General features: G+C 73.1%; 51 protein-coding genes, 5 tRNA genes and 1 pseudogene (1 of these 57 only partly in view). 22 read left to right on the forward strand and 35 right to left on the reverse strand.

Going from position 1 to position 56799, the window contains the following annotated elements; genetic code table 11:
- Positions 1–51: 51 nt before the first annotated feature.
- The 12 genes from clpX to ABKW28_RS02375 all read right to left on the reverse strand — a co-directional run bounded on the left by clpX (position 52) and on the right by ABKW28_RS02375 (position 10007).
- Positions 52–1335 (reverse strand): ATP-dependent Clp protease ATP-binding subunit ClpX, encoded by a 1284-nt coding sequence (gene clpX, locus ABKW28_RS02320; RefSeq protein WP_193667829.1) that lies wholly within the window; start codon positions 1333–1335, stop codon positions 52–54.
- A gap of 174 nt (positions 1336–1509) precedes the next feature.
- The gene (locus ABKW28_RS02325) at positions 1510–2115 is read right to left on the reverse strand and encodes an ATP-dependent Clp protease proteolytic subunit (protein ID WP_193667828.1); all 606 of its coding nucleotides are present in this window, start codon (positions 2113–2115) and stop codon (positions 1510–1512) included.
- Between the two features lie 17 nt (positions 2116–2132).
- Entirely contained in the window at positions 2133–2735 is a 603-nt protein-coding gene (locus tag ABKW28_RS02330; protein WP_302705943.1) for an ATP-dependent Clp protease proteolytic subunit, read from the reverse strand.
- 149 nt (positions 2736–2884) lie between these two features.
- Positions 2885–4063, reverse strand: coding sequence for a hypothetical protein (locus tag ABKW28_RS02335; protein WP_348606097.1), 1179 nt, complete (start codon positions 4061–4063; stop codon positions 2885–2887).
- A 114-nt stretch (positions 4064–4177) separates the two neighbouring features.
- A complete protein-coding gene (tig, locus tag ABKW28_RS02340; protein ID WP_193667826.1) occupies positions 4178–5605 on the reverse strand; it encodes a trigger factor in 1428 nt (475 codons plus the stop codon).
- 57 nt (positions 5606–5662) lie between these two features.
- Positions 5663–5735, reverse strand: a tRNA-Pro gene (locus ABKW28_RS02345).
- Positions 5736–5782: 47 nt separating this feature from the next.
- A tRNA-Gly gene (locus tag ABKW28_RS02350) sits at positions 5783–5856 on the reverse strand.
- A gap of 158 nt (positions 5857–6014) precedes the next feature.
- On the reverse strand, positions 6015–7118 hold the full coding sequence (locus tag ABKW28_RS02355) for a PP2C family protein-serine/threonine phosphatase (RefSeq protein WP_227491397.1): 1104 nt from the start codon (positions 7116–7118) through the stop codon (positions 6015–6017).
- 26 nt (positions 7119–7144) lie between these two features.
- Positions 7145–7993 carry an Fpg/Nei family DNA glycosylase gene (locus ABKW28_RS02360; protein WP_193667825.1) on the reverse strand — a complete coding sequence of 283 codons (849 nt, stop codon included), beginning with the start codon at positions 7991–7993 and terminating at the stop codon, positions 7145–7147.
- Complete coding sequence (locus ABKW28_RS02365; RefSeq protein ID WP_193667824.1) at positions 7986–8507, reverse strand: ribose-5-phosphate isomerase; 522 nt, start codon at positions 8505–8507, stop codon at positions 7986–7988. Before ABKW28_RS02365 ends, ABKW28_RS02360 begins: the two co-directional genes overlap by 8 nt.
- A gap of 36 nt (positions 8508–8543) precedes the next feature.
- A complete protein-coding gene (locus tag ABKW28_RS02370) occupies positions 8544–9428 on the reverse strand; it encodes an alpha/beta hydrolase (RefSeq protein WP_193667823.1) in 885 nt (294 codons plus the stop codon).
- Positions 9429–9437: 9 nt separating this feature from the next.
- Positions 9438–10007, reverse strand: a complete 570-nt coding sequence (locus ABKW28_RS02375; RefSeq protein ID WP_193667822.1) for a hypothetical protein — start codon at positions 10005–10007, stop codon at positions 9438–9440.
- Here ABKW28_RS02375 and ABKW28_RS02380 point away from each other — a divergent pair.
- Positions 10006–10359, forward strand: a pseudogene (locus tag ABKW28_RS02380) (DUF2568 domain-containing protein); the annotation flags it as partial. The gene ABKW28_RS02375 and the pseudogene ABKW28_RS02380 sit on opposite strands and share 2 nt — an antisense overlap.
- A 131-nt stretch (positions 10360–10490) precedes the next feature.
- On the opposite strand, the gene metG reads toward ABKW28_RS02380, so the two are convergent.
- The gene (gene metG, locus ABKW28_RS02385) at positions 10491–12287 is read right to left on the reverse strand and encodes a methionine--tRNA ligase (protein ID WP_193667820.1); all 1797 of its coding nucleotides are present in this window, start codon (positions 12285–12287) and stop codon (positions 10491–10493) included.
- A 70-nt stretch (positions 12288–12357) separates the two neighbouring features.
- On the opposite strand from metG, the gene ABKW28_RS02390 reads away from it, so the two are divergent.
- Positions 12358–13047, forward strand: coding sequence for a GPP34 family phosphoprotein (locus ABKW28_RS02390; protein ID WP_348606099.1), 690 nt, complete (start codon positions 12358–12360; stop codon positions 13045–13047).
- A gap of 44 nt (positions 13048–13091) precedes the next feature.
- On the opposite strand, the gene ABKW28_RS02395 is transcribed toward ABKW28_RS02390, so the two are convergent.
- Positions 13092–14276: an N-acetylmuramoyl-L-alanine amidase gene (locus tag ABKW28_RS02395; RefSeq protein ID WP_348606101.1), complete on the reverse strand. Its 1185-nt coding sequence runs from the start codon at positions 14274–14276 to the stop codon at positions 13092–13094.
- A gap of 73 nt (positions 14277–14349) precedes the next feature.
- On the opposite strand from ABKW28_RS02395, the gene ABKW28_RS02400 reads away from it, so the two are divergent.
- The gene (locus ABKW28_RS02400) at positions 14350–15627 is read left to right on the forward strand and encodes a DUF2254 domain-containing protein (protein WP_348606102.1); all 1278 of its coding nucleotides are present in this window, start codon (positions 14350–14352) and stop codon (positions 15625–15627) included.
- A 13-nt stretch (positions 15628–15640) separates the two neighbouring features.
- On the opposite strand, the gene ABKW28_RS02405 is transcribed toward ABKW28_RS02400, so the two are convergent.
- Positions 15641–16261: a DsbA family protein gene (locus ABKW28_RS02405; RefSeq protein WP_348606103.1), complete on the reverse strand. Its 621-nt coding sequence runs from the start codon at positions 16259–16261 to the stop codon at positions 15641–15643.
- Positions 16262–16289: 28 nt separating this feature from the next.
- Complete coding sequence (locus ABKW28_RS02410) at positions 16290–17936, reverse strand: CHAP domain-containing protein (RefSeq protein WP_348606105.1); 1647 nt, start codon at positions 17934–17936, stop codon at positions 16290–16292.
- A gap of 184 nt (positions 17937–18120) precedes the next feature.
- On the opposite strand from ABKW28_RS02410, the gene pepN reads away from it, so the two are divergent.
- On the forward strand, positions 18121–20670 hold the full coding sequence (pepN, locus tag ABKW28_RS02415) for an aminopeptidase N (RefSeq protein WP_348606106.1): 2550 nt from the start codon (positions 18121–18123) through the stop codon (positions 20668–20670).
- A 67-nt stretch (positions 20671–20737) separates the two neighbouring features.
- Here pepN and ABKW28_RS02420 read toward each other — a convergent pair whose 3' ends face one another.
- Complete coding sequence (locus ABKW28_RS02420) at positions 20738–21124, reverse strand: DUF5130 family protein (RefSeq protein ID WP_193667813.1); 387 nt, start codon at positions 21122–21124, stop codon at positions 20738–20740.
- The gene (locus tag ABKW28_RS02425) at positions 21111–21485 is read right to left on the reverse strand and encodes a hypothetical protein (RefSeq protein ID WP_193667812.1); all 375 of its coding nucleotides are present in this window, start codon (positions 21483–21485) and stop codon (positions 21111–21113) included. The genes ABKW28_RS02420 and ABKW28_RS02425 overlap by 14 nt, the downstream gene beginning before the upstream one ends.
- A 124-nt stretch (positions 21486–21609) precedes the next feature.
- On the opposite strand from ABKW28_RS02425, the gene ABKW28_RS02430 reads away from it, so the two are divergent.
- Positions 21610–22665 (forward strand): mechanosensitive ion channel family protein, encoded by a 1056-nt coding sequence (locus ABKW28_RS02430; RefSeq protein ID WP_348606107.1) that lies wholly within the window; start codon positions 21610–21612, stop codon positions 22663–22665.
- The gene (locus tag ABKW28_RS02435; protein WP_341230600.1) at positions 22662–23033 is read left to right on the forward strand and encodes a globin; all 372 of its coding nucleotides are present in this window, start codon (positions 22662–22664) and stop codon (positions 23031–23033) included. The genes ABKW28_RS02430 and ABKW28_RS02435 overlap by 4 nt, the downstream gene beginning before the upstream one ends.
- Before the next feature lie 4 nt (positions 23034–23037).
- Here ABKW28_RS02435 and ABKW28_RS02440 read toward each other — a convergent pair whose 3' ends face one another.
- The gene (locus ABKW28_RS02440; RefSeq protein WP_193667809.1) at positions 23038–23922 is read right to left on the reverse strand and encodes a thioesterase family protein; all 885 of its coding nucleotides are present in this window, start codon (positions 23920–23922) and stop codon (positions 23038–23040) included.
- Between the two features lie 100 nt (positions 23923–24022).
- Here ABKW28_RS02440 and ABKW28_RS02445 point away from each other — a divergent pair, with 100 nt between their 5' ends.
- Together ABKW28_RS02445 and ABKW28_RS02450 are read left to right on the forward strand one after the other, a co-directional pair.
- On the forward strand, positions 24023–25237 hold the full coding sequence (locus tag ABKW28_RS02445; RefSeq protein ID WP_193667808.1) for an acetyl-CoA C-acetyltransferase: 1215 nt from the start codon (positions 24023–24025) through the stop codon (positions 25235–25237).
- A 115-nt stretch (positions 25238–25352) separates the two neighbouring features.
- Positions 25353–25868 carry a MarR family transcriptional regulator gene (locus ABKW28_RS02450; RefSeq protein ID WP_348606109.1) on the forward strand — a complete coding sequence of 172 codons (516 nt, stop codon included), beginning with the start codon at positions 25353–25355 and terminating at the stop codon, positions 25866–25868.
- A gap of 24 nt (positions 25869–25892) precedes the next feature.
- Here the strand turns inward: ABKW28_RS02450 and ettA are convergent, their stop codons facing one another.
- The 5 genes from ettA to ABKW28_RS02475 form a co-directional block, all read right to left on the reverse strand.
- Positions 25893–27575, reverse strand: coding sequence for an energy-dependent translational throttle protein EttA (ettA, locus tag ABKW28_RS02455; RefSeq protein WP_348606110.1), 1683 nt, complete (start codon positions 27573–27575; stop codon positions 25893–25895).
- A gap of 53 nt (positions 27576–27628) precedes the next feature.
- Positions 27629–28069 (reverse strand): single-stranded DNA-binding protein, encoded by a 441-nt coding sequence (gene ssb / locus ABKW28_RS02460; protein WP_193667805.1) that lies wholly within the window; start codon positions 28067–28069, stop codon positions 27629–27631.
- 182 nt (positions 28070–28251) lie between these two features.
- Positions 28252–29898, reverse strand: a complete 1647-nt coding sequence (locus ABKW28_RS02465) for a GTPase (RefSeq protein WP_348606112.1) — start codon at positions 29896–29898, stop codon at positions 28252–28254.
- A gap of 74 nt (positions 29899–29972) precedes the next feature.
- A complete protein-coding gene (locus ABKW28_RS02470) occupies positions 29973–31736 on the reverse strand; it encodes a GTPase domain-containing protein (RefSeq protein WP_348606113.1) in 1764 nt (587 codons plus the stop codon).
- Entirely contained in the window at positions 31733–32854 is a 1122-nt protein-coding gene (locus tag ABKW28_RS02475; protein WP_348606115.1) for a PrsW family intramembrane metalloprotease, read from the reverse strand. The genes ABKW28_RS02470 and ABKW28_RS02475 overlap by 4 nt, the downstream gene beginning before the upstream one ends.
- 82 nt (positions 32855–32936) lie before the next feature.
- Between ABKW28_RS02475 and ABKW28_RS02480 the strand changes: the two genes are divergently transcribed.
- Positions 32937–34358 carry an aminopeptidase P family protein gene (locus ABKW28_RS02480; RefSeq protein WP_348606116.1) on the forward strand — a complete coding sequence of 474 codons (1422 nt, stop codon included), beginning with the start codon at positions 32937–32939 and terminating at the stop codon, positions 34356–34358.
- A gap of 12 nt (positions 34359–34370) precedes the next feature.
- Here ABKW28_RS02480 and ABKW28_RS02485 read toward each other — a convergent pair whose 3' ends face one another.
- The 4 genes from ABKW28_RS02485 to ABKW28_RS02500 all read right to left on the reverse strand — a co-directional run bounded on the left by ABKW28_RS02485 (position 34371) and on the right by ABKW28_RS02500 (position 39173).
- Positions 34371–35711, reverse strand: coding sequence for a HAMP domain-containing sensor histidine kinase (locus ABKW28_RS02485; RefSeq protein ID WP_348606118.1), 1341 nt, complete (start codon positions 35709–35711; stop codon positions 34371–34373).
- Between the two features lie 17 nt (positions 35712–35728).
- Positions 35729–36841 carry a cytochrome P450 gene (locus tag ABKW28_RS02490; RefSeq protein WP_348606120.1) on the reverse strand — a complete coding sequence of 371 codons (1113 nt, stop codon included), beginning with the start codon at positions 36839–36841 and terminating at the stop codon, positions 35729–35731.
- 260 nt (positions 36842–37101) lie between these two features.
- On the reverse strand, positions 37102–37521 hold the full coding sequence (locus ABKW28_RS02495; protein ID WP_193667799.1) for a response regulator: 420 nt from the start codon (positions 37519–37521) through the stop codon (positions 37102–37104).
- A gap of 38 nt (positions 37522–37559) precedes the next feature.
- Positions 37560–39173, reverse strand: coding sequence for a Na+/H+ antiporter NhaC family protein (locus ABKW28_RS02500; RefSeq protein ID WP_348606121.1), 1614 nt, complete (start codon positions 39171–39173; stop codon positions 37560–37562).
- 142 nt (positions 39174–39315) lie between these two features.
- Between ABKW28_RS02500 and ABKW28_RS02505 the strand changes: the two genes are divergently transcribed.
- Positions 39316–39389, forward strand: a tRNA-Arg gene (locus tag ABKW28_RS02505).
- A gap of 34 nt (positions 39390–39423) precedes the next feature.
- Here ABKW28_RS02505 and ABKW28_RS02510 read toward each other — a convergent pair.
- The gene (locus ABKW28_RS02510) at positions 39424–40098 is read right to left on the reverse strand and encodes a response regulator transcription factor (protein WP_348606122.1); all 675 of its coding nucleotides are present in this window, start codon (positions 40096–40098) and stop codon (positions 39424–39426) included.
- An 88-nt stretch (positions 40099–40186) separates the two neighbouring features.
- On the opposite strand from ABKW28_RS02510, the gene ABKW28_RS02515 reads away from it, so the two are divergent.
- Positions 40187–40957: a PIG-L family deacetylase gene (locus tag ABKW28_RS02515; protein WP_348606123.1), complete on the forward strand. Its 771-nt coding sequence runs from the start codon at positions 40187–40189 to the stop codon at positions 40955–40957.
- A 14-nt stretch (positions 40958–40971) separates the two neighbouring features.
- Here the strand turns inward: ABKW28_RS02515 and ABKW28_RS02520 are convergent, their stop codons facing one another.
- The 3 genes from ABKW28_RS02520 to ABKW28_RS02530 are packed head-to-tail and all read right to left on the reverse strand — an operon-like array spanning position 40972 to position 43321.
- Positions 40972–42027 (reverse strand): adenosine deaminase, encoded by a 1056-nt coding sequence (locus ABKW28_RS02520; RefSeq protein ID WP_348606125.1) that lies wholly within the window; start codon positions 42025–42027, stop codon positions 40972–40974.
- Positions 42024–42758: a thioredoxin domain-containing protein gene (locus ABKW28_RS02525; RefSeq protein ID WP_348606126.1), complete on the reverse strand. Its 735-nt coding sequence runs from the start codon at positions 42756–42758 to the stop codon at positions 42024–42026. The genes ABKW28_RS02520 and ABKW28_RS02525 overlap by 4 nt, the downstream gene beginning before the upstream one ends.
- Entirely contained in the window at positions 42755–43321 is a 567-nt protein-coding gene (locus tag ABKW28_RS02530) for a MauE/DoxX family redox-associated membrane protein (RefSeq protein WP_348606127.1), read from the reverse strand. Before ABKW28_RS02530 ends, ABKW28_RS02525 begins: the two co-directional genes overlap by 4 nt.
- Positions 43322–43404: 83 nt before the next feature.
- On the opposite strand from ABKW28_RS02530, the gene orn reads away from it, so the two are divergent.
- From orn to ABKW28_RS02545, 3 genes are all read left to right on the forward strand, one after another.
- Positions 43405–44025: an oligoribonuclease gene (orn, locus tag ABKW28_RS02535; RefSeq protein ID WP_193667766.1), complete on the forward strand. Its 621-nt coding sequence runs from the start codon at positions 43405–43407 to the stop codon at positions 44023–44025.
- A gap of 89 nt (positions 44026–44114) precedes the next feature.
- Positions 44115–44190 (forward strand) — tRNA-His (locus ABKW28_RS02540).
- Positions 44191–44290: 100 nt separating this feature from the next.
- Complete coding sequence (locus ABKW28_RS02545) at positions 44291–44770, forward strand: GNAT family N-acetyltransferase (protein WP_348606129.1); 480 nt, start codon at positions 44291–44293, stop codon at positions 44768–44770.
- Between the two features lie 37 nt (positions 44771–44807).
- On the opposite strand, the gene ABKW28_RS02550 is transcribed toward ABKW28_RS02545, so the two are convergent.
- Positions 44808–45755, reverse strand: coding sequence for a pirin family protein (locus tag ABKW28_RS02550; RefSeq protein WP_348606130.1), 948 nt, complete (start codon positions 45753–45755; stop codon positions 44808–44810).
- A gap of 70 nt (positions 45756–45825) precedes the next feature.
- Positions 45826–47904: a PAS domain-containing sensor histidine kinase gene (locus ABKW28_RS02555; protein WP_348606132.1), complete on the reverse strand. Its 2079-nt coding sequence runs from the start codon at positions 47902–47904 to the stop codon at positions 45826–45828.
- Between the two features lie 76 nt (positions 47905–47980).
- Between ABKW28_RS02555 and ABKW28_RS02560 the strand changes: the two genes are divergently transcribed.
- The 8 genes from ABKW28_RS02560 (at position 47981) to ABKW28_RS02595 (ending at position 56518) form a co-directional block, all read left to right on the forward strand.
- The gene (locus ABKW28_RS02560; protein ID WP_348606133.1) at positions 47981–49564 is read left to right on the forward strand and encodes an NAD(P)/FAD-dependent oxidoreductase; all 1584 of its coding nucleotides are present in this window, start codon (positions 47981–47983) and stop codon (positions 49562–49564) included.
- 65 nt (positions 49565–49629) lie between these two features.
- Positions 49630–49702: transfer RNA gene (locus tag ABKW28_RS02565), tRNA-Lys, on the forward strand.
- A gap of 213 nt (positions 49703–49915) precedes the next feature.
- The gene (locus tag ABKW28_RS02570) at positions 49916–51127 is read left to right on the forward strand and encodes a HAMP domain-containing sensor histidine kinase (RefSeq protein WP_348606135.1); all 1212 of its coding nucleotides are present in this window, start codon (positions 49916–49918) and stop codon (positions 51125–51127) included.
- Between the two features lie 90 nt (positions 51128–51217).
- Positions 51218–52834: an NAD(P)/FAD-dependent oxidoreductase gene (locus ABKW28_RS02575; protein WP_348606136.1), complete on the forward strand. Its 1617-nt coding sequence runs from the start codon at positions 51218–51220 to the stop codon at positions 52832–52834.
- Positions 52835–52869: 35 nt separating this feature from the next.
- Positions 52870–53229 (forward strand): hypothetical protein, encoded by a 360-nt coding sequence (locus ABKW28_RS02580; RefSeq protein ID WP_341231721.1) that lies wholly within the window; start codon positions 52870–52872, stop codon positions 53227–53229.
- 72 nt (positions 53230–53301) lie between these two features.
- Entirely contained in the window at positions 53302–54780 is a 1479-nt protein-coding gene (locus tag ABKW28_RS02585) for an MFS transporter (RefSeq protein ID WP_348606138.1), read from the forward strand.
- A gap of 54 nt (positions 54781–54834) precedes the next feature.
- Positions 54835–55254 (forward strand): PPOX class F420-dependent oxidoreductase, encoded by a 420-nt coding sequence (locus ABKW28_RS02590; protein ID WP_348606140.1) that lies wholly within the window; start codon positions 54835–54837, stop codon positions 55252–55254.
- A 127-nt stretch (positions 55255–55381) separates the two neighbouring features.
- Positions 55382–56518, forward strand: coding sequence for a hypothetical protein (locus ABKW28_RS02595; RefSeq protein ID WP_348606142.1), 1137 nt, complete (start codon positions 55382–55384; stop codon positions 56516–56518).
- Between the two features lie 28 nt (positions 56519–56546).
- On the opposite strand, the gene ABKW28_RS02600 is transcribed toward ABKW28_RS02595, so the two are convergent.
- Positions 56547–56799, reverse strand: partial view of a penicillin acylase family protein gene (locus ABKW28_RS02600; protein WP_348606145.1) — the 3' portion only. 2201 nt of this gene lie beyond the right edge of the window; only the last 253 of its 2454 coding nucleotides appear in the window; its start codon lies beyond the right edge, outside the window; the stop codon is at positions 56547–56549.

The raw sequence follows: 56799 nt of genomic DNA on the forward strand, positions 1-56799 counted from the left end.
CGCCCCGACCGGTCCGGTCGGGGCGCTGCTGCGTGCGGCGGCGGGAGCCGCTCAGGCGGACTTCTTCTTCTTGGTCTCGCTCTCGCGCAGCACCAGCTCGGGGCTCTCGTCACCGGTGACGACCTCGGCGGACAGGATCACCTTGGCGACGTCGCCGCGCGAGGGCACGTCGTACATCACCTGGAGCAGGACCTCCTCGATGATGGCGCGCAGCCCGCGCGCACCGGTGCCGCGCTCCATGGCCTTGTCGGCGATGGCGTCGATCGCCTCGGCGGTGAACTCGAGCTCGACCCCATCGATCTCGAAGAGCTTCTGGTACTGCTTGACCAGGGCGTTGCGCGGCTCGGTGAGGATCTGGACCAGCGCGGGCCGGTCGAGCTTGGAGACGCTGGCGATGAGCGGGAGCCGGCCGATGAACTCGGGGATCAGGCCGAACTTGGTGAGGTCCTCGGGCCGCACGAGGGCCAGCAGGTCGTCCTCGGTGCGGTCGGCCTGCTTCTTGACCTCGGCGGTGAAGCCCAGGGTCTTCTTGCCGACCCGCTGCTCGATGATGTGCTCGAGACCCGCGAACGCGCCACCCACCACGAAGAGGATGTTGGTGGTGTCGATCTGGATGAACTCCTGGTGCGGGTGCTTGCGCCCGCCCTGCGGCGGCACCGAGGCGGTGGTGCCCTCGATGATCTTCAGCAGCGCCTGCTGCACGCCCTCGCCGGAGACGTCGCGGGTGATCGAGGGGTTCTCGGACTTGCGGGCCACCTTGTCGATCTCGTCGATGTAGATGATGCCCGTCTCGGCCTTCTTGACGTCGTAGTCGGCGGCCTGGATCAGCTTGAGCAGGATGTTCTCGACGTCCTCGCCGACGTAGCCGGCCTCCGTCAGCGCGGTGGCGTCGGCGATGGCGAACGGCACGTTGAGCATCCGGGCCAGCGTCTGGGCCAGGTAGGTCTTGCCGCAGCCGGTCGGCCCGATCACCAGGATGTTGGACTTGGCGACCTCGACGACCTCGTCCTTGGCGTGCTTGCCCGCGGCCGGCGCGAGGCCGGACTGGACGCGCTTGTAGTGGTTGTAGACCGCCACCGCCAGCGACTTCTTGGCCTGCTCCTGGCCGATCACGTAGGAGTTGAGGAAGTCGAAGATCTCGCGCGGCTTGGGCAGCTCGCCCATGCCGACCTCGGTGCCCTCGCTGAGCTCCTCCTCGATGATCTCGTTGCACAGGTCGATGCACTCGTCGCAGATGTAGACGCCGGGTCCGGCGATGAGCTTCTTCACCTGCTTCTGCGACTTGCCGCAGAACGAGCACTTCAGCAGGTCTCCGCCGTCACCGATCCGTGCCACCGGGGTCACCCTCCTCGATCACCTCGGGCGCGAGGGGCGCCCGGGTCGTGCGTCTTGGTGCGCCGCTCCCCCGTCGGGCGGGGGGCAGCCGTGTTGCAACGATCTGGACGAAGGTACTCCCCGAGCCGCCCCTCGTGGGGGAGGACGCGGGGAGACACCCTCGCCGTGTGGACCTCAGGTGAGGGCCGGGGTCTTCAGCGACTCCAGGACCGAGTCGATCAGGCCGTACTCCACCGCCTGCTGGGCGGTGAGGATCTTGTCGCGCTCGATGTCGCGGCTGACCTCCTCGACCGGACGGCCGGAGTGGTCGCTGATCATCTTCTCGAGCAGCTCGCGCATCCGGATGATCTCGTTGGCCTGGATCTCGATGTCGGAGGTCTGGCCGAACGTGCCCTCGGTGTAGGGCTGGTGGATCAGGATGCGGCTGTTGGGCAGGCCCATCCGCTTGCCGGGGGTGCCCGCGGCCAGCAGGATCGCGGCCGCCGAGGCGGCCTGGCCCAGGCACACCGTGCGCACGTCGGGCTTGATGAAGTTCATCGTGTCGTAGATCGCCGTCAGCGCGGTGAACGAGCCACCGGGGCTGTTGATGTAGATGCTGATCTCCTGGTCGGGGTTCATCGACTGCAGGCACAGCAGCTGGGCGATGACCGCGTTCGCGACGTCGTCGGAGATCGGCGTCCCGAGGTAGATGATCCGCTCCTCGAAGAGCTTCGCGTAGGGGTCGATGCGGCGCACGCCGTAGGAGGTGCGCTCCTCCCACTGCGGGATGTAGTAGTTCATGGTGTGCGGTGCTCCCGTCACTTCGTGTGGGCCGGACGGCCGTCGTCGGCCGCCTCGCGAGCGCTCTTGATGACCTGGTCGACCAGGCCGTAGTCCTTGGCCTGGTCGGCGGTGAACCAGCGGTCGCGGTCGGCGTCGGCGACGACCTGGTCGATCGGCTGGCCGGTGTGCTCGGCGATCAGGTCGAGCAGCACCTTCTTGATGTGCAGCGACTGCTGGGCCTGGATCTTGATGTCCGAGGCCGAGCCGCCCATGCCCGAGGAGGGCTGGTGCATCATGATGCGCGCGTGGGGCAGGGCGTAGCGCTTGCCCTTGGTGCCGGCGCACAGGAGGAACTGGCCCATCGAGGCGGCCAGGCCCATGCCGACCGTGGCCACGTCGTTGGGGATGTAGTTCATGGTGTCGTAGATCGCCATGCCGGCGTCCACGGACCCGCCCGGGGAGTTGATGTGCAGGAAGATGTCGGCCTCGGGGTCCTCTGCCGAGAGCAGCAGCAGCTGCGCGCAGATCGCGTTGGCGTTCTGGTCGCGCACCTCGGAGCCGAGGAAGACGATCCGCTCCCGGAGCAGACGCTGGTAGATGTGGTCGTCGAGGACGTTGAGCCCGGCGCCACCACCCATCCTCTGGTCGGAGGCGGTGTCGCGGCCTGCGGAGCTGGAGTTCTGGTTCACGTCGCCGACACTAGCCCGAAGGACGGACAGTTCCACGGGCAACCCCGCCCTGTTCGCCGACAGCGGATCCCGGCGCCGCACCGGTCCGGTCCAGCCGTTCAGTCCAGCCAGCGGCGCAGGGCCGTCAGCACCTCGGGATGGTTGAGCAGGTCGAAGTGGCCGCTGCGCCCGACGTGCAGCACCGTGGCGCCGGGGAACAGCTCGCCACCTCGCCGGTCGCGGCCGTACGCCGAGGGCGGACGCACCAGCAGGTCGCCGACCACCTGGCCCACGGGGTGCCGCTCGGCGGCGCTCAGGGTGGCCGCCACCAGCCGGTAGCGCGCGTGCGGCAGGGCCGGCACGTCCTCGGCGAGACCGGCGACCAGGTCGTGCACCCCCACCGAGCGCCAGTCGAGCAGCCGCCCGAAGGCGGCCGTCTCGGGCAGCAGCGACAGCCCGCGGCTGCCGTGCCCGATGCCCTGGGCCACGGGCGCGCCGAGGTGCGGGGTGCCGAGCGTGACGACGTCGCTGACCAGGCGGGTCCAGCCCGCGCCCGTCCCGTCGGGCTGCACGGCCACGGCGCCCGCGGCGCGCATCACCAGCCCGCCCATCGAGTGGCCCACCAGGGCGATCCGGGTGACCTCGACGGGCCAGTGCTCGACGACCTGCTGCAGCAGCGCGGTCAGGGCCGCGCCGTTCTCGCGCAGCGACAGGCCGGTGTTGGCGCGCAGCAGCAGCGGGGTCCACCCGCGCGCGGCCAGGTCGTCGGCGTACGTCGTGCCGGTGCGCTCGCGGTGCCGGCCCCAGTAGGACTCGTCCTCGCACAGGCCGTGCAGCAGCACCACGACCCGTCCGGTCGCGTCGGGGAATGCCTGCGCCAGCCCGGGACCGTCGGGCACCACGTCGCGCCCGCCGAGCCGCACCGCGGTCGAGATGGCCATCTGCGGGCGCTCGCGCAGCAACCGGTCGCCGATCAGGCCGTTGACGGCGGCACTGACGAACCGGCCCCGGGTCGAGTCCTCCAGGCGCGGGCCGGCGCCGGTGGCCGCCGCGCGGTCGAGCCCGCGCGAGGCGGTGCGCAGGCCCAGCCCCAGCCCGCCGTACACGGCGCCCGCGATGCCGCGGTGGGCCGTCTCGACGACCCCGGGCCCGGTGCCGCCGAGGCGACGGCCCAGGCCGTGCACCCGGTCGAGCCAGGCGGTGTGGGTGTCGCGCGCGCTGCGCACGACCAGGGCGTCGGCGACCTCGCAGGCCAGCGAGGCGAGGTCGAGCACCGAGGGGCCGCTGGCGGTGGTCATGGGTGCACCCTAGCGCCTCAGTGGACAAGCGTGCACTCGATCATCGCGGGGCCCCGGACGCCACGACCCGCCCGAGCAGTGCTCGGGCGGGTCGTGGGCGGGCACGCGCCAGGCTCAGGCCTGGGCGTCCTCGGTCTCGCTGTCGCTCTCGTCCTCGACCTGGGCCTCGGCCGGCTCAGCGGCCTCCGCCTCGGGCTCCTCGGCCGGCTGCTCCATGATGGTGCCGTCGGGCTGCAGGTTCTTCAGCTCCAGCACGTTGCCCGAGGCGTCCTTGACGGTCGCCGACTCCACCAGCACCGCCAGCGCCTTGCCGCGCAGGATCTCCTGCACGAGCTCGGGGATGTGGTTGTGCTCGAACATGTGGTTCGCGAACTCCTGCGGGTCCTGGCCGGACTGCTGGGCGCGACGGATCAGGTGCTGGGAGAGCTCCTGCTGGTCGACGCCGAGCTCCTCCTTCTTCGCGATCTCGTCGAGCAGGAACTGCGCGGCGACGGCGTCGCGGACCCGGCGGTCGAGCTCGGCCTCGAACTCCTCCTGGGTCTGCTCCTCGTCCTCGAGGTACTTCTCCATCGTGATGCCGGCCATCATCAGCTGCTGCTCGATGTTCTGGCGGCGCGCGTTGAGCTCGTCGGTGACCATCGTCTCCGGCAGCGGGACGCTGATCTTCTCGAGGAGGGCCTCGAGCACCGCGTCGCGGGCCTCGGCGGCCTGCTCGAGGCGCTTGCCGTTGCCCAGGCGCGAGCGGACGTCGGCCACGAGCTCCTCGGAGGTGTCGAACTCGGAGGCCAGCTGGGCGAACTCGTCGTCGAGCTCGGGCAGCTCCTGCTCCTGGACCTGGCTGACCGAGACGGCCACCTCGACCTCCTCGCCGACGAGGTCGCCGCCGACGAGCTGGGAGGTGAAGGTCTTGTCGTCGCCGGCCTTCATGCCGACCAGCGCGTCGTCGAGGCCGTCGATCATGCCGCCCTTGCCGACCTGGTAGCTCATGCCGGCCACCTCGGCGCCCTCGAGCACCTCGCCGTCCTTCATGGCCTTGAGGTCGAGCACGACGAAGTCGCCCTCGGCCGCGGCGCGCTCGACGTCGGCGAGGGTGCCGAAGCGCTCACGCAGCGACTGGACCTGCTCGTCGACGTCCTCGTCGCTGATCTCGATGTCGTCGACCTGGGCCTCGAGGCCCTCGTAGGCCGGCAGCTCGATCTGCGGCTTGACGTCGACCTCGGCGGTGAACTCGACGAGGTCGTTGTCCTCGAGCCGGGTCACCTCGATCTCGGGCTGCGCGAGCGGCTCGAGCGAGTTCTCCTGCAGCGCCTCCATGTACTTCTTCGGCAGCGCGTCGTTGATGGCCTGGTCGAGGACCGCGCCCCGGCCGACCTGACGGTCGATGACCATCGGCGGCACCTTGCCCCGGCGGAAGCCGGGGACGTTGATCTGCTGGGCGATCGCCTTGTAGGCCGCGTCGAGGCTCGGCTTGAGCTCCTCGAAGGGCACCTCGACGGTCAGCTTGGCCCGGGTCGGGCTCAAGGTCTCGACGGCGCTCTTCACAGGGTGTCTCCTCATGGTTCGGTGGTGGTGTCGGCACAGGTGGTTCGTGGTGTGACGTCGGGGCGACAGGACTCGAACCTGCGGTCTCCTGCTCCCAAAGCAGGCGCGCTAGCCACTACGCTACGCCCCGCCAAAGCGCCCCCTCCGGCTCGCGTCGCGAGGCCGCCGGGGGCTCCTTGGAGCGGATGACGGGAATCGAACCCGCGTAGCCAGTTTGGAAGACTGGGGCTCTACCATTGAGCTACATCCGCACGCACCGGGGCTCCGCCCCCGTGTACCCCCGGACCGTGGTGCCGGTGGGTGCGCAGGTGCGGGTCCCCTGGACCACCGAATCGTGCCACACGCCGCGGCCGCGGCCACAACCGGCGCCGACCGCCCACCGCGACCAGCACCGCCGCCCCCGGCCGGATCAGCGCCGGTGCACGACCACCATGGCCCGGTCGTCGTCGGGCGAGCCCAGCGAGGCGACCAGCCGCTCGGCCGAGCCCACGAAGCTGCCGTGCAGCAACGTCTCGGCCTGCCCCAGCATCCGGTCCAGGCCCATCTCGATGTCGCGGCGCGGGCGCTCGACCATCCCGTCGGTGTAGAGCAGCACGGCGTCACCAGGACCCAGCACCCCCTGCGCGACCTCGAACTCGGCGTCCTCGATCAGCCCCAGGACCGGGCCGGCACTCGGCAGCACCCCCCAGCGGCCCGACCCCGAGTGGCGCTGGACGGCCGGCGGGTGGCCGGCGCTGCGCACCGAGAAGTCGCCGGTCACGAGGTCGAGCGAGAGGTGCACGGCCGTGGCGAAGCCCTCGTCCCAGCCCTGGCGCAGCAGGTAGTCGTTGGCGGCCTCCAGGAAGTCCTCGGGCGCCAGGGCGCCGAGCATGCCGCCGAACGCGCCCGAGAGCAGCAGCGCGCGGGTGCCGGCGGCGTCGCCCTTGCCGGACACGTCCACGACCACGACCTCGAGGCGGGTGTCGTCGGCGAGCACCGTGGCGACCAGGAAGTCCCCGGCGAAGGGCGTGCCCGAGGCGGAGCGCAGCGCCGACTCCACGAGCCAGCCCGCCGGCAGGGCGGGGATGCCGCCCTGGTTGAGCAGCCGGTCGCGCAGGTCGACGAACATCGACTCGCCGGTGTTGCCGGCCACGCCCAGGCTGGAGCGGCGGCGGGCGGTGACGAGCACGATGGCCGCCATCAGCCCCTCGATCACCGCCACCGCCACGATGCGGCTGGTGACCTCGGCCTGCAGGACCAACGTGGCGACGACCATCGCGACGATCCAGCCCACGAACCACGGCAGCTGGCGCGGGTTGAGCACCAGGCTGCCCAGCAGCAGGGGCACCATCAGCGCGGTGACCGGGAAGACGGCCGGCGCCAGGGCCACCCCGACGACCAGGGCGGCGGCCAGGAGGCACAGCAGCGCGGCGGTACGGAACTGGCGGACCCGGCCCCGCCGCCACATCAGGCGCACCCGGTCGAGCCCGGTCGCCACGGCCCCCGGGTCGGAGTGGTCGAACGCCGCGTCCATGGTCCGTCCTTCGCCGGGGTTCGGGCTCATCGTAGAGCCCGGGAGCGGAACGTGGGCTGGCAACGGCTGCACCAGAAGAGGTTGCGACCGGCCATCTCGGTGGTGCGCACCGCGCGACCGCAGACCAGGCAGGGCTGGCCGTGGCGCCGGTAGACGTAGACCTCGCCGCCGTGGTCGTCGCGGCGCGGCGCACGCCCCATGGCCTCGGGCTCGTGCTCGGGGCGCACGGTGTCGATCCGCCCCGTGCGCACGCCCTCGGTCATCAGCACGACCAGGTCGTCCCACATGGCGCGCCACTGGCCCACCCGCAGCGTGCGGCCGGGGCGCTGGGGGTCGAGACGGTGCCGGAAGAGCACCTCCGCGCGGTAGACGTTGCCCACGCCCGCCAGCACCGACTGGTCCATCAGCAGCGCCCCGATCGGCGTGCGGCTGCGGCGGATCCGCTCCCACGCCCGGTCGGGGTCGGCGTCGGCGCGCAGCGGGTCGGGTCCCTGGCGCTCGAGCACCGCGTCGCGCTGGGGCCCGGTCAGCAGCTCGCAGGCGGTGGCCCCGCGCAGGTCGGCGTACGCCCGGCCGCCGGCGTCGGCCGCGACCAGCCGCAGCCGCACCTGGCCCACCGGGTCGGGGACCTCCTCGACGTCGGGGTGCACGTCGAGCTTGCCGTAGAGACCCAGGTGCACGTGCACCCAGCGCTCACCGGGGAAGGCGAGGAAGAGGTGCTTGCCCCACGCCTCGGCGTGCTCGAGCACGCCCCCGTCGAGCTGGGCGGCCGCCTCGGCGAAGCGGCCCTGCGGGCTGGAGACGGCGACCCGCCGCCCGGCGAACGCTGCGCCCAGGTGCCCGGCGAGCCGGTGGAGGGTGTGCCCCTCAGGCATCGGTCCCCTCGTCGGGACCCAGGCCCCGCGCCGACTCCGGCAGCGGCGGCAGCACCGACGTCTCGTCGTACGACGCGAGCTGGCCGATGCGCCGCACGTGGCGCTCGTCGCCGCTGAACGGCTCGGCCAGGAAGACCTCCACGAAGCGGGTCATGTCGTCGAGGCTGTGCATCCGGCCGCCGACAGAGACCATCTGCGCGTCGTTGTGGTCGCGGGCGAGCTTCGCGGTCTCCTCCGACCAGGCCAGCGCGCAGCGGATGCCCTCGACCTTGTTGGCCGCCATCTGCTCGCCGTTGCCGGAGCCACCGACCACCACTCCCATCGAGTCCTGGCCGGCGGCGCGCTCGCGGGCCACGGCCTCGGCGGCGCGCAGGCAGAAGACGGGGTAGTCGTCGAGGGCGTCGTAGACGAACGGGCCGTGGTCGACCGGCTCGTAGCCGTGCTCGGTGAGCCAGGCGACGAGGTGGGCCTTCAGGTCGAGTCCGGCATGGTCGGAGCCCAGGTGCACGCGCATGGCGGGATCATCCCAGAGCCGGGCGAGCGGGTCGGCTCAGGGGTACATGCCCAGGAACGCCGCCACCTGGCGGGTCATCGGCTCGGCGGCGTCGAAGACCTCGGGGTGTCGCCAGAAGCCGTGCACCTGGCCCAGGTAGCGGGTCGCGACCACGGCGACCCCGGCGTCGGCCAGCAGCGCGGCCAGGTGCTCGCCCTCGTCGCGCAGCGGGTCGTGCTCGGCCGTGGTCACCAGGGTCGGTGGCAGCGCCCAGAGCCGGTCGGAGCGCAGCGGTGCCAGGTCGGGGTGCTCCAGGTCGGCCGGGGTGGCGGCGTACTGCTGCCAGTACCACTGCGCCTCGCGCGGGTCGAAGCCGTCGGCGGCGGTGCGGTAGCTCTCGAACGCGCCCTCGGGGTCGAGGAAGGGGTAGACCAGCGCGAGCGCCCGGAAGCGCCCGGGGTGGCGCAGCGCCGCCACCAGGGCCAGGTTGGCCCCCGCGCTGTCGCCGTGCACGTAGAGCGGCGCCTCGAGCTCGTACGCCGCGCCCTCGCGCGCCAGCCAGGCCAGCACCGTGTCGACGTCGTCGGGGGCCGCGGGGAACCGGTGCTCGGGCGGGCGGCGGTAGTCCACGCTGAGCACCGTGACCTCGCTGCGGTTGGCCAGCCGGCGCGCCGCGGCGTCGTGGACGTCGATGTCGTGGAAGACGAAGCCGCCGCCGTGCAGGTGCACCAGGGTGCCCTCGCGCGCGTCGCGGGGCCGGTAGAGCCGGCAGCGGACCCCGTCGGCGTCGACGTCGAGGACCTGCTCGACGTCCTCGCGGGGCAGGCCGGCGGCGAGCTCACGGGCCTGGCGGCGCGACTCCTCGATGTCGAAGCCCGGTTCGAAGACCTTGGGCGTCAGCGCGGCCGCCTCGACGAAGCGGCGGGACTGGGGGTAGAGCACGCGGTCTCCTCAGCGCTGCATCAGGGCGTCGAGCCCCACGGCGATGGCGGCGGCGACCCGGAAGTCGACGCGCTCGTCGGGCACGGTGACGGTGTAGCGGTCGCGCAGCTTGAACTGGCGCTCCACGCTCATCAGCGGCGCTCCGTCGGGGGTGGTGAAGTCGAAGTGGATCGAGAGGAACGGGATGTCGGCGACGCGGCGCAGCAGCGCGGTGAGCTGGCTGCGCTCCTGGCCGGTGCCGGTGTAGCCGGGACCCTCGACGTGGAAGGTCGAGCGCAGCAGGCTGGCCCCGAAGTCCTTGCGGAAGAAGCCGACCTGGCGCTGGCCCTCGTCGAGCACGTCGTAGCCGGCGTTGAGGTCGACGCGCTTGCGGGCCTTGAAGCTGAAGACCGGCCGGGCCCTGGACTCGTCGGCGTAGAAGGTGACCTCCTCCTTGAAGGCCAGCCGCTTCTGCTGGGCCAGGCCCATCAGCCGGCCCTCCGCCCCGTCGGGCTCGGCGGCGACGAGCTCGTAGCGGTTGGTGGTCATCGCCAGCTTCTGCTTGACGTAGAAGCTGGGGAGGTACATCTCCGCGGTCATGGCCCCGAACCTACGCCCGAGCGGTCACTTTCTAACCACCGACCAGTCACTTCCGCACCCACGGGTCCGGACGCCGCAGACTGGTCCCGTGGTCTGGTCCGTGCTGACGCTGCTGTTCCTGGTCGAGCTGCTCGCCTGGGCGGCGTACGGCGTGCTCGGCTGGGCGCTGTCGCCCGGGTGGCTGTGGGTGTGGCTGCTGCCGCTGCTCGTGGTCTCCCTGTGGGCAGCGACCGCCTCGCCGAGGGCCCGGTGGCGCGGCGTCGTGCTGACCCCCGTCGTCAAGCTGCTCGCCTTCACCGGCGCCGTGCTCGCCCTGGTCGGCACCGGGCACCCTGTGGCCGGTGGCGTGCTCGGTGTCCTCGCGACCGCCGTGCACCTGGCTGCGCGCCGACCCGACGTACGGGCTCGACTGGAGCAGATCAGCACCCCGGATGGGGTGCGGGACCGACCGCTCGGTGGTGCACAGGTGACTGCTCGTGCCCCTCAGGCCTCGGCGAGGCGGGCGACCTCCTCCTCGGCCACGGCGGGGTCGAGCTTGGTGAAGACCGGGGTGGGCTTGTCGACGGGGGTGCCGACCACGATTGGGTGGCGCTGCCAGGACGGCGCGGTGGTGTAGTCGCCGGTGATCACCGGGTAGCCGGGGCCGCCGTCGAGGTCCTCGACCTCCTCGATGCGCGGCATCGGGGCCACCTCGCCGGCGCCGCCGAGCGCCCGGTCGACGGCGTTGGCCGAGAACGGCAGGAACGGCGCCAGCACCAGGTTGAGGTCGGCGACGCACTGGGCGACCACGTGCAGGATCGTGGCCAGCCGCTCGCGCTGGTCCTCGCCCTTGAGCTTCCACGGCTCGGAGTCGGAGACGTACTTGTTGACCACCCCGACCGCGCGCATGGCCTCGCCGATGGCGGCCTTGAGCCGGTGCCGCTCGAGCAGGTCGCCCACGGTCGCGAACGCGGCCTCCGCCACCGCGAGCACCTCCTCGTCCTGCGGCTCCAGCGGCCCGGCGGCCGGGATCTCGCCGAAGTTCTTGGCGATCAGCGTGGCGGTGCGGTTGACCAGGTTGCCCCAGCCGGCGACCAGCTCGTCGTTGGTGCGGCGCACGAACTCGGCCCAGGTGAAGTCGGAGTCCTGGTTCTCGGGACCGGCCGAGGCCACGAAGAAGCGGAACGCGTCGGGCTGGTAGCGGCTGAGCAGGTCGCGCACGTAGATGACGACCTTCTTGGAGGAGGAGAACTTGCGCCCCTCCATGGTCAGGAACTCCGAGCTGACCACCTCGGTCGGCAGGTTGAGCTCGCCGTAGGCGTGGGTGCTGCCCCCGTGGTCGCCCTTGCCCGAGTAGGCCAGCAGCTCGGCCGGCCAGATCTGGGAGTGGAAGGTGATGTTGTCCTTGCCCATGAAGTAGTAGGACAGGGCCTCGGGGTCGTTCCACCACTGGCGCCACGCCTCGGGGTCGCCGCTGCGCCGGGCCCACTCGATGGAGGCCGAGAGGTAGCCGATGACCGCGTCGAACCAGACGTAGAGCTTCTTCGTCGGCTGCTCGCGCCAGCCGTCGAGCGGGACCGCGATGCCCCAGTCGATGTCGCGGGTCATCGCCCGCGGCCGGATCTCCTTGAGGATGTTCTGGCTGAAGCGGATGACGTTGGGCCGCCACAGACCGGTCGCCTCGCGCTCGTCGAGCCACTCCCCCAGCGCCTCGGCCAGCGCGGGCAGGTCGAGGAAGAAGTGCTGGGTCTCGATGAACTCGGGCGTCTCACCGTTGATCTTCGAGACCGGGTCGACGAGGTCGGCGGGGTCGAGCTGGTTGCCGCAGGTGTCGCACTGGTCGCCGCGGGCGCCGCCGGCGCCGCAGATCGGGCAGGTGCCCTCGATGTAGCGGTCGGGCAGGGTGCGCCCCGTCGACGGCGAGATCGCGCCGTGGGTGGTCTGCTCGACGAAGTAGCCGTTGGCGTGCACGCCGAGGAAGAGCTCCTGCACCACCGCGTGGTGGTTGGGCGTGGTGGTGCGCGTGTAGAGGTCGTAGGTGCAGCCCAGCGCGGCGAGGTCCTCGGCGATGATCCGGTGGTTCTTGTCGGCGAGCTCCTGGGGGGTGACCCCGGCCTCGTCGGCGGCGATCAGGATGGGCGTGCCGTGCTCGTCGGAGCCCGAGACCATCAGCACGTCGTGGCCCGCCATGCGCATGTAGCGGCTGAAGACGTCGGAGGGCACCCCGAAGCCGGCGACGTGGCCGATGTGGCGCGGACCGTTGGCGTAGGGCCAGGCGACTGCCGACAGGACTCTGCTCATGGGGGAATCCTAGGAGTGCGCGGCGCGCGGCCCGTCGGCGGCGTGCCCGCACGTGGCTACCGTGGAGACCATGACCACGCTGCTGGCCGAGGACCTGCTGCTCCTGCTGCTCGACGACGAGTCGGGCGCGCTGGACGCGACCACGGACCCCGCGCCCGCGCTGGGCGGCGCGCTGCTGCTCGAGCTGGCCCTCGACGACGCCGTCGAGGTCCACGCGCGACGCTGGGCCGGCGACGTCGTGCGGCCCACCGCGCAGGGGGCCGGCCCCGCGGGCACCCAGCCCCGCGACCCGCTGCTGGAGGCCGCGCTGGCCACGGTGGCCGAGAAGGAGCGCACCCCGCAGGACCTGGTGCAGCGGCTCGGCAAGGGGGTCAAGGAGCAGCTGGTCGAGCGGCTGGTCGGGCGGGGCGTGCTCGAGGTGCGCCGCGACAAGGTGCTGGGGCTCTTCCCCCGCACCCGCTGGCCGGCGCGCGACAGCTCCCACGAGGACGCCGTACGCCGCTCGCTCACCGCGGTCCTCGTGGGCGGCGCCGAGCCCGACCCGCGCACCGCCGCGCTGGTCGCGCTCCTGCACGCGACCGGCCGGGCCCACAAGGTCGTCGACCACCAGGGGATCCGCGCGGGGCAGGTCAGGCGCCGGGCCAAGGAGGTCGCCGAGGGGGCCTGGGCGGCCGAGGCCGTGCGCAGGGCGGTCAGCGCCGCGACCGCCGCGGTCGTCACCTCGATCGCGGTCGGGGCGGCCGTCTCGTCAGGAGGCTGACCCGCCCGGGGCCGGGCGGGTCGCCGGCCGAGCACCAGCCGGGCTCAGCCGGTCCCGCCGTACCTCTTGGCGCGCTTGCGGGTGCGCCTGCGGATGGCGGGCAACTTCTTGTAGAGCGACTGCCCCGGGCAGGCGGTGTCGTTGGTGTCGCGGTGGCCGTCGATGACGCGCAGCCGGACCCAGCCCTTGGGGTGCTTGTCGCTGCCGGTGGAGTAGACCCGGACCCTGCCCGAGGGCCGGCGCCCGTACTTGTCGAGCTTCCAGGCCGCCAGCTTGACCACGGCCGTGACCGCCTTGCCGCTGACCCCGCTGGTCTCGAAGTTGCCGATGACCGCCACGCCCACCGACGTGTTGTTGAAACCCAGCGTGTGCGCGCCGCGCACCGGCTTGCCCGGGCCGCCGGCCCGCCCGACCCAGGTGCGCCCGAACTTGTCGACGAGGAAGTTGTAGCCGATGTCGGACCAGCCCAGGGACTGGGTGTGGTAGCGGTACATCGAGCGGATCATGGCGGGCACGTCGCCGCGGCTGTAGTCGTTGCCGCTCGCGGTGTGGTGCACGTGGACCTGCTGGATGGTGCGGCACATCACCGGCTTGCCGTCGCGCCACGAACCGTCGGCACCCCAGTCCTTGCGACTGAGCAGCCGCGGCCGCGGCGAGCGACGGGGCTTCTTGCGGGCGGGCTCGTCGGAGTCCTCCTGCGCCGCGCCGCTGCGTCCCCCGGGGATCGAGGCCCGGGCCCGCGCGTCACCGGGCCGGCTGCCGGGGTCGATGAGCACCAGGCGCAGATCCCCGGGACGCCGTCCGACCACGAGCACCTCGACGCCGTCGGCCTCGGGGAGCCACAGCGGGTCGGTGCCGCGGCGCCCGGCGTCCTCGCGACTGCCGGTGTCGGGACCGTCGTGCAGCACCCGCAGCGCCTGCCACGACGACCAGCGGCCGCCGCTGCGGGTGCGCACCCGCAGCCCGGGCGGCCTGCCGGTCCAGGTCAGCGCGAGCATCCGGTACGACGCGGTGTCCAGGCGGCCGGTGGCCCACCGGCCCGCGCCGCTGCGCTGGAGGCGCTGGGTGCCGAGGGCGATCTCGTGGCTGGCGACGCCACCGGACCTGGTGGTCTCGGCGGCCGCGGAGCCGGGTGCGCCCCACCCCGCCAGGGCACCGATCGCGGGCACGGTCGACAGGGCCGCGGCCCGGGTGACCAGGGTGCGGCGCGGCAGCGGTGGACTAGACATCACCAACATCATGCGTCACTGCAGCCACAGTGTCGATCCCCCGCGGCAGCGGCGTACACGGTAGGAAGGGACGGTGAGCACCCCACGGACCCGGCCCACCCCCGTCCCCGCGGCCCCCTCCGGCGACCAGGCCGGACGCAGCTGGCTGGGTCGGCAGGCCCGTCGGGCGGTGCGCCCGTTCTGGGTGGTGCCGGCGCTGTGGTCGGGCGGGGCGATCGCGCTCGGCCTCGTCGTCCCGAGGCTCGACTCCACCGGCCTGGCCGACCTGCTGCCGTTCCTCTTCCCCGGCGACGTCGAGGGCGCGCGCAGCGTGCTGTCGAGCATCGCGGGCGCGATGATCACGGTCACCGGCCTGGTCTTCTCCAACACGATGGTGGTGCTGCAGCTGGCCAGCAGCCAGTTCTCGCCCCGGGTGCTGCAGACCTTCCTGCAGGACCGCGTCACCCAGCACACGCTCGGCGTCTTCACCGCGACGTTCGTCTACGCCCTGACGGTGCTGCGCTCGCTGGCCGACGCCGGCGACGACCCCGTGCCCCAGCTGGCGGTGACCCTCGCCTTCGCGCTGGTGGTCGCCGCGGTGGCGATGTTCCTGCTCTTCATCAACCACATCACCGCCTCGGTCGGCATCTCCAACATCCTGCACCGCAGCGCGCGCGAGACCCGCGACCTGCTCCAGCGCGGCCGAGGGGCCCGCCGCGACCTGCCCGAGGAGCGGCCCGGGCTGGCCGACCTGGGCCACCAGCACGTGGTCCTGGCCCGGCGCAGCGGCTACCTCGACGCCCTCGACGTCGACCAGCTGTGCGCCCGGGCGCGCCAGCACGGGGCGCGCATCGAGGTGCTGCACCCGCTGGGCACCTTCCTGGTGGAGTCGCGCCCGCTCGCCGTGGTGCACGGCGCCCGCTCGGGCGACGTCGACTGGGACCAGCTGCTGCACCGCCACGTCGACCTCGCCCGCGAGCGCTCGCTGCAGCAGGACGTGGCCTTCGGCCTGCGCCGGCTGGTGGACATCGCCGAGCGCGCGCTGTCGCCCGGCATCAACGACCCGACCACCGCCGTGCAGGCCGTCGACCAGCTGCACGACCTGCTGCACCGCCTGGCCACCGAGCCCGACCCGTGGCCGGTGCACGTCGACGACGAGGGCACGCCACGCCTGGTGACCCGCGAGACCACCTTCGAGCAGCTGCTCGACCTGGCCGTCGACGAGATCGCCCACTGGGGCCACGACGGCCTCCAGGTCCCCCGGCGGCTGCGCGCGATGCTCGACGACCTCCTGGTCGACGCGACGCCCGAGCACCGCACGGCCCTGCAGGCCAAGCAGTCCCGCCTCGCCGCGCTCGACACGGCGGGCTGAGGCGCGCTGCCGCCTAGCTGAAGTCGAGCTCAGCCGTGCGCGAGCGCTTGAGCTCGCAGAAGTAGGGGTAGCCGGCCATCAGCACCGCGCCGTCCCAGACCTTGCCGGCCTCCTCGCCCCGCGGGATCGACGTCATGACCGGCCCGAAGAAGGCGGTGCCGTCGATGGCGATGGTCGGGGTGCCGACCTCGTCGCCGACCTGGTCCATCCCCTCGTGGTGCGAGGCGCGGATGGCGTCGTCGTACGACGCGTCGTCCCAGGCCTCGATCAGCGCGGCCGGGAGCCCGACCTCGTCGAGCGCCTCGACGACCACGTCGCGCTCGGCACCCCGGCCCTGGTCGTGGATGCGGGTGCCCATCGCGGAGTAGAGCGGCAGCAGCTGGTCCTGGCCGTGGCGCTGCCAGGTCGCCATCGCGACCCGCACCGGGCCCCAGCCCTTCTCGAGCGCCTCGCGGTACTCCTCGGGCACGTCCTTGCCCTCGTTGAGGTAGGACAGGCTCATCACGTGCCAGGAGACCTCGATGTCACGCACCTGCTCCACCTCGAGGATCCACCGCGAGGTGATCCAGGCGAAGGGGCACAGCGGGTCGAACCAGAAGTCGGCCGTGGACGTGGAAGCGGTCTGGGAGGTCATGGACGTTTCAATCACCTCCCCCGTCGCGCTATTCCCCCGGGACCTCGACCCGCAGCACCTGCCGGGAGCGACGGACCACGTCGGTGCCCTCGTAGACGACGCGGACGCGGTGGGTGCCCGGTTCGAGGCGCGCCAGGCGCAGCCGTGCCGCACCGCCGTCGAGCTCGGCGCTGCGCACCCGGTCACCGATGAACAGGTGCACCGTGCCACCCGGTCCCGGAGCCTGGACGCCGAGCGCGGAGACCGCCACGTCGGCGACCACCTTGTGCCTGCGCCCCGTCGCCTCGACCAGCATCGTCGAGCGCGTGGTGACCGGCCCGCCGGTGCCGAGCAGCGCCGTGTGCGTCTCGTACCCCGGCCGCGCGACCTCGACCAGCACCTCGACGGTGCGGCCCACGTCGCCCTCGCCGAGCGAGTAGCGCCGACCGCCGGCGCCGACGGCCGAGCCGGAGACTGCCTGGCCGTCGCGGCGCCAGGTGTAGGTGACCTCGGCGTCGGCCGGGGCGAAGGTGCCGGGCGCGACCTCGAGCGTCTTGCCCAGGCGGGCCTTGCCCGACAGCGTGAACGGGTCGGAGACGGTGAGCACGCCCGGTGCGACGCGGCCGGCCGGGACCGCCGCCGTGCTCGTGCGGTAGCCGTCGAGGGCGGCGCTCTCGCGGACCTCCACGGTGGCGTCGACCAGCTCGGGGGTCAGCCGCAGGCGGGCCGTGGTGGCTCCCGCCACGGGTGACCCGTCGGCGTACCACTGCAGCGAGGTCTGCTCGGGCGTCGGGCCGTAGCTGCCGCGGGTGGCGGTGAGGACCTGGTCGACCTGCGCGGTGCCGCTGACGGCGGGCGCGCTGAGGGTGGTCAGGGTGCCGGGCTTGACCTTGCGGGTGCGCGAGGAGGTGGCGGTGCCGTCGGCGTAGCCCTTCTTCGTGGCCACCACCGACACCGAGAGCCGGGCGCGCCGCTGCGCCGCGGTCGGGGTGAAGGTCGGCTGGTCCGCCCCGGGCACGGGGTTGTTGCCGGCGTACCACTGCAGCCTCGTGGTGCCCGCGGGCCGCCAGCTGCCGGTGGTCGCCTGCAGGGTCTCGCCCACCGCGACGTCGCCGGTGATGACGGGAGCCTCCTCGGCCTCGACCTGCTGGTCGCGGAAGTGGATGAAGCCGCTGGGCCAGCCCGAGCCGGAGGTGGTGATGCGCCGCCAGTGGAAGTCGCCGCCCCAGGAGTCCTCCGAGACGATGATCTCCGTCGGCGAGACGACCTGCTCGACGTAGGCCACGTGGCCGGCGGACCCGGCGCCGGGCACGTTCGCCTTCCACCAGGCCACCGAGCCGACCACCGGCACGTCGTCGACCAGGTGGGACATGGCGTAGCCCCAGTTGGTGGCGTTGCCGCTGCCCGACCAGGGCCGCTCGGGCGACATGCCGTTCTGCACCAGCCGGTAGGCCACGTAGTTGGTGCAGTTGTGCCCGGCGTACATCCGCCACCACATCTGCTGGCCGGCCGTGCGGTAGCCGGCGTGCGAGTAGCCCTTGTCCTGGCACGACACGTAGCCGGTGCACAGGTAGGTGGAGTAGCCGTGGGCCGGCACCGCGGGCAGCACGACCAGGCTGACGGCCAGACTGACGAGCAGGCCCACCAGGCGCCCGGCCGGACTCCTGGTCCCAGCACGCGACGCTTCCCGAGTCATCATCACGAGTGGGGATTAAACCCCACGTCAAGCACCGACACGCCGGTTGTCTCGATTTTTTTCACTTCAGTCACATCGGTCGCACCAGGCCTCAGGCACCCCAGCAGGCACGCAGCAGGTATGCAGCAGACCCCTCCAGGTATCTGGTTGTCGCCGTCAGCCCGCGCGGTGCGATGATCGCGCCATGCCTGGAACCAACCTCACCCGGGACGAGGCCGCCACCCGCGCCGCCCTCCTGGACGTCACGTCGTACTCCATCGACCTGGACCTCACGACGGGCGAGAAGACCTTCGCCTCCACGACCACGCTCTCCTTCACGTGCAGCGAGCCGGGGGCGGCGACCTTCGCCGACCTCGTCGACGCCACCGTGCACGAGATCACCCTCAACGGGCGCAGCCTCGACCCCGCGACGGCGTACGCCGACAGCCGGATCGCCCTCGACGACCTGGCCGCGGAGAACACGCTGGTCGTGCGCGCCGACTGCACCTACTCCCACACCGGCGAGGGCCTGCACCGCTTCGTCGACCCGGCCGACGACCGGGTCTACCTCTACTCGCAGTTCGAGGTCCCCGACGCCCGGCGCGTCTACACGACCTTCGAGCAGCCCGACCTCAAGTCGGTCTTCACCTTCCGGGTCACCGCACCCCAGGACTGGAAGGTCGTCTCCAACTCCCCCACCCCCGAGCCGCAGGCCCTGGGCGACGGCCGCGCCGTGTGGGAGTTCGAACCCACCAAGCCGATGTCGACCTACATCACCGCGCTGATCGCCGGTGAGTACCACGAGGTCCAGGACGTCTACGAGGGCACGCACGGCACCATCCCGCTGGGCCACTACTGCCGCCAGTCGCTGGTGGAGTACCTCGAGCGCGACCTCGAGGACGTCCTGACGATCACCAAGCAGGGCTTCGCCTTCTTCGAGGAGGCCTTCGACTTCCCCTACCCGTTCGGCAAGTACGACCAGCTCTACGTGCCGGAGTACAACATGGGCGCGATGGAGAACGCCGGCGCCGTGACGCTGCGCGACGAGTACCTGCCCCGCTCGCGCCAGCCGCGCTCGTTCTACGAGTTCCGCTGCTCGGTGATCCTGCACGAGATGGCGCACATGTGGTTCGGCGACCTGGTCACCATGAAGTGGTGGGACGACCTGTGGCTCAACGAGTCCTTCGCCGAGTGGGCCTGCTACCACGCCGAGGTCGAGGCCACCGAGTTCACCGACTCCTGGACCGGCTTCGCCAACGCGCGCAAGCAGACCGGCTACCGCGCCGACCAGCTGCCCAGCACGCACCCCATCGCGGCCGACAACCACGACCTGCAGGCCGTCGAGGTCAACTTCGACATGATCACCTACGCCAAGGGCGCCTCGGTGCTCAAGCAGCTGGTGGCCTGGGTCGGCCTCGACGACTTCCTCGGGGGGCTGCAGCAGTACTTCAAGGACTTCGCCTACGGCAGCTCCGAGTTCGCCGACCTGCTCGCCGCGCTGGAGAAGTCGTCGGGCCGCGAGCTCGCCGGCTGGGCGAAGGAGTGGCTGCAGACCGCGGGGGTCAACACCCTGAGCGCCGAGTTCGACCTCGACGCCGAGGGTCGCTACACCCGGCTCGCGGTGCGCCAGGGCGCCCACCCCGACTGGCCGCAGCTGCGTCGCCACCGCATCGGCATCGGCCTCTACAACGAGGTCGAGGGGCGCCTGGTGCGCACCCGCTACGTCGAGACCGACGTGGAGGGCGAGCTCACCGACATCTCCGAGCTCGCCGGCGAGGCGCAGCCCGACCTGCTGCTGCTCAACGACGCCGACCTGACCTACGCCAAGATCCGCCTCGACGAGCGCTCGCTGGCCACCGCCATCGGCGGGCTGTCACGCCTCGACGACTCGCTGGCCCGCGCCCTGGTCTGGGGTGCCGCGTGGGACATGACCCGCGACGCCGAGATGGCCGCCACCGACTACGTCGAGCTGGTGCTGGCCAACATCGGCAGCGAGACCGACCCCTGGGGCGTGAGCCGGATCCCGAGCACGGCCGCCACCGCGGCATCGGCGTACTCCGCACCGGCGGGCCGGGCGGCGCTGCTCGAGCGCTGGGAGAGCGGGCTGCGCGAGCTCGCGCTGGCCGCCGAGCCCGGCAGCGACCAGCAGCTCACCTTCGTGCGCTCGTACGCCGCGGCGGCGCACGGCGAGCGCGCCCTCGACGAGGTCGCCGGGCTGCTCGACGGCACCTGGGAGATCGAGGGGCTCAGCGTCGACCAGGACCTGCGCTGGTCGTTGGTGACCTCGCTGGCCGCGGCGGGCCGGGCCGGCTCGCGCATCGACGACGAGCTGGCCGGCGACGCGACGATCTCGGGCCAGGAGCACGCCGCCGCCGCGCGCGCGGCGCGCCCCGACGCGGCCGCGAAGGCCGAGGCCTGGGAGCTGGCCGTCGAGCGCACCGACGTGCCCAACGAGACCGCGCGCTCGATCGTGTTCTCGTTCATGCGCGAGGGCCAGGAGGAGGTGCTCGCGCCGTACGTCGACAAGTACCTCGAGGCGGCCGAGACCCTCTGGGACCACCTGGGCACCCACCGCGCCTCGACCGTGCTCAACTACATCTTCCCCAGCCCGCTGGCCAGCGCCGAGCTGGTGGAGAAGGTCGACGCCTGGCTCGCCAGCACCGAGGCCCCCGCCGCCGCCCAGCGCTACGTGCTCGAGGGCCGCGCCGACGCGCTGCGCGCCCTGGCCGCCCAGGAGCGCGACGCCCGCCGCTGAGGCACGCACCACGACGAGGGCCCCCGGAGCAGTGCTCCGGGGGCCCTCGTCGTACGTCGTGCGTGCCTCAGGCCTTGGCGTGCAGGGTGCGCGGGGGCCGCGCGTGCTCGGCGAGCATCTCGATGCCGCGGCGCAGGCCACCGGCGAGGTCGCCCGTGGCGAAGTCCTGCTGCATGTGCAGCGCGGCCAGCTCGACCTCGCGGTCGGTGAGGGTGCGCCGCACGTAGGCGCCGGTCACGATCTCCAGCACCCGGCGGGTCGGGTCGACCATGACGAGGATGCTGCGCGAGGGCGCCACCAGCGTGTTGTGCAGGCTGGTGGCGAAGTCGCGGGGCTCGCCCTCGGCGTTGCCGACGAAGATCGAGAACTCCATGCGGCACAGCTGCTCGGCGCGACGGATCGTCGCGTCGAGCGCGGCGTGCTCGGCGGAGGTGAAGGGGTCACCAGCGGGCACTGGAGCCACCCGCCTGCGAGTCGTCGCCATCGGGGCCGGCCAGCTCGCCGGTGGCGCGGCGCGGGCCGCCGATCCACTGGTTCTCGACGGCCGGGGCGCCGGGGGCCACCCGCTCGCCACGGGCCAGCGGCGGGCCGTAGACCAGCGCGGTCAGGACGAGCACGCCCAGCACCGGCAGCCCGACCAGGACCAGCAGCCAGCCGAGGGGGTCGACGGCGGCCGGGTCGGACCAGCCCTCGGGCACGTCGGCGGCGGCCGGGGCGGCGCTCAGCACGACCGCGGCGCCGGCCGCGCCGAGCGCGAGCAGCAGCGTGCGGGCACGGCGGGCGAGGACGGTGGAGGCGGTGATCAGCGTGGTCACCCCACGAGGATATCGCTCCCGGCGCGGCGCCCGCACCGCGCCCGCCCCGGCGCCCGCTCGACGTGACCCGGTCGACACGCGCAGGGTTGGGGGTCGTGGCCGGGCACCTGTTTGACTGGCGGGCATGGTTCCCCTGGTTTCGCTCTCCTCGCTGATCAAGGGTCGCTGCGACGACACCGAGCAGGTCTGCACGCTGGTCAAGGACTGGACCGGCAGCAACAAGCTCGCCAACATCGCCGACCTGCTCATCGGCAAGCCGATGGCCGTGCTGGGGCTCATCCTCTTCGGCCTCCTGCTGCGCTGGGTCCTGCACCGGGTGGTCGACCGCATCGTCTCCCGCGCCGAGGACGGCGTGCTGCCCGACCAGGTCAACCGCTTCCGCCGCGGACGCGCGGCCAAGGTGGAGGCCGCCCACGAGGCGCGCAACGCCACCCGCCGGGTCCAGCGCGCCAAGACGATGGGCAGCCTGCTCAAGAGCATCATCACCGGCCTGGTGCTCGCGATCGTCGGCACGATGGTGCTCAGCGAGATCGGCGTCAACATCGCCCCGATCATCGCCAGCGCCGGCATCGTGGGCCTGGCCGTGGGCTTCGGCGCCCAGTCGCTGGTCACCGACTTCCTCTCGGGCGTCTTCATGATCTTCGAGGACCAGTACGGCGTCGGCGACGAGATCGACCTCGGCGAGGCCATCGGCACCGTGGAGGCGGTGAGCCTGCGCGTGACCCGGCTGCGCGACATCAACGGCACCGTCTGGTACGTCCGCAACGGCGAGATCGCCCGGGTGGGCAACATGAGCCAGAACTGGGCACGCACCGTGCTCGACGTCTCGGTCGCCTACGACTCCGACCTGGTCAAGGTCAGCCGGGTGCTGCAGGACGTCGCGCACGACCTGTGGGACGACGAGGACTTCAAGGGCAAGGTGCTCGAGGAGCCCTCGGTCTGGGGCGTGCAGGACCTGGGCGCCGACGGGATCGCCGTGCGCGTGGCCCTCAAGACCGCCCCGGGCCTGCAGTGGGGCGTGGCCCGCGAGATGCGTCAGCGCATCAAGGCCCGCTTCGACATCGAGGGCATCGAGATCCCCTTCCCGCAGCGGGTGGTCTGGCACCGTGACGAGCGTGACGCGGCCGGGGACCAGCCGGCGGAGGACACCGCGGGCACGAACGGGAGGATGGGCCGGTGACGTTCTACGACGAGATCGGGGGCGAGGCCACGATCCGGGCGATCGTGCACCGCTTCTACGAGGGCGTGCGCGACGACGAGGTGCTGCGCCCGATGTACCCCGAGCAGGACCTCGCCCCCGCCGAGGACCGCTTCGCGCTGTTCCTCATGCAGTACTGGGGCGGGCCCACGACGTACTCCGACACCCGTGGGCACCCCCGCCTGCGGATGCGGCACGCGCCCTTCGCGGTCAACCCCGAGGCGCGCGACCACTGGCTGATGCACTTCCGGGCCGCGCTCGACGAGGCGGACCTGACCGAGGAGCAGCGCCAGACGTTCTGGGACTACGTCACCCACGCGGCCCAGTTCATGGTCAACACCCTCGACTGAACCGCTACCCGGCGGCGCGGCCCAGCATGGCCTCCAGCGCCTCGCGCTGCTCGGGGGCCGGCGGCCGGGCCCGACCCGATCCCGGGTCGACGAAGACCAGCACCACCCGGGCCCGCGCCAGCACGGCGTCGCCGTCGCAGATCTCGCTCTCGACCACCGTCGACGTCGTGCCGACGTGGCTGACCCACGACCACGCGTCGTACGCCGCCTCCCGGTGCAGGATCGGCACCCGGTAGTCGACCTCGGCGCGCGCGACCACCATGCTGGTCCGGCTCGCGTCACCCGGGCTCGGCCACAGCCGCGACATCAGCGCGATCCGGGCCTCCTGCAGGTACTCGAAGTAGCGCACGTTGTTGACGTGGCCGTAGACGTCGACGTCGCTGAAGCGGACCCGCACCGGGTAGTGCCCGACCTCCTCGCGGTGCGCCGGCCCGGCGACCACCCGCTCCCCCGGTTCGGCGTCCTCGACGTAGGCCGCGAGCGCCTCGCGCTCCTCGGCGCTCAGGCGGCGGGGCCGCTCGTGGCTGAAGACGAAGGGCGTCAGGACGGTGGTGGCCCGCAGGTAGACGGTGCGGCTGCCGTCGTCGTGCTCGTCGAAGATCTCGTAGGCCATCGTGAAGCTGGCCGCGCGGACCCGCACCACCCAGCACTCGATGCTCACGGACCCGAAGCGGAAGGTCAGCGGCGCGCGGTAGGAGACCTCGTGGCGCACCACGACGAGCCCCTCGACCAGGGCCTGCGCCGACTGCTGGGCCGGGGCCCCGCCGCGGTGGTGGCGCATCATGTCGACGCGCGCCTCCTGCAGGTAGTCGACGTAGACGACGTTGTTGACGTGGCCGAGCAGGTCGAGGTCGGCCCAGCGCACCGGGCACTCGTAGCGATGTCGCACGTCGTGATCGTGCCAGAACGGTCATGCCGTCCGCGGCCCCCGGGGCTCGACTAGGGTGGGCGCGACTCATCGTTCCCGAACAGAGAGCCGGTCTCCATCCATGCCTGAGGCAGTCATCGTCTCCACCGCCCGCTCGCCCATCGGGCGCGCCAACAAGGGCTCGCTCAAGGACCTGCGTCCCGACGACCTGAGCGCGACCATCATCAAGGCCGCCCTCGACAAGGTGCCGGCGCTCGACCCCAGCAGCATCGACGACCACTACATGGGCGTGGGCCTGCCCGGCGGCGAGTCCGGCAACAACCTGGCACGCGTCGTCAACGTGCTCAACGGCATGGACGACGTGCCCGGCGCGACGATCACGCGCTACTGCTCCTCCTCGGTGCAGACCACCCGGATGGCCTTCCACGCGATCAAGGCCGGGGAGGGCGACGTCTTCATCTCCTCGGGCGTCGAGACCGTCTCCCGCTTCGCCAAGGGCACCTCCGACCACTGGCCCGACACCCACAACCACCTCTTCGACGATGCCAAGGCGCGCACCGACAAGATGGCCGAGGGCGGCCAGGACTGGGTCGACCCCCGCGAGAACGGCCAGCTGCCCGACGTCTACATCGCGATGGGCCAGACCGCCGAGAACGTCGCGCGGATGCGCGGGCTGGACCGCAAGGAGCTCGACGAGTTCGGCGTGCGCAGCCAGAACCTGGCGGAGAAGGCGATCAACGACGGCTTCTGGGCCCGCGAGATCACCCCGGTGACCCTGCCCGACGGCACGGTCGTCTCCACCGACGACGGCCCGCGCGCCGGGGTCACCTACGACGCGCTCAAGGACCTCAAGCCGGTCTTCCGCCCCGACGGCGTGGTCACCGCCGGCAACTGCTGCGCGCTCAACGACGGCGCCGCCGCCGTGGTCGTCATGAGCGACACCAAGGCCGCCGAGCTGGGCCTCACGCCGTTGGCCCGCATCGTCTCGACCGGTGTCAGCGGCCTGTCCCCCGAGATCATGGGCCTGGGCCCGGTCGAGGCGACCCGCAACGCGCTCAAGCACGCCGGCATGAGCATCGGCGACATCGACCTGGTCGAGATCAACGAGGCCTTCGCCGCACAGGTCGTGCCGTCCTACCAGGACCTCGGCATCGACCTCGACCGCCTCAACGTCAACGGTGGCGCCATCGCCGTGGGCCACCCCTTCGGCATGACCGGGGCCCGCCTGCAGAACACGATGCTCAACAGCCTGGACTGGCACGACAAGACGACCGGGCTGATCACCATGTGCGTGGGCGGCGGCCAGGGCATGGCGCTGATCCTCGAGCGTCTCTGAGCCCTCGCTCGCACTTCCCACCTGCTCAGGCGCGACCCCCGGCACCGTGGTGCCGGGGGTCGCGGCCGTCCTGGGGTGTGCCGCTGGGCGCCGAGGCGGCACTAGGATGACGGGCGTGACCAGCACCGAGACCTCCCCCAGCCGCGTCACCGGCCGATGGCTCGACGCCGACCAGCAGCACGCCTGGCGCGGGCTGGTGATGGGCTCGACGCTGCTGTTCGACCGCCTCGACGACGAGCTGCGGCGCGAGTGCGGGCTCTCCCTGACCGAGTACGAGATCCTGGTGCGGCTCTCGGAGCGCGAGGGCCGCCTGCGGATGGCCCAGCTGGCCGACGCGCTGGCGCACAGCCGCAGCCGGGTCACCCACACCGTGGCCCGCATGGAGAAGGCCGGCCTGGTCGAGCGGCGCACCTCGCCCGAGGACGGCCGCGGCATCGTGTGCTGGCTGACCCCGTCGGGTCGTCAGCTCCTCGAGCAGATCGCGCCGATGCACGTGGCCGGCGTGCGCGAGCACTTCATCGACCGGGTCGATCCCGACGACCTGGCCGCCCTGGGCCGGGCGATGAACGCCGTGGCCGACGCCCTGGTCGCCTGCCACCCCGAGATGGAGATGCGACAGCCGGGACCCTGAGGTCCCGGCCGCCGTCCTGCTGCCTCAGTCGCGCGTCAGGCGCCGGTGGGTCACGCGGTGCGGGCGGGCCGCCTCGGCGCCCAGGCGCTCGATCTTGTTCTCCTCGTAGGAGGCGAAGTTGCCCTCGAACCAGAACCAGCGGGCCGGGTCCTCGTCGTCGCCCTCCCAGGCGAGGATGTGGGTGGCCACGCGGTCGAGGAACCAGCGGTCGTGCGAGGTGACCACGGCGCACCCGGGGAAGTCGAGCAGCGCGTCCTCGAGCGAGGACAGGGTCTCGACGTCGAGGTCGTTGGTCGGCTCGTCGAGCAGCAGCAGGTTGCCACCCATCTTCAGGGTCAGCGCCAGGTTGAGACGGTTGCGCTCACCACCGGAGAGCACGTTGGCCTTCTTCTGCTGGTCGGGCCCCTTGAACCCGAAGGAGGCCACGTAGGCACGCGAGTTCATCTCGAAGTTCGCGACCTTGATGAAGTCGAGGCCGTCGGAGACGACCTCCCACACGTTCTTGGTGGCGTCGAGGCCGCCGCGGCTCTGGTCGACGTAGGAGATCTTGACGGTCTTGCCGACGTTGAGCTCGCCCGAGTCGGGCTCCTCCTGGTCGGTGATCATCCGGAACAGCGTGGTCTTGCCGACGCCGTTGGGGCCGATCACGCCCACGATGCCGGCCCGCGGCAGCGAGAACGACAGGTCGTGCATGAGGGTGCGGCCCTCGAAGCCCTTGGTCAGGTTCTTGGCCTCGAGCACGACGTCACCCAGCCGCGGCCCGGCCGGGATGTTGATCTCGGAGGTGTCGATCTTGCGCATCCGGTCGGCCTCGGCCGCCATCTCCTCGTAGCGGGCCAGGCGCGACTTGCTCTTGGCCTGGCGGGCCTTGGGGTTGGAGCGGACCCACTCCAGCTCCTTCTCGAGCATCCGGGCGCGCTTGGCGTCCTTCTGGCCCTCGACCTTGAGCCGGTCCTTCTTGGTCTCCAGGTAGGTGGAGTAGTTGCCCTCGTAGGGGTGCGCCTGTCCCCGGTCGAGCTCGAGGATCCACTGGGCGACGTTGTCGAGGAAGTACCGGTCGTGGGTGACGGCCAGGACGGCGCCGGGGTAGTTGGCCAGGTGGCCCTCGAGCCACTGCACCGACTCGGCGTCGAGGTGGTTGGTGGGCTCGTCGAGGAGCAGCAGGTCGGGCTGCTCGAGCAGCAGCTTGCACAGCGCCACCCGGCGTCGCTCACCACCGGACAGGTTGTCGACCAGCGCGTCGGCGGGCGGGCAGCGCAGCGCGTCCATCGCCTGGTCGAGACGGCTGTCGAGGTCCCAGACGTTGGCCGCGTCGAGCTCGCTCTGCAGGTCGCCCGCCTCGCTGGCCACCTTGTCCTGGTCGGCGTCGGGGTCGCCCATCATCATGTAGAGCTCGTCGAGCCGCGCCATCTTGGCCTTGGTCTCGGCGACGGCCTCCTCGACGTTCTCGAGCACGGTGCGGCCCTCGGTCAGCGGGGGCTCCTGCTGGAGCATGCCGACCGTCGCGCCGGGGTCGAGGATCGCGTCGCCGTTGTTGGCGTGGTCGAGCTGGGCCATGATCTTCAGCAGCGACGACTTGCCGGTGCCGTTGGGGCCCACCACGCCGATCTTGGCGCCGTGCAGGAACGAGAGGGTGACGTTGTCGAGGACGACCTTGTCGCCGTGGGCCTTGCGCACGTTGCGCAGTGTGAAGACATATTCCGCCATGCCGCCGAGCGTAGTTGCTCCGCGGCCCGACGGCTCCCCTGGGTCCCCCCGGCTCAGGCCGCCGCGTGACCGACGTCGCCCGCGCCCGGCGCCTCCTGCGCCACCGTGCCCGCGGGGTCCGTGGAGCGCTGGCGTGGCGTGCGGGTGAAGACCGAGGTGCCCCTGGTCAGGTCGTGGCCGACCAGGACGGCGTCGACCTCGATGGTGGTCACCTCGACACCCGCCTGGTTGGTCCAGACCCGCGGCAGCAGCCGGCCGTGGACCACCACCGGGTCGCCGCGCCGCAGCGAGGAGGCGCAGGTCTGGGCCAGCGTGCGCCAGGCGTTGACGGTGTACCACTGGGTGACGCCGTCGACCCACTCCCCCGTACCGCGATGGAAGCGACGGGGCGTGGTGGCCACCCGGAAGCTGGCCACCGCGCTGCCGGCCGCGTCGCGCACGGTCACGTCGCCGCCCAGCCAGCCCTGCAGCGTCACGGTCGTCTCGTTGAGCATGTCGTCCTGCCCTCCTGCCCGGTGCCGGGCGCTCCCGCCGGGACGGTGCGTCCGCGGCACGACCACTCTGGGCCGGCTCGCCAGGTCGCGGCGCCCGTGGTCGGCGGCCGGTGCAAGCGCGTGGCGCGAGCGGCGCCCTGTGCACGCACAGTGGCCTCGAGACGGGCCGGGAGGCAGGACGCTCAGCGCGTGGCGAGCGCCTTGGAGAGACCCCCGCGGGCCCGGGTGTAGGCCTCGAGCTCGGCCTCGACCGGGCTGACGACCAGCTCGTGCGCCACCGCGCCGACGTTCTCGCGCAGCCGGGTGTCGGCCACCGATGCCCGGCGCCGGGCGGTGCCGGCGACCAGGCCGCGGCACACCAGTGCCAGCAGCACCCCGAGCCCGACGCCGCCGAGCAGCAGGATGAGCGGGAGCGCGACACCGGCGTACACCGGCGTGTCGTCGAGCGTGCCGGACAGCGCGGTCGCGACGGTCCACGCGGCGCCGAGCAGGGCGGCCACCACCAGGACCCACTGCAGCACCCGCACCACCCCGGCCCAGACCGGGATGCGGGAGGCCTGCAGGTCGACCCCGCGCAGGGCGTCGTCGAGGCGGTCGCCGATCTCGGGGAGGCGCTGCACCGAGGCCCGGCGCACGGCGTCGGCCCACGGGCGCCCGAGCCCCTGGGTCGTGTCGTCGGCCAGCGCACGCACCTCGGAGTCGACGCGGGCACGCTGCACCGACGTCGTCCCGGGCACCGCGCTCTCGGCCCCGCGCAGCGCCTTGGCGGAGCCGCCCAGGTCGAGCTGCAGCCTCTTCAGCGGGTCGGGGCGCAGCCGGCCCACCCACGACACGAGCGGCCAGCCGGTGGCGCGTCCGGCCCGCAACCGCGTCGAGCGCTCGACGGCCTCCACCACGGTCGGCACCCCCGCCGCCTCGGCGAAGGCGTCCTGCAGCGCACGGACCCGCTGGTCGGACAGGGCCCGCGTCGGTGCGTCGCCGCCGGCCTCCTGGAGGCGGGCGGCGGCCGCCCGCACGTCGGACTCGATCCGCTCGGCGGTCATCTTCTTGGCCCGCACCCGCGACTCGATCTCGCCACGCAGCTCGTCGAGGCCGATGCCCTGGCGAGCACTGACGCCGATCACCGGCACCCGGCCGAGGCCGTCGGCCTCCAGCAGGCGGCGGACGTCGGCGAGCATGGCCTCACGCCCGTCGGCCGGCACCGTGTCGATGTGGTTGAGCACCACCACCATGACGCCCTCGTGGGTCTTCAGCGGCGCGAGGTAGCGGTCGTGGATCGCCGCGTCGGCGTACTTCTGCGGGTCCAGGACCCACACCAGCATGTCGGCCAGGGCGACCAGGCGGTCGACCTCGAGGTGGTGGGAGACCTCGGTGGAGTCGTGGTCGGGCAGGTCGAGGAGCACGACGCCCTCGAGCGCCTGCGACTCGCGTCGGGTGTCGAGCATCGAGTCGCGCGTGGTCTGGTGGCGCGGGGGGATGCCGAGCCAGTCGAGCAGCTCACCGGCGCCGTCGCTGCCCCACACGCAGGCGGTGGCCCACGAGGTGGTCGGGCGGCGTACGCCGACCGCCGACAGCTCGAGGCCGGTGAGGGCGTTGAAGGTCGAGGACTTGCCCGACCCCGTCGCCCCGGCGATGGCGACCACCGTGTGGCCGGCTGAGAGTCGCAGCCGGCTGGTGGCCCGGTCGACGACCTTCTCGGCGTCGCCGACCAGGGCGTCGTCGAGCCGCCCACGGGCCGCCTCGGCGGCCGTCGCGAGCCCCTCGATGCGGGCGCCGGTGTCGGTCCCACGGGTGACCAGCTTCTTGGCCCCCTCGAGCAAGGACGTCATGATCTCCCACTCAGCGTGCGGTCAGTGCTGGGCGACACCCTAGGGTGCCGCTCCAGCCGTGTGGTGGTCAGGGCTCAGCCCTGCCGTGGTGCGGCCGCGAAGCGGACGTCGTCGACGCGACGCGCCGCCTGCCGCAGCTGCTCGGCGGCGTCGGGCGCCAGGCCCAGCGCGTCGACGAGTGAGGTGAAGCGCTCGCGCTCGCTGTCGAGCAGGGCCGTGATGCGCTCCTCGAGCATCCCGCGGGCCCGCACGGCCAGGCCGCGCACGGCCTGGTCGCCGAAGACGGCCTCGAGCAGCTTCTGGCCCAGCGCCGCCGACCCGCCGGCGATGCCCGCCTCGGCCCCGGTGAGACCGGCGGTGTGGGTGAAGACCACGACCATGAGCGCGACCGAGAGGCCGTTGACCCCGAAGGCCAGGAACCGGGCGGTGGAGCGCTTGTCGGCCCCCTCGGCCTTGACCAGCTCGAGCACGTCGCCCTGCCAGTCGCGCACCGCACGCTCGGCCCGTCGCCGCAGCTCGCGCGAGGCGCGTCCGATGTCGGGACCGGCCTGGGCCAGCAGGCCCACGCCGGCGGCGTGCTGCTGCCAGGCGGCCTCGGCCCGTTCGGCGGCCTGCTCGGCGTGCTCGAGGATGAGCAGCTCGAGGCCCGACTCGACCGCCACGGTGACCCGCTCGGCCTGCTGCGGCTTGCCCTTGACCGCGTTGACCACGCGGTCGCGCAGCCAGCCGACGCGGTTCTCGAGCGACTTCAACAGCTCGCCGGTGCCGACGAACTCCTGCCACCGCGCCAGCACCTCGCCACGCAGGAGAGTGCCGTCGGCGGTGGCGCGCACCGCGTCGGCGACCGCGCGCTCGTAGGCCCGGTCGGCCTCCTCGCGCAGCGTCGCCGCGGTGCCCACCTGCACGGCGGCCGCGTCGGCCACGGGGTGCACGTGGTGGGTGATGCTGCGGATCGCGCCGTCGAGGGTCTGCTTGACCACCGCCGCCCGGGCGCCGGCGTCGGAGGCCAGCGACTCCAGCCAGCCCCGCACGTCGGCGACGTGTCCGGCCGGGAGCAGCCCGGCCTCGTCGACGGTCCCCTCGTTGACCACGAACAGCGGGGAGTCCTTCAGCCCGCGCGAGGCCAGCATCCGGGCCAGGTGGGTCGAGACGGTCTGCACGGCGTCGGGGGCCGTGCGGTCGAGCACGACCGCGACGGCGGTCGAGCGGTCCGCGGCCTGCTTGAGGAAGCCCCACGGCACCTGGTCGGCGTAGCGCGCGGCCGAGGTGACGAAGAGCCACAGGTCGGCGGCGGCCAGCAGCTGGGCGGCCAGGGTGCGGTTGCGCTCCTCGACGGAGTCGACGTCGGGGGCGTCGAGGATCGCCAGCCCTTGCGGCACGGTGTCGGAGGGCACCAGCTGCAGCGCGTCGGGGTCGTTGGTCGAGTGCTCGACGCGACGCAGGTCGGGCAGCAGCCGGTCCTGGCCGAACCAGTGCCCGTCGTCGGGATGGTGCACCAGCACCGGGGAGCGGGTGGTGGGGCGCAGCACGCCCGGCTCGGTGACCCTGCGCCCGACGAGGGAGTTGACCAGGGTCGACTTGCCGGCACCGGTCGAGCCGCCCACCACGGTCAGCAGCGGCGCGTCGATGGTCATCACCCGCGGGATGACGTAGTCCTCGAGCTGGTCGACCATCTCCTGGTGCGAGGCGCGCACCTCCTCGACCCCGGGGAGGTCGAGGGGCAGGGTCGCGGCCTGGAGCGCGCCGCGCAGGCGCACCAGCGCGGTGAGCATCTGCGCGTCGTCGACCCCGGTGGGGCCACCAGGGCCGTCGGGGCTGGCGTCGTGCGGGGCTGTCATCGGGTCGGAACCACCTGTCCGGGAAAGGCGATGGACGGTCGTACGGCGCGGATGCGGGCGACGTAGTGCTGTCCTCGGAGTGCGAAGTCTGGCGGAGGAGTGCCCCGCAGGTAGCGATGATGCAGGAACCCGAGCTCGATCACCGCTTGCTGGTAGTCACGCATGGCCCGCTCCCCCGCGGCACCACCCAGCTGGCGGGCGTGGGCACGCGCTCGGCGGCGCGCCCCGAGGTCGACCACCCAGCCGATGTCGGTCGCCGGGAGCAGGCCCTGCCGGGCCGCGTCGCCGAGCGCGGCCGCGAGCATCAGGCGCTCCGAGCGCCGGGCCCACACGGCGATGGCGAACAGGCCCACCAGCGCGGGGAACATCAGCACCACGTAGACCGCGACGAAGCTGCCCATGCCGTAGATCGTCGAGCCGTTCCACAGCCCGTGGGCGAGCACGGCGAGCACGTAGCCCACCAGGGGGGCCAGCACCCGCACCACCGGTGAGCGCGACCCGACGGCCAGGCCCACGCCGATGCCGATGAAGGTGGTGAAGAACGGGTGCGCGAACGGGCTGAAGAGGCAGCGCACCACGAAGGTGGCCGTCAGGGCCTCGGTGCCACCCGGCCCCATCCCGTCGGTCCCGTTGTACGCCGCCGCGAGGTAGAGGATGTTCTCGACGAACGCGAAGCCGATGCCCACCATCCCGGCGTACACGATGCCGTCGAGGACACCGTCGAGCTCGGCCCGGCGCCACCACAGCAGCAGCACGAGGAAGGCGCCCTTGGACAGCTCCTCGGTGACCGGGGCGACCACGGCCAGGCTGGCGGCCTCGGTGACCCCGACGAAGAAGCCGCCGAGGCCCTGGACCAGCAGGGCCGCCGCGGTGGCCACGAACCCGCCCCACAGGAGCCCCAGGAGCAGCAGCGACCGGGGCTCGGGCTCGTAGCGGTCGAGCCACAGGTAGCACGCGACCAGCGGCCCCACCGGCAGCGCTGCGAGGGCGGTGGCCAGCACGAGCGTGCCCGGCCCGCCGGACAGGGCCACGACCAGCAGGATCGGCAGCGCGCCGAGCACGACCAGCCCGGTGACGACGGCCGTGAAAGCGACGTTGTCTCGACGGGCCGGCACCATGGCAGCAGAGCCTATCGGCAGCAGGCGCCGGGGCGGCCGCGCGGCATCGCCGGGCGTGAGCGGCCGACGTAGCATGACGGGCATGAGCGAGCAGAGCACCCCGGAGTCGACCGAGCCCAAGACCGAGTCGCACGACCCCGCCGTGCCTGCGGCCTACTCCGAGCTCATGCGCACCGGCTGGGGCGAGCGCGAGCTGGACCTGCCGCGCCATCCCGTCGCCGAGCTCGCCGCGCAGCGGCGCGCCCGCCTGGCCGAGGCCTTCGCCGGCGAGCGTCTGGTGCTGCCGGCCGGCACCTACAAGGTGCGCTCCAACGACACCGACTACCGCTTCCGCAGCGACACCGCGCACACCTACTTCACCGGCAACCTGACCAGCGACGCCGTGCTGGTGCTCACCGACGGCGAGGCGGTGCTCTACGCGCGCCCGCGCTCGGCCCGCGACACCGACGAGTTCTTCCGCGACCGCCAGTACGGCGAGCTGTGGGCCGGGCGCCGCCCCTCGGCGCGCGAGATCTCCGACTCCCTGGGCATCGAGGTGCGTCACGTCGACCGGCTCGCCGAGGACCTCGCGGTCACCGGGCCCAAGACCCGGGTCCACCGGGGGGTCTCCCCCCACGTCGACCGCCTGGTCGGTGCTGACGCCGGGCTCGACGCCGAGCTGGCCCGGGTGGCCTCGGAGATGCGGCTGGTCAAGGACGACTGGGAGGTCGCGCAGCTGCAGGAGGCCTGCGACGCCACCACCCTCGGCTTCGAGGACTCCGTCTCCGACTGGGCCAACGCGCTCAAGTACGGCGAGCGCTGGATCGAGGGCACCTTCTTCCGCCGCGCCCGGGCGATGGGCAACGACATCGGCTACGACTCGATCGTCGGTGGCGGCAAGCACGCCACGACCCTGCACTGGATCGAGAACTCGGGGCCGATCACGCCCGGCGAGCTGGTGCTGCTCGACATGGGCGTCGAGGGGCACAACCTCTACACCGCCGACGTGACCCGCACGCTGCCGGTCGACGGCACCTACACCGCCACGCAGCGCGAGCTCTACGACCTCGTGCTCGCCGCGCAGGAGGCCGGCATCCAGGCGGTGCGGCCGGGCACCCCGTTCGCCGACGTGCACACCGCCTCGATGACCGTGCTCGCGCACGGCCTCGAGGACATGGGACTGCTGCCCGTGCCCGCGGCCCAGGCCCTCGACCCCGACAGCAAGGTCTACGCCCGGTGGACCCTGCACGGCACCAGCCACATGCTCGGCATGGACGTGCACGACTGCGGCGCGGCCGCCCCCGAGTCCTACGCCAAGGGCTCCCTCGCCGAGGGCATGGTCCTCACCGTCGAGCCGGGCCTGTACTTCCAGGAGGACGACCTGCTGGTCCCCGAGGAGCTGCGCGGCATCGGCATCCGCATCGAGGACGACGTGCTGGTCACCGCCGACGGGCACCGCAACCTCTCGGCGGCGCTGCCGCGCAGCGCGGACGACGTCGAGGCCTGGATGGGCTCCCGCCTCTGAGCCGACCGGCTCTCAGCCGATCGGGGCCGGCAGGTCGATCCAGAAGGTCGACCCCTCGCCCGGCCGGGAGTCGACGCCCAGCCGGCCGCCGTCGCGCTCGGCGACGGAGCGCGCCAGCGACAGGCCCAGCCCGGTGCCGCGGACCCCGGGCTCGGCGAAGCGGACGAACGGCTCGAAGACCTGGCTCAGCTGGCGCGGCGTCAGGCCGGGGCCGGTGTCCTTGACGCTGATCCGCACCCGGGCCTCGCCCCCCTCACCGCTCGTGCTGGTGGCGGTGATGGCGACGGTGCCGCCGCGCCGGTTGTGGGCGACCGCGTTCCCGACCAGGTTCGTCAGCACCTGGCGCACCCCGGCCGGGGTGGCCGCGACGACCAGAGCGGGGTCGACGTCGGCGCCCACCAGGACCTCCGCCGTTGCCGCCGGGGTACGCACCCAGTGGACGACGTCCTGGACCGCCTCGGCGACCACCACGGTCTCGCGCCCGCCGTCACCGAGCAGCCTGGCGGTGCTGAGGAGGTCCTCCACGATCGCCAGCAGCTGCTCGCCGGCGCCGACGATGATGCCTGCGTCCTTGTGGACCTGGGTGACGAAGTCAGCCAGCCGCTCCACGTCCTCGACACCGGCGAGGTCCTCGGCGTCGCCCTGCAGTACCTCGGCATAACCGAGCACGGCACTGAGGGGCGTCCGTAGCTCGTGGCCGGTCGCTGCGAAGAACTGCTGCTGCACAGCGCTGACCTGGTCGCCGCGCACGATCGCATCGGCGAGGGACCGCCGAGCCGCCTCCGCCGACATCCGCGAGGTGAGGGCGGCGCTGAGCAGGCGCACGTCGGCCACGAGCACCTCGGACCAGGGGCCAGTCTCCTCGCTGCCGACCGAGAGGCTGCCGAACATGCTGGCGCCGCTCAGCAGGGCGTGGGTCATGCAGGAGTGGATGGAGCAACGGGCCAGCTCGCGGGCGTCCTGCGCCGCCTCCGGCGGCAGCAGGTCGACGTCGGCCAGCACTGCGACGTGCCGCCTGGACTGCTCGGAGATCCACGGCATGGTCAGCGCGTCCTGTGGTCCGGCGTCGGGCCCGGGCAGGACCGTGCAGGCCGAGCCGGGTCGCCGCCACTGCCGCAGCCAGGCCCGAGCCCCCAGGTGCACCCACGAGCTCTCGTCGGCGGGGCTGAAGGTCGTCAGGGCGACCGCGACCGCACCGACGCGCGGATCGGTGAGGGCGTGCTCGGCCAGACGCTCGAGTGCCTCGTCGACCTCGACCTCCGCGCGCAGCACGTCCTGAGCCAACCGGACGGCGGCGGCGCTGGGGCGTGCCGACGCGGGGACCACCTGCAGGCCCGCCCTCATCACGCTCATCCCTCCCCCCTCCACGCTCACGAGATCTCGACCAGCGCGGGTCGAGGAAAGATACCGCGGGACTGGTCCACGTACGCAGGCGATACCAGGTCGAGGCGGTGAGCAGCCGCCCACGACGTCAGCTCCGTGAGCTGCGCCAGGCCCACCGTGCGCCCCGGACAGGCGTGCGGGCCGGCCCCGAAGGGCAGCCACGCGCCGGGGCGGGCGGTCGCGTCGTCCCATCGTCCCGGGTCGAGGACCACGCGCTCGGCACCGCGGTCGCACTCCCCCGCCGGAACGAGATCGGCAAGCCGGCCCAGCAGCAGGGGGCTGACCAGGACGACGCCACCCTCGGGCAGCCGGACGCCGGCTAGGGTCGTCTCGCGGCGGGTCACCCGCGCGGTGACCCACGTCGGCGGGGCGACCCGCAAGACCTCCCAGACCACCTGGACCGGTGCCAGGCCGCCGGTGTGCAGGCGGTCCTGAACCTCGGGGCGCTCGGCAAGGCCGACGAGCAACCAGGCCCCTGCGGCCACCGGCACCTGGGTTCCGGCGGCCAGCACCGTGGCGGTGCCCGGCGGATCGGCTGAGCCCAGCTGAGCCAGGAGCGTCTCGAGCCGGTGGCGGGCGCCGTCCTCGTTGCGGCGCGCGCGGGACCAGGCACGCAGCGGCCGTGGGCTGGCGATGACCGGCCCCAGGGCGTCGACCCAGGCGAGCACCGCGTCAGCGACCCGATCGCGATCGGATTCCGCGAGGCCCGGGAGCGTGGCCACGGTCGTCGAGCGCGCCACGGGTCCGCGGAGCAGGGCCATGGCGTCGTGCTGCGCACCGACGGCGTGCGCGAGCTCCAGGTCGAGCTCGGTGCGCATCACGGCGGCGGCCCGGGCCGCCCGTTCGTGGGACAGCGGCGCGACGACCCCGTGCGGCGAGCGGCCGCGCATCTCCGCGCGCCGCACCGCGCGCCGGCTCACGTCGACAGGGAAGTCGTAGGTGGCGGGGTCGGTGAGGACGGTCCGGGCCTGGTCCAGAGTGGTGGCTACCCAAGGGCCGTGGCGGCCCAGGGCGCGGGGCCGGTCGTTCCCCGCCGCACGCAGCACGGCACCGAGACGACCTGGGGTGTCCTCGGTGCCGTGCTCGAGCGCAGACGTCATCCGCCCGCGACTCTGGTGGTGGGCGCGCTCAGCGGCCCGGACGCCAGCCGTACATGGCGGCGACCTGGCGCGCGACGCGCCGCTTCTGGATGAGCTTCAACATGGATGTTCCTCCCTTGGTGGTGCGGTGACATGACAGTCCCGAGAACCACCGCACGGTCCCTCCCCGGCGGCTGCGGTCAGCATAGTGAGCGCACAGCCTCGGCGACCATCAAAATCATTTACTCGCACCCACGACCACCCCTTCAGTCCTGACCGCCTCAGCGGGGCTGGGCGAGCTCCTCGAGCAGGTCGAGCAGCTGCTGCTTGCGGAAGGGCTTGGGCAGCACGGCGTCGACCCCGAGCTCGTGCAGGGTCGGACGCTTGTCGCCGGCCCACGCACTGACGACCACGACCCGCAGGTCGGGAGCGACATCGGGGTGCGCCCGCAGCCAGCGCACCACCTCCTCGCCGCTCATCCGGGGCATGGAGAGATCGAGGAACATCACGTCGTACGGCGCGGCCGCGAGCACCTCGACGGCGTGCTGGCCGTCCTCGGCCTCGTCGGCGCTGTGCCCCAACCGGGTCAGCATCCGCACCATGATGTCTCGGATGTCCTCCTGGTCGTCGACGACCAGGAAGCGCCACCCGGCCCCGTCGGGGGAGGTGGCGCCAGTCCCCGAGCCCTGCGACGCATCCACGTCAGGAGCCTAGCGATCTTTACGCGCGCCGCAGGGGTTCACGACGAAGCCGCCCGGGTCGCTCCCCCGGCCCCCGCCTCGACGTCGTCCTCGAGGCGACCGGCCACCCGGTGCGCGACCAGCAGGACGGCTGAGCCCGCCACGATGGTCACGGCGAAGCCGGCGAGCACCGACCCGACCAGCGCGACCGTGACGTAGCCGAGCGTGGCGGCGACCACCGAGATGACGACGTACGGCAGCTGCGTGGTGACGTGGGTGATCACGTTGCAGCCGGCACCGGTCGAGCTGAGGATCGTGGTGTCGGAGATCGGGGAGGCGTGGTCGCCCGCCACCGCGCCGGCCAGCACCGCGCCGAGCGCGGGCAGCAGCAGCTCGGGGGCGTCCAGGGCGTTGACGATGCCGCCGGCGATGGGCAGCAGGAGCCCGAACGACCCCCAGGAGGTGCCGGTGGCGAAGGCCATCGCGCCCGCGAGCAGGAAGACGGTCGGGATCAGCCAGGACGCCGAGATCGAGGAGTCCTCGACGAGGCCGCCGAGGAAGTCGCCGGTGCCGAGCAGGGCGATGAGGGACCCGAGCATCCAGGCCAGCAGCAGGATGCTGACGGCCGGCCACATCGACCGCAGGCCCTCGAGCCAGCCACGACCGAAGGTGCTCCGCCCGAACGTGGGGTTCGAGGAGGTGTCGCGGGCGTAGTAGTAGATCGAGGCCACCAGGCCCAGCGCGCCACCGACGAGCAGCGAGAGGGTCACGTCGGTCTCGGCGAGCACGTCGATGGGCGACCACGAGCCCGACCCGCGACGACCGGTCACCACGATCCCGCCCAGCACTCCCAGGACGAGCAGGCCGAAGGGGACCACCAGGGCCCGCTTGGCGCCGGGTCGGTGCACGGGCAGGTCCCGCGAGAGCTGGCCCGGGATGTCGTCGTCGCTGTCGTAGGTCTCCCCCTCGACGAGCGCGCGCCGCTCCTCCCCGCGCATCGGGCCGATGTCGACGCCGAGCAGGGCGACGAGCGCGACCATCAGCAGCGCGGCGTAGGCGTAGTAGTTGGCACCGGCGGCGCGCAGGAACGCGCTCACGTCGCTCATGGCGAGCGACGACTCGTCCACGATCGGCCCGATGACCCCGAGGATGTAGGCACCCCAGCTGGAGAACGGCACGAGCACCGCGACGGGCGCCGAGGTCGAGTCCACGAGGTAGGTCAGCTTGGCGCGCGAGACGCGGTAGCGGTCGGTGACCGGCCGGGTCACCTGCCCGACCGTGAGGGCGTTGAAGTAGTCGTCGATGAAGATCGCCATGCCCAGCAGGGCGGGCAGCACCACCGCGCCACGGCGCGTCCTGATGCGTTCCTGCGCCCAGTCGGCGAAGGCCTTGGTGCCGCCGGACATCAGGATGAACGCGGTGATCACACCGAGGGTGAGGGTGAAGACGAGGATGTAGACGTAGGTGGTGTTCAGGCCTCCGTCGACCCAGAAGATCTCCGCGAACGCGCTCGCGACCAGCTCGACGGTGCCCCACGGCGACCCGTCGGCCACCAGGAACGCGGCGCTGAGCACCCCCAGCCCCAGGGACAGCAGCACCTTGCGGGTGGCCACCACGAGACCGATCGCGAGCAGCGGCGGGAGCAGTGTCAGGAACTCGTACGACTCGACCACGGGGCTCTCCTCCTGGCAGGGAGCACCACGCTACCCCCGCGGAGGACCGCCCGCGTCCACCCTGGCGCTCCGGCGCGACGAGCACCGCGGACCCGTCCCGGCCCGGTCGCCGCTAGGCTTGCGCGGGGCCCAGCGGCCCCTCGCCTCCGTAGCTCAGCTGGATAGAGCAGCGGCCTTCTAATCCGCCGGTCGCAGGTTCGAGTCCTGCCGGGGGCGCTCGTCGCGGCGCCGGCACCTCCCCGGTGCCGGCTCAGCCGCTGCGCGGGCCCCGCTCGGTGGGCCGCAGCACCCGGACCCGCTCGGGGCGGAACCCGTGCTGCATGGCCCAGGCCACGGCCTGCGACCGCGACCCGGCGCCGATCTTGCGGTAGGCGGTGCGGATGTAGGTCTTCACCGAGTTGATGGACAGGTAGGTGCGCTCGGCGATCTGCTGGTTGGACAGCCCCGCGCAGATCAGCGCGAGCACCTCGGCCTCGCGGGCGGTGAGCCCGCGGTCGCGTCCGGGCCAGGCGCCGACCTCGGGCAGGGCGGAGTCGCCCACGTCCTGCGGTCGCAGCTCGGCGCCGGCCGCCACCTGCTGCAGCGCCCAGGCCATCTCCTGGCCGGTCACCTGCTTGGAGAGGTAGCCGCTGGCACCACGGGCCAGGGCCCGCTCCACGAGGTCGGGCTCGGTGTTCCAGCTGAAGACGACCACCTTGGCGCGACCGTCGTCGACGAGCGTGGGCAGGTCCACACCGTCCCCCTGGTCCTGCCCGAAGGTGTCGTAGAGGACGACGTCGACCTCGGAGCGCACCTCGGCCCCCGTGACGATCTCGACCACGCGCACCCGGTCGGCGTACGGCTCGAGGACGGCCGCGACGCCAGCCACCACGATCGGGTGGTCGTTGACGATGGCGACCCGCACGGGCACCCCGGCGACTGTCATGGCGCCGATCGTATTTCACCCGGCCGGAGGGTGCCCCTCCCTCGCGGCAATACTTAACCTGGGGCGACGAGCGTGAGGGGCGAGATCTTTGCCGCAGACCTGGCAGCAGCACCCGGGGTGGGGCCGGGTCTCGACCCTGGATCCGCGCTCGATCCCCGACCGGTGGCACCGTCTCGTGGTCGTCTCGGCCCACCCCGACGACGAGAGCCTGGGGGTGGGCGGCCTGATCGCCACCGCGCACCAGGCCGGGCTCGAGGTGTACGTCGTGCTGCTCACCGCGGGCGAGGCCTCCCACCCGCCGGGCCGCGAGGTGTCGCGGCACTCCCTGGCCACCGAGCGGCTGGCCGAGATGGACCGTGCCGTCGGGCTGCTGGCGCCCGGCACACCGGTCGTGTTCCTGGGGGCGCCCGACGGCGGGGCGGCCGACGTCGAGGACCAGATGGTGGTCGCGCTCGGTGACATCGTCGGCGACGGCGTGGGCACCCTGCTGGTCGCCCCCTGGCGCCACGACGGCCACCCCGACCACGAGGCGGCCGGGCGGGCGGCCGCGCAGGTCGCGCGCAGCAGCGGCGCCTGGTTGGCCGAGTACCCGTTGGTGATGTGGCGGCTGGGCGAGCCCGACGCGGCCCCGTGGGAGCAGATGGTGCGTCTCGAGCTCGCGCCACAGCTGCGCGAGACCAAGCTCGCCGCGATCAGGGAGCACGCCAGCCAGCTGCGCGCCCTCTCCCCCGACGACCCCCCGGCCCTGTCCGGGCCGATGCTGGCGCACTTCACCGGCCACGCCGAGCACCTGGTGCTCACCCCGGCCGAGGCGGACGAGCTCGACCCGGACGACGACGGGCTGCACCAGCGGGCCTGAGCCTCCCCGGCTTCTCAGCCCTGGTGGGCGTCGATCTCGCCCAGGAGGCGTGCGGCGACGTCGGCGGGCGCGAACGACGCGTGCACCGAGGCCCGGGCCAGGTCGCGCACGCCCTCCTCGTCGAGGTCGAGCAGCCCGGCGGCGATGACGTACTCGTTGTTGAGCGTGGTGCCGAACATCGACGGGTCGTCGGAGTGCACGGTGACCGTCACGCCGGCGTCGCGGAACGCGCGGATGGGGTGCTCCTCGAGCGCGGCCACGGCCCGCGTCGCGATGTTGGACGAGGGACACACCTCGAGCGGCACGCCGGTGTCGGCGAGGTGGCGCAACAGCTCGGGGTCCTCGGCGGCCGAGGTGCCGTGCCCGATCCGCTCGGCGCCGAGCAGGGTGAGCGCGTCCCAGACCGTCTGCGCCCCGGTGGTCTCGCCGGCGTGCGGCACGCTGCGCAGGCCGGACGCCCGCGCGGCGTCGAAGTGGGGCTGGAACTGCGGGCGGGGCACCCCGATCTCGGGTCCGCCGAGGCCGAAGCCCACCAGCGCGTCGGTGCGGTGCTCGAGCGCGTACTCCAGCGTCTTCTCCGCGGCGGGCAGGCCCGCCTCGCCGGGGATGTCGTAGATCCAGCGCAGCACCAGCCCGAAGTCGCGCTCCGCGGCGACGCGGGCGTCCTCGAGCGCCTCGGTGTAGGCCTCGATGGCCATCCCGACACCCTCCTCGTGCGGGCGCACCGACGTGTACGGCGTGCAGGTGAGCTCGGCGTAGCGCACCTGCTGGCCGGTGGCCAGCTCCCGGGCCACCTCGTAGGTCAGGAAGCGGACGTCCTCGGGGGTGCGGACCAGGTCGACGACGGCCAGGTAGACCTCGATGAAGTGCGCGAAGTCGCGGAACTCGAAGAAGCGCCGCAGCTCGTCGAGGTCGCTGGGCACCACCCCGGGGTGCCGCGTCGCCAGCCCGGAGACGATCTCGGGCGAGGCCGAGCCGATGTGGTGCACGTGCAGCTCGGCCTTCGGAAGCCCGGCCACGAAGGCGGCGAGGCCGGTGGTCGGCTCCGGCGCGGCTCCTGGCGTGCTCACTCGACACCCGCGACCAGGAGGTCGGCGATCTCCTCGACCGAGCCGCCGTTGACGACCTCACCGTCGAGCAGCACCGTCGGGGTGCCCTGCACGCCGGCGTCCTGGGCGGCCTGCGTCGCCTCGTCGACCCAGTCGCTGCGGGCCCCGGACTCGATGCCCTCGGCCACCGCGTCCTCCTGGGCGCCGGCCTCGACGGCCAGCTCGACGAGGTCCTCGTCGGACGGGAAGGGACCGCTCTCGGACGGCTGGTTCTCGAAGAGGAGGTCGTGGAAGGCCTTGGCGACCTCGGGACCGGACTCCTCGAGCACGACGGCGAAGGCGTTGGTGGCTCGGCCCGAGTAGTCGCTGATGCGCGAGAGCAGCTCGAAGGGCCGGTACTCCACGGTCACCTTGCCCTCCTCGGCGAGCCGGGCGAGGTCCGCGCGGGAGGCCTCCTCGAGCTCGCCGCAGAAGGGGCAGAGGAAGTCCTCGTAGATGACGATGTCGTGCGGGGCGTCGGCCTCGCCGATGGTGACGCCGTAGTCGCCCTGCCCTGCCGACGGGGCGGCCACGTCGGCGCTGGTGTCGCGGTCGCGCTGGACGAGGAAGCCGATCCCGATGACCAGCACCATCGCCAGCACCACCCCGCCGACCGACAACAGCTTGCGGCGCCGCTCGGCGCGCTCCTGCTCGGCGCGTGCCTGCTGGGCCCGCGCGGTGCGCTCGGCCGCCCTGGACTTGCTGCTGCTCATCGTTCTCCCTCGTGGCTCGGGTGGCCGTCGTGGATGGTGTCGTGGTCGGTGTCGGGGTCGGTGTCGGTGTCGGTGCCGGTGTCGTGGGGGCTCGCCGGTCGCGGGGCGAGGAAGAGGTTGTCGAGCGCCCAGCGGGTGCGCGGCAGCGCGACCAGGTAGACCGAGGCCGCCAGCAGGGCGGTGTCGCGCGCGATCTCCCAGGGGTACTTCGACGCCGCGTCGGGGTCGCTGCCACCGCCTCCGAAGCAGCCGCAGTCGATGGTCATGCCGCGCGCCCAGACCGAGGCGATGGCGACGATGAAGGCGACGAACAGCACGGCGGAGACGACCGAGGCGCCCCGCGTGAGCAGGCCCAGCACCAGCGCCAGCCCGATCACCACCTCGAGGACGGGCAGCAGCTGGCCCACCGTGGGCACGACCGCCTCGGGCAGCAGGTCGTAGGCCCGCACCGCGGCCACGGACGCACCCGGGTCGGGCAGCTTCACCGCACCGGCGGCGATCCAGACGCCCCCGGTCGCCAGGCGCGCCAGCAGCCCGATCCACTCCTTGACCGCGTCGCTCACACCACGACCCTAGGAGAACCGGCTGAGCAGCCGCTGAGAGAGGGCCCCGGTCCCGGACGCACCCGCGCGTAGGGTGTGGGCCCATGAGTGACCGACTGGTGTGGATCGACTGCGAGATGACCGGCCTGGACCTGGGCGCCGACGCCCTGATCGAGGTCGCCGCGCTGGTCACCGACTTCGACCTCAACGTGCTGGGCGAGGGGGTGGACATCATCATCAAGCCGCCGGCCGAGGCGATGGAGCAGATGATCCCCTTCGTCCGCGAGATGCACGAGAAGTCCGGCCTGCTCGTCGAGCTCGAGCAGGGCGTGAGCCTGGCCGAGGCCGAGGAGCGGGTCCTGGCCCACATCAAGGAGCACTGCCCCGACGGCAGCCGCCCGCCCCTGGCGGGCAACACCGTCGCCACCGACCGGGCGTTCCTGGCTCGTGACATGGCCACGCTCGAGTCGTTCCTGCACTACCGGATCGTCGACGTCTCCTCGATCAAGGAGCTGTCGCGGCGCTGGTACCCGCGGGCCTACTACGCCGCTCCGGAGAAGCGCGGGAACCACCGGGCCCTGGCCGACATCCAGGAGAGCATCGAGGAGCTGCGCTACTACCGCGAGGCCGTCTTCGTCGCGCCCCCCGGCCCCGACAGCGCCACCGCCAAGGAGGTCGCCGCGCGCCACGGCGGCTCGATCACGGGTCTCGCCGAGCCCTCCTGAGGCACCGCGGCCCGCCGGGCGAGCCCGATTCTGCACCGCTGGGCCGTGTGCCCTAGACTCTGCGTCGTTCCGGCCACGGCCGGATCATGGTGGGCGTAGCTCAGCTGGTAGAGCACCGCGTTGTGGTCGCGGGGGTCGCGGGTTCAAGCCCCGTCGTTCACCCCACTGCCGTCGGGCCCCTGGTCTCGCACTCGTGCGAGCCAGGGGCCCGACGCACGTCCCGACCCGGGAGCTCCCGCGGGACGGGTCGCCCTAGGCTGGGGTCGTGGTCGACCGGTCCCCTGCCGCCCTCGTGCGCGCCGAGCACGACGACCCCCGGGTCGTCGCGGCGGTGCGTCGCTACGTCGCCGAGCTCGACGAGCGCTTCCCGGGCGGCTTCGCGGTCGCCGCGTCCGATCTCGTCGACCCCGGCGGTCACTACCTGCTGGCGGTGCTCGACGACCGGGTGGTGGGGGTGGGCGGCGTGCGGGCGCTGCCGGGGACCGACGGCGTGCCCACCGCGGAGGTCAAGCGGATGTGGGTCGACGCCACCGCCCGCGGCGCCGGCCTGGGCCGGCTGCTGCTGGGCGGCCTCGAGCAGCTCGCCCTCGACCTGGGTCACCGCCGGGTGCTGTTCGACACGCACCTGGCGCTGGGCGAGGCCGTCGCGCTCTACGAGCGCTCGGGCTACGAGCGCGTGGAGCGCTACAACGACAACCCCTACGCCCAGGCCTTCTTCGCCAAGGACCTGGCCGGTCCGGCCTGACCGGCCCCGCCTGGGCCGGGCCGGTCAGGCAGGAGCGTCAGGCCGGGACGTGGCCGAAGCGACCGCTCTGGAAGTCCTGGTAGGCCTCCATCACCTCGGCGCGGGTGTTCATCACGAACGGACCGGCCCACGCGAGCGCCTCGCGGATCGGCCGGCCGCCCAGGACGACCACGTCGAGGGCCGGCGTACGGCTGTCCTGGCGGGCGTCGGCGCTGACGCTGAGGTAGTCGCCGGCACCGAGCACGGCGGTCTGGCCGGTGCGCAGCGGACGCCCCTCGACCCCGACCGACCCCTGGCCGCTGAGCACGTAGACGAGCGCGTTGTGCTCGACGTCCCACGGCAGGTCGAGACGGGCCCCCGGCTCGACGGTGGCGTGCACCAGGCTCATCGGCGTGTACGTCGCACCCGGGCCGGCGTGCCCGTCCACGGTGCCGGCGATGACGCGGACCAGCGTCCCCGCGTCGGGCGTCGTCAGCAGCCGGACCTCGCCGGAGCGGATGTCCTGGTAGCGCGGGTCGCTCATCTTGGCGCTGCGCGGCAGGTTCACCCACAGCTGGATGCCGTGGAAGAGCCCGCCGGACTGCACCAGCCACTCGGGCGGCGTCTCGATGTGCAGCAGCCCGGAGCCGGCGGTCATCCACTGGGTGTCGCCGTTGGTGATCGACCCGCCGCCCCCGTGGGAGTCGCGGTGGTCGAAGACGCCGTCGATCATGTAGGTCACGGTCTCGAAGCCGCGGTGGGGGTGCCAGGCGGTGCCGCGCGGCTCGCCCGGCGCGTACTCCACCTCGCCCATCTGGTCCATCATGATGAACGGGTCGAGGAGGGCGAGGTCGATGCCGGCGAAGGCCCGGCGCACCGGGAACCCCTCCCCCTCGTGGCCCTGGGGCGCGGTGCTGACCTGCAGCACCGGGCGCGGCTGGTCGCCGAGGCCGGGCGAGCCCAGCCGGGCCAGGGTGGTGAGGTCGTCGACGGTGATCGCGGGCACGGGGCCCACCTCGCTTCGTTGCTGGGACGGGGACTCCCGGTCAACGGTAGTTGAATGTTGGATATTCCGGTCAGGCCATCGCCGGCAGCTCCAGCACGAAGGTGGTGCCGGCGCCCGGCTCCGACTCGGCGCGCAGCGTGCCGCCGTGCTGGGTCACCACCGAGTGCGCGATCGAAAGGCCCAGGCCGCTGCCCGGGATCGCCTGCGCCTGGGCCAGCGAGGAGCGGAAGAAGCGGGTGAAGAGGCGTTCCTGCTCGGCGCGCGGGATCCCGATGCCGGTGTCGACGACGGTGATCGTGCTGCCCCGCTCGTGGCGGCGCAGCACCACCTCGACCCTCCCGCCGCGCGGCGTGAACTTCACGGCGTTGCCGACCAGGTTGATCACCACCCGCTCGAGCATGTCGCGGTCGCCGAGGAAGGGCACCGGCACGCCGGGCACCTCGACGGCGATCGGCACGCCGGCTCGCTCGCCGCCGGGCGAGACCACCCCGCACCCCGCCCGCACGACGTCGCCCAGGTCGAGCACCTTGCGCTCGAGACCCAGGCCCGACTCCTGGACCCGCGAGAGGGTGAGCAGGTCGTCGATGAGCGTGAGCAGCCGCTCGCTGTTGGCCGCCACCTTGGCCACCGCTGAGCGCTGCTGCTCGGAGAGGTCGCCGAAGGAGCCGTCGCCGAGGAGCTCCAGGTAGCCCTGGATGCTGGTGATCGGGGTGCGCAGCTCGTGGCTGACGCTGGAGACGAACGCGTCCTTGACGGCGTCGACCTCCTGCATGCGCGCCAGCGCCTCGCGCAGCGCGTCCTCGGCGGCCACCCGGTCGGTGACGTCCTCGCTGGTGCTGACGTAGCCCAGCACCCGGCCCGCCTCGTCGGTGATGCGCCCCAGCGTCATCGAGTGCATCCGCTCGGTGCCGTCCTTGCGCACGAAGCCCATGTCGGCCCCGGCCATGTCGGGCTCGAGCATCCGCGCCGACACGCTGGCGAAGTCGTCGGCGACGCCCAGCTCGCGCGCCTTGGCGCTGACCTGCCCGGTGCTGTGCAGGACCCGCGTCGGCAGCCCGGTGACCTCCTCGGCCGCCCAGCCCAGCAGCCGCTCGGCGCCCGGGTTGAAGAGGGTGATGCGACCCTCGCGGTCGGCGCCGACGATGGCCATCCCGGTGGCGCTCTGCACGATCCGGCCGAGGGTGTCGCGCTCGGCGGCTGCGGCTCGAGCCGCCTCGACGCTCTCGCCCACGCGCAGCAGCAGCGGCACCACGATCAACGCGCAGGTCGCGGCGTACGCCGCCAGCAGCACGGCGCGGGCGTCGCGCGGCAGGTCGAGCAGCACCAGCACGTCGGCGAAGGGGCCGCGGCCGGCGGTCGTCATCACCACCGCCAGGGCCAGCACCACGACCAGCTGGGCCAGCGCCTCGCGCGGGCTGACCCGCAGGGCGCTCCAGGCCAGCAGCGGGATCAGCAGGAAGGCCACCGGGGGGAAGAGCGTGGGGGCCAGCACCGCCGGCGCGAGGAGGAGCACCAGCCCCCACTGCAGCACCCGCTCGGGCCGGTGGGCGATGGGACCGTGGCCGGGCAGCCGGGCCCACAGGGGCGTGAACACGAGCTGGGAGGCCAGGTGCGAGGCGCCCAGCGCCAGGCCGACGAAGCCCGGCTCGCCGAAGCCGGTCGCGGCGGAGGTCAGCGCTCCGCCGGCCAGGCCGAAGAGGCCACCGAGCAGGCCGGCGCCGAGGTAGCGGCGCAGGTCGGCGTCGGAGACCAGTCGCCACGGTCCCTCCCCGCCTGCCAGCAGGAGGCGGGAGACCACCCAGGTCTCCAGCACGATCGTCGCCGTGTAGCCCACCACGACCTCGGCCGGGCGCTGCGCGAGCGAGAGGGTGAGCAGCGCGACGAGCAGCACCGCCCCCAGCAGGACGGGCGCGTGCCGGCGCGGGGCGAGGACCAGCACCCCCGTCGCCGCACCGACGGGCCAGATGCCGATCACGTGCGAGTCGTCGGGAGCCGCCCGCACGGCAGCCAGCCCGAGCAGCGCGACCAGGCCCAGCAGGAACGCCACACGGAGCTGCCAACGCCCGGCCCGGCCGGTGGTGCTCGTCGAGCTCGTCGGCACGACGCTCCTTCCCAGGACGGCGACGGCTCCCCCGTCGCGCTGGGTCATCGTGGCACCCGCGTCGTGGCGGCCCACCCACGACGCCGAGGATTTGTCCTGGTCGGCGCTCGACTACGTTGTCCCGATGAGCCCGGCCTCCCCCTCGCGCCCCCACTACGACGTCGCCGTGGTCGGCGGTGGCCACAACGGCCTGACCGCTGCCGCCTACCTCGCCCGCGCCGGCCTCTCGGTGCTCGTGCTCGAGCGTCTCGACCACACCGGCGGCGCCGCGGTGTCGGCACCCGCCTTCACCGGCCACGACGTGCGACTCTCGCGCTACTCCTACCTGGTCTCGGTGATGCCCGACGAGCTGGTGCGCGAGCTCGACCTCGACGTGCGGCTCGCCTCGCGCCGCACCGCGTCGTACACACCGACCCTGCGTGGCGGCACGCCCGGCGGCCTGATGGTGCAGCGGCCCGAGGGCGAGGAGACCGCGCGCTCGTTCCGCGAGCTCACCGGCGGCGACGACGAGTACGCCGCGTGGTGCGACTTCTACGCCGGGGTCGGACGGCTCGCCGAGGTGCTCGCCCCGACCCTGCTCGCTCCCCTGCCGCAGGAGCGCGAGCTGCGCGAGCAGGTCGACCCGGCGATCTGGCGTGACGTCGTGGAGCGTCCGCTGGCCGAGGCCATCGAGCGCCGCTTCGCCGACGACACCGTGCGCGGGGTGGTCGGCACCGACGCGCTGATCGGCACCTTCGCGTCGCTGCACGACCCCTCGCTGGTGCAGAACCGGTGCTTCCTCTACCACCTGATCGGCAACGGCACCGGCGAGTGGCGGGTGCCGGTCGGGGGCATGGGCGCGGTGACCGACGCGCTGGCGCGGGCGGCCGTGGGGGCCGGGGCCGAGGTGCTCACCTCGGCCGGGGTCTCCGCCATCCGTCCCGGCGACGGGTCGCCCACCGAGGTCGACGTGCACACCGGCGAGGGCCCGCGCACCGTCACGGCCACCACGGTGCTTGCCAACGTGGCGCCCTGGGTGCTGCGCATCCTGCTCGGCGAGCCCGAGGACGCCGCCTCCAAGCCGGTGGGCGCGCAGCTGAAGATCAACCTGCTCCTCGACCGGCTGCCGCGGCTGCGCTCGGGGGTCGACCCCGAGGTGGCGTTCGCCGGCACGCTGCACCTGGCCGAGGACTACACCCAGATCGAGCGCGCCTACGCCGACGCCGCCGCCGGGCGGGTGCCCACCCAGATGCCGGGCGAGGTGTACTGCCACTCGCTGAGCGACCCCTCGATCCTGGGCTCCGCCGCCCCGGGCACGCACACGATGACCTACTTCGGGCTGCACACGCCCGCCACGCTCTTCGAGCACGACGGCGCCACCGCGAAGGCGCTGGCGGTCGAACGGGCCCTGGCCGCTCTGGACGAGCACCTGGTCGAGCCGATCGCGTCGGTCGTGGCGCGTGACGCCGAGGGGAACCCGTGCATCGAGGCGAAGATCCCCCAGGACATCGAGGCCGACCTCGCCATGCCGGGCGGGCACATCTTCCACGGCGACCTCGACTGGCCGTGGGCGCCCTCCCGCGCCCGGCTCGACACCCCCGCCCAGCGGTGGGGCGTGGCGACCGGCGTCGACCAGGTCCTGCTCTGCGGATCGGGAAGCCGCCGCGGCGGCGCGGTCTCCGGGCTCGGCGGCCACCACGCCGCCCACGCCGTGCTCGAGGCCCGTTGAACCGCAGGAGCCCCTCGATTTCGACTCCGCGCCCGCCGCTGGTAACGTTCACGTCGCTTCACCACGCGGCATTAGCTCAATTGGCAGAGCAGCTGACTCTTAATCAGCGGGTTCGGGGTTCGAGTCCCTGATGCCGTACAGATCACCACGCACGAGGCCCTCCACGCAGAGACGCGGGAGGGCCTCGAGTGCTTTGCGGGGCTCTCTCCTCGTCGGGTCGAGCCGGTCTGGACCGGTCCCGTTCCGCGCGGCTCGGCTTCACCGTCCTCCCGGTGCCCGCGGCCCCGACGTCGTAGCCTCGACGCGGGTCGCCTCGTGAGGGACGAGACGGCACCGGGGCTGGGAGGACCCATGGCGCACCAGCGCGGCACCGCCACCGGCAACGGTCCCACCAGCCTGGCCGACCCGGCCGGCCTGGCCGACCGGGCCACGGCCGAGCGTGCGCTGACCGCGCTGCAGACCGTCACCGACGCCGACATCTCCGACCTGCTGGCCCTGGCCGCGGACCTCACCGGGGTCGAGGTCGCCGCACTGGCGGTCGCCGACGCCGACGCCTTCCACTACCCCGTCACCGTCGGCACCGATCCCTTCACGACGCCGTACGCCGAGGCCCTGTGCCGGCGCGCGCAGGGCGTGCCCGGTCTGTTCGAGGTGCCCGACACGACGCTCGACCCGCACCTGCGCGACTCGCCCCTGGTCACGGGCGAGGTGGCCGCGGTGCGCTTCTACGCCTCGGCACCGCTGACCACGGCGGCCGGGCAGGAGGTCGGCCGCTTCTGCCTCTTCAGCACCAGCCCGCGCCGGCTCGACGACGAGCAGCGCCGCGTGCTGGCGACGCTCGCGGTCGCCGCGAACCGGATCCTCGAGCTGCGGCTGCGCCGCCTGGCCCCGACCCAGCCCCCGACCGCTGACGTCGTGGCGGTCGCCGCCCAGATCAGCCACGACCTGCAGTCCCCGCTGGCCACCCTCACCATGAGCCTGGGGATGCTGGAGGGCGGCGGCCTCGACACCGTGACGCAGTCGTCGGTGCTGGCGATGGCCTCACGCTCGGTGGAACGGATGCGGGGCATGGTCGAGGCCACGCTGCGCCTGCACGACCTGGCCCACGAGCCACCGCGTCACGAGGTGGTCGACCTGCGCTCGCTGGTCGAGCAGCTGGTCTCCGACGAGGCCGACCAGTGGCAGCGCTGCGGCGGCAGCGTCGACGTCGGCGCGCTGCCCGCGGCCCTCGGCGACCCCGCCCAGGTGACGCTGGTGCTGCAGAACCTGCTCCAGAACGCCCGCAAGTTCGCCCACCCCGGACACCCGCCGCAGGTGACGGTGCGCGCCACCCGCGAGAGCGACCTGGTGCGCGTCACCGTGCGCGACGACGGCGTGGGCATCGCACCGGAGCGGCACGCCCGGGTCTTCGACCTCTTCGCCCGCGCCGGCGACGCGCAGGGCCACGGGATCGGCCTGGCCACGGTCGCCCGCATCGTGCACGCCCACGGCGGCCGGTGCGGCGTCGAGGACCTCCCGCCCGGCGCCGGCGCCGGCCTGTGGTTCGAGCTGCCCGGGGCCTGAGGACCGGGCCCGCCACCCCCGGTGCCCCTCGGCGCCCAGCCCGCGGTGCGGGTGGTGCGTGATGACCTGGCGGCTGGCACCGTGGGGGCCGTGAGCACCTCGAGCCCCGGTCACGACGCGGTCGTCGTCGGCGCCGGCCACAACGGCCTGGTCGCCGCCAACCTCCTGGCAGACGCCGGCTGGTCGGTGCTGGTCGTGGAGCAGCAGGACCAGGTCGGCGGCGCGGTGCGCAGCGACACCGAGGTGCACCCGGGGTTCGTGCACGACACCTTCAGCGCCTTCTACCCCTTCGCGGCCGCCTCGCCCGTGATCTCCGGACTGGACCTCGAGCAGCACGGCCTGCGCTGGCGGCACCCACCTGCTCCCGTGGGCCACCCGTTCCCCGACGGCGGATGGGCCCTCGTGCACCCCGACCGGCACGACACCGCGGCCGGCCTCGACGCCGAGCACCCCGGTGACGGCGAGGCGTGGCTCGACCTGTGCCGCACCTGGGACCGGGTGGGTGGGCCCCTGCTGTCGGCGATGCTGGACCCCTTCCCGCCGGTGCGCGGGGGTGCCCGGCTGCTCTCGCGACTGCCCCGCGCGGGCGGCCTGCACCTGGTCCGCGAGCTGCTCACCCCGGCCGCGACCTTCGGTGCCTCCCGGTTCGGTGGTCGCGGCGCCCGCACCCTGATCGCGGGCAGCGCGGGCCACGCCGACATCCCGCTCGACTCCACCGGGTCGGGTGCCTTCGGCCTGATCATGACGATGCTCGCCCAGAGCGTCGGCTTCCCCGTGCCCGAGGGCGGTGCCGGCCGGCTCACCGAGGCGATGGCCCGTCGTCTGGAGTCGCGCGGTGGCCGCGTGGTGCTGGGCACCGAGGTCGAGTCCGTCGAGGTGCGGGGCGGCCGGGCCGTGGCGGTGCGCACCCGTGAGGGCGAGCGGTACGCCGCCCGCCGCGCCGTGGTCGCCGACGTCTCGGCACCGCTGCTCTACGGCCGCCTCCTCGACCCCGACGACCTGCCCTCCCGGGTCGCGCGGGGCATGGACTCCTTCGAGCTCGACCCCGCCACGGTCAAGGTCGACTGGGCACTGTCGGGGCCGATCCCCTGGGCCAGCGGGCCCGCGGTCGCACCGGGCTCCTTCCACGTGGGCGACTCGCTCTCGCAGCTGCAGGGCTCGCTGGCCGAGGTGGCCGCCGGCGGGGTGCCGCAGCGCCCCTTCCTGCTCGCCGGGCAGATGACCACCAGCGACCCCACCCGCAGCCCGGCCGGCACCGAGTCGCTGTGGGCCTACACCCACGTGCCCCAGTCGGTGGGCGCCCGGTGGAGCCGCGACGACGTGGAGCGCTTCGGCGACCGTGTCGAGGAGCGCATCGAGGAGCTCGCCCCGGGCTTCGGCTCCCGCGTGCTCGCCCGCCGGGTGCTCGGCCCGCGCGACCTGCAGGAGCGCAACGCCAGCCTGGTCGGCGGGGCGGTCAACGGCGGCACCTCCCAGCTGCACCAGATGCTGGTCCTGCGCCCGGTCCCCGGCCTGGGGCGCCCCGAGACCGGGATCGGCGGCCTCTACCTGGGCTCGAGCTCGGCGCACCCGAGCGGCGGGGTCCACGGGGCCCCGGGCGCCAACGCGGCCCGCGCCGCGCTGCTGCACCACCGGCTCCACTCCCCCGTGCGCGCCGGGGCCGGGCTCCTGGCCCGCCTCGACCGGTCGAGCGCCCCCGACGGGTGAGCGCCGGGCCGGGTGCGCGGCCTACCGTCGAGGCCATGCCCACCATGAAGCTGAGCCGCACCCTCTCCGCCGCCACCGCGTCGTACGGCGCCTATGCGCTGGCCCGTCCCTCCCACCTCCCCGACGCCCTGGGCTCCCAGGCCGGCGACCGCGAGGGGCTCGAGCTGCTCTCGCAGTCCTACGGCGTGCGCGACCTCGCCGTCAGCGCCGCCGGGCTGTTCGGGTCGCCGCGCGTGGTCAAGGCCGCGATGGCGATCCGGATCGCTGCCGACCTCGGCGACTGCGCGCTGCTGGCCGCCCGCACCGAGGGCGACGTGCGCCGCAAGGTGATGGGCGTGACGCTGGGCTGGGCGGGGCTCAACGCCGTCGCCCTGCTGGTCGACCGGAAGGGCTGAGCGCCTCCGGCGCCGGGCTACACTCCCCGAGTGCTTGGTTGTCAGGCACAACCATCACCGAGGAGGAACCGGGTGCCGTCGCTCACGACGTCGTCGTTCTCGACCCTGCGCCGGCGCGGTGACGAGCGCGTCACCTTCGCCGTCCTGGCGGTGGCGGTGGCGTCGTTCGTGATGCTGCAGTCGCTGGTGGTGCCGGTGCTGGCCCAGATCCAGGTCGAGTACCGCACCGACCAGGCCACCGTCACCTGGGTGCTGACCGCCTACCTGCTCTCGGCCTCCATCGCCACGCCGCTGGTCGGTCGCCTGGGCGACGCGGTCGGCAAGCGCCGCGTCCTGGTCGTCGCCCTGGCCCTGCTCACCGTCGGCTCCGCACTCGCGGCGCTCGCCCCCACCATCGGCTGGTTGATCGCCGCCCGCGTCGTCCAGGGCGTCGGCGGCGGCGTGATGCCGCTGGCCTTCGGCGTCATCCGCGACGAGTTCTCCCCCGCCCGCGTCAACGGCGCGCTGAGCGTGATGGCCTCGCTGACCGCCGTCGGCTTCGGCGTCGGCATCGTGGCGGCGGGCCCGGTGGTCGACACGCTCGGCTTCACCTGGCTCTTCTGGCTGCCGATGATCGCCACCGCGCTGGCCGGCGCGGGCGCCCTGCTGCTGGTGCCGGAGTCACCGGTGCGCACCCCCGGTCGGCTGCCCGTGCTGCCCGCGGTGCTGCTGGCCGGGTGGCTCGTCTGCCTCCTGCTGGGCGTCAGCCAGGGCAACGTGTGGGGCTGGGGATCCGGACGGGTGCTGGGCCTCCTCGTCGCCGCGGCGGTCCTGCTGGTCGCCTGGGTGCGCGTCGAGACCCGTGTGCCCGTGCCGCTGATCGACATGACGATGATGCGCCAGCGCGGCGTGTGGACCGCCAACGCGGTCGCCGCCTTCGTCGGCTTCGGCATGTTCGCCTCCTTCGGCTTCCTGCCCCAGTTCCTGCAGAGCCCCGTCGAGACCGGCTACGGCTTCGGCGCCTCGATCAGCGAGTCGGCGGCGCTGCTGCTGCCCTCGGCGGTCGCCAGCTTCCTGGTCGGCTTCGTCACCGCGCGCCTGGTGCGTCGCCTGGGTGCGCGCACCGTGATCGTGGCCGGCACCCTCGGCAACGCCGTCGCCTTCGCCTCGGTGGCCCTCTTCCACGACCACACCTGGCAGCTCTACCTGGCCACCACCCTGCAGGGCCTCAGCTCGGGGTTCGTCTTCTCGTCCCTGGCCGGCGTGGTCATCGGCGCCGTGCCCGCGCACCAGACCGGGGTGGCCAGCGGCATGAACGCCAACATCCGCACCATCGGCGGCGCTGTCGGGTCGGCGGTGATGGCCGGCATCCTGACCGCCGACGTGCTGGCCTCGGGCTACCCGAGCGAGCAGGCCTACGTGGTCGGCTTCCTCGTGCTCGCCGGCGCGATGGCGCTCGCCGCCCTGGCCGGCGCCCGCATACCCGACTCCCGCGGGCAGCGCACGGCGGGCGCCCTGGCCGACGCCGACAACGCCGAGCTGGGCAACGTCCCCGCGGCTCCCGCACGCTGAGCCGGCACGCCACCGGGGGTGGCGGGGCCGGGCCCCGGCGACGAGTCTGTCGGCATGGAGATCGAGAAGGCGATGACCGCCGTGCGCCGGACGCACCAGTCGGTGCTCACCACGCTGCGCAGGGACGGCCGGCCGCAGCTGTCCAACGTCGTGCACGCGGTCGACGACCGTGGCGTCGTCAGGATCTCCACCAGCGCTGACCGCGCCAAGCACGCCAACCTCCGGCGTACGCCGTGGGCGGCGCTGCACGTCAACGGCGACAGCTTCTGGTCCTACGCGGTCGTGGAGGCCGACGTGACCGTCTCGGAGGTGGCGTCGGCTCCAGACGACGCGACCACCGACGAGCTCGTCGAGCTGTTCCGTGCGATCTCGGGCGAGCACGACGACTGGGAGGAGTACCGCGCCGCCATGGTCGCCGAACGACGCGTGGTGCTGCGGCTGCACCCCACGCGGGCCTACGGCGCGCTGGGCTGAGACCGGCCCCTTCTGCAAGGAATCCTCAAGGTTGGGCCCGACCACCGCAAGGTCTGCACAAGCCGGGCCCGACGGCCCGGTCCGCACGACACAGTGGCCTCATCACCTGCTGATCGAGGAGCTCACCGTGCACCCCACCACCCCTCCCACCCGCTCACCGCGCCGCGCCGCCCTGGCCGGCGGCCTGAGCGCCCTGCTGGCGCTCGGCACCGTCGCGACGCTGTCGGGCGCACCCGCATCGGCCGGGAAGCCGGACGACGGCGAGCAGGTCTGCCTCGGTTTCGACTCGGGCAAGCAGGACGTCTCCGGCCAGGTGATGACGCTGACGCTGGTCGCGCCGACCGACAAGCTCATCACCGGCTACTGCGTGAAGGCCGGCAGCGCGAAGCAGGGGGACGGTCCCCAGTACGTCGACCTGGTCGAGCCCGTGGCATCGATCGCCATCTCCTACACCTCGAAGGTCAGCCACAAGGCCAAGGCGATCTCGCACTACTCCGTGAAGTACGTCACCGTGGCGACGCCGACGCCGACGCCGACGCCGACCCCGACGCCCACCCCGACACCGACCCCGACGCCCAGCCCGGAGCCGGAGCCGGAGCCGACCGTGCCGCCGAACCCGCCGACCAACCCCGGCGGCCCGTTCGACTGGAACTGGAAGTACGCCTCCCCCACCTGCGCGGGTCTCGTGGTGGCCTACCCCAGCGACCTGCCCCAGGGCCAGGCCAACGACATCAACATCCGGCTGCGCACGGCCACCGGTCAGATCACGCTGAACTACCACAACAACGAGGGCACCTGGTCGGGCACGCGGGCCTTCCCCTACTCCCAGCACCGGAACTGGCCGGCCGGCACCACCGACTACACGGTGGAGTGGGTCCAGGTCGCCGGCACCAACTACCACTGGGAGGAGGGGCTGCGCTGCCTCCTCGAGACCGATGGTGACGACACCACCCTCGACGTGCCCCGTGCGGTGACCGAGATCGACGACTTCGACACCGACAAGGTCAAGCTGCGCCGCGGCCAGCGGGTGGGCACCGACCTGGTCACCATCGACCAGCCCGGCCTGGAGTCCGTCGAGCTGCAGCGCCTGCAGCGCGGCGACTGGCGGACCAAGTCGACCCTGCCCGCCGACAGCGGCCGCGTGCTGGTCTCGTTCCCCAAGGAGCGCAAGAAGGGCACCTCGCGCTACCGCCTGGTCGTGCCGGGCTCCGAGTCGGTGACCGGCGCCGTCACCGACGTGCTCAAGGTGAAGGTCCGCCGCTGAGGCGAGGCCTCCACACGGACCGGGTCCGTCAGCGGGTGATCACCTGCCGACGGATCCGGTCCTTGCGGATCCGGGCGTCGGTCCACGCGAAGCGCACCCACTTCTCGCGCGAGAACAACCGCGTCTGGTCGCGCGAGAACGGCGAGCGCGGGTCCTCCGACTGCCCGTAGGTCAGGATCGTGCGGGCGTCGACGCCCCGGCGGCCGCGGTAGCTGATCGCCTGGATGTGCGAGGAGCCGTAGGTGATCGGCCGGTAGCGGTCGGCGTTGTCGACCACGTCG

The organism is Nocardioides sp. 31GB23 (assembly GCF_040012395.1).
GTDB classification, from domain to species: Bacteria; Actinomycetota; Actinomycetes; order Propionibacteriales; family Nocardioidaceae; genus Nocardioides; species Nocardioides salarius.

Coding starts and splice junctions, on each gene's coding strand:
- ABKW28_RS02325 (WP_193667828.1), bottom strand. CDS start 2,115: ATGAACTACTACATCCCGCAGTGGGAGGAGCGCACCTCCTACGGCGTG.
- ABKW28_RS02330 (WP_302705943.1), bottom strand. CDS start 2,735: ATGGGTGGTGGCGCCGGGCTCAACGTCCTCGACGACCACATCTACCAG.
- ABKW28_RS02335 (WP_348606097.1), bottom strand. CDS start 4,063: ATGACCACCGCCAGCGGCCCCTCGGTGCTCGACCTCGCCTCGCTGGCC.
- ABKW28_RS02355 (WP_227491397.1), bottom strand. CDS start 7,118: ATGGACGCGGCGTTCGACCACTCCGACCCGGGGGCCGTGGCGACCGGG.
- ABKW28_RS02360 (WP_193667825.1), bottom strand. CDS start 7,993: ATGCCTGAGGGGCACACCCTCCACCGGCTCGCCGGGCACCTGGGCGCA.
- ABKW28_RS02365 (WP_193667824.1), bottom strand. CDS start 8,507: ATGCGCGTGCACCTGGGCTCCGACCATGCCGGACTCGACCTGAAGGCC.
- ABKW28_RS02375 (WP_193667822.1), bottom strand. CDS start 10,007: ATGACCGCGGAGATGTACCTCCCCAGCTTCTACGTCAAGCAGAAGCTG.
- metG (WP_193667820.1), bottom strand. CDS start 12,287: ATGAGCAGAGTCCTGTCGGCAGTCGCCTGGCCCTACGCCAACGGTCCG.
- ABKW28_RS02390 (WP_348606099.1), top strand. CDS start 12,358: ATGACCACGCTGCTGGCCGAGGACCTGCTGCTCCTGCTGCTCGACGAC.
- ABKW28_RS02395 (WP_348606101.1), bottom strand. CDS start 14,276: ATGTCTAGTCCACCGCTGCCGCGCCGCACCCTGGTCACCCGGGCCGCG.
- ABKW28_RS02405 (WP_348606103.1), bottom strand. CDS start 16,261: ATGACCTCCCAGACCGCTTCCACGTCCACGGCCGACTTCTGGTTCGAC.
- ABKW28_RS02410 (WP_348606105.1), bottom strand. CDS start 17,936: ATGACTCGGGAAGCGTCGCGTGCTGGGACCAGGAGTCCGGCCGGGCGC.
- pepN (WP_348606106.1), top strand. CDS start 18,121: ATGCCTGGAACCAACCTCACCCGGGACGAGGCCGCCACCCGCGCCGCC.
- ABKW28_RS02430 (WP_348606107.1), top strand. CDS start 21,610: ATGGTTCCCCTGGTTTCGCTCTCCTCGCTGATCAAGGGTCGCTGCGAC.
- ABKW28_RS02445 (WP_193667808.1), top strand. CDS start 24,023: ATGCCTGAGGCAGTCATCGTCTCCACCGCCCGCTCGCCCATCGGGCGC.
- ettA (WP_348606110.1), bottom strand. CDS start 27,575: ATGGCGGAATATGTCTTCACACTGCGCAACGTGCGCAAGGCCCACGGC.
- ssb (WP_193667805.1), bottom strand. CDS start 28,069: ATGCTCAACGAGACGACCGTGACGCTGCAGGGCTGGCTGGGCGGCGAC.
- ABKW28_RS02465 (WP_348606112.1), bottom strand. CDS start 29,898: ATGACGTCCTTGCTCGAGGGGGCCAAGAAGCTGGTCACCCGTGGGACC.
- ABKW28_RS02470 (WP_348606113.1), bottom strand. CDS start 31,736: ATGACAGCCCCGCACGACGCCAGCCCCGACGGCCCTGGTGGCCCCACC.
- ABKW28_RS02475 (WP_348606115.1), bottom strand. CDS start 32,854: ATGGTGCCGGCCCGTCGAGACAACGTCGCTTTCACGGCCGTCGTCACC.
- ABKW28_RS02480 (WP_348606116.1), top strand. CDS start 32,937: ATGAGCGAGCAGAGCACCCCGGAGTCGACCGAGCCCAAGACCGAGTCG.
- ABKW28_RS02485 (WP_348606118.1), bottom strand. CDS start 35,711: ATGAGCGTGATGAGGGCGGGCCTGCAGGTGGTCCCCGCGTCGGCACGC.
- ABKW28_RS02490 (WP_348606120.1), bottom strand. CDS start 36,841: ATGACGTCTGCGCTCGAGCACGGCACCGAGGACACCCCAGGTCGTCTC.
- ABKW28_RS02510 (WP_348606122.1), bottom strand. CDS start 40,098: ATGACAGTCGCCGGGGTGCCCGTGCGGGTCGCCATCGTCAACGACCAC.
- ABKW28_RS02525 (WP_348606126.1), bottom strand. CDS start 42,758: ATGAGCAGCAGCAAGTCCAGGGCGGCCGAGCGCACCGCGCGGGCCCAG.
- orn (WP_193667766.1), top strand. CDS start 43,405: ATGAGTGACCGACTGGTGTGGATCGACTGCGAGATGACCGGCCTGGAC.
- ABKW28_RS02555 (WP_348606132.1), bottom strand. CDS start 47,904: ATGACCCAGCGCGACGGGGGAGCCGTCGCCGTCCTGGGAAGGAGCGTC.
- ABKW28_RS02560 (WP_348606133.1), top strand. CDS start 47,981: ATGAGCCCGGCCTCCCCCTCGCGCCCCCACTACGACGTCGCCGTGGTC.
- ABKW28_RS02570 (WP_348606135.1), top strand. CDS start 49,916: ATGGCGCACCAGCGCGGCACCGCCACCGGCAACGGTCCCACCAGCCTG.
- ABKW28_RS02580 (WP_341231721.1), top strand. CDS start 52,870: ATGCCCACCATGAAGCTGAGCCGCACCCTCTCCGCCGCCACCGCGTCG.
- ABKW28_RS02590 (WP_348606140.1), top strand. CDS start 54,835: ATGGAGATCGAGAAGGCGATGACCGCCGTGCGCCGGACGCACCAGTCG.